The following is a 56,604-nucleotide window of genomic DNA, read 5'->3' as shown; positions in this document are numbered from 1 at the left end:
TGGTTTTTTTTCATTTTTCTACCCTGCTTTTTAGGCTGCAAGCCTGAAAGGCCGAACCGTTCGAATTGAGTGAGCCAAGTAGAAATCGTACCTGGAGAACTCATGTTATGGACAATACTGGTATAACTAATAGACCAGTTATTTTCACGCATGTGTTTTAGGATACGATATTTGTCTTCAAAAGAGTATGGTGTGTTTCGTTTGATAAACGCATTTTGACCATGGAAACGATAGACTTGTGTCCAGTAACGGATATAGCGATCTGGAATACCGAGTCGCTTGGAAATGGACAGACTGGATTCATGAGAAAGGCATTGCTTAGCAATCGCCAGTTTAAATTCTCGATTGTATTTGGACATGAAAAACCCCCAAAGTTGGTGTCCAACATTTGGGGGTCACTTCACGAGTAGGTTTTAAAGAGATTAAACACAGTATTTTAAGGATGATTAGGTTCGTTTATTAAACAAAACTAACCAATATTTTAATACCGATTTACATTGTAGATTCAATTCGTAAATAAGTACGATTTAGGTTTTGTTTGTGCCATGAATCGTAATGTTCTAAGTGCTTAACTTCTGGCCAATCTTTATTATCAGAAACCGCTTGACCAACACCAGACATATTTTCAGCGGCTTCCGTCAAATTAGTCACTAACTTATCTAGATAGTTCCCCGTTTCAATATCCACTTTTGCCCAATCTGACACCTTACCGTGACCAGGCACAATATAGGTTGCTGGCAATTTACGCATCTCTTTATAAGCCTCATTCCAAGTAACGGTATTAGACCAAGGGTGTACCCCTAACATACGATCTACATAAACAACATCACCCGTAAATAGTACTTTTTGAGCTGGTAGATACAGAACGGAATCACCAGGAAAATGAGCATTACCATAGAAATTTAATTGCATTACAACACCACCAATTTTAAGGGTGTTTTGCGTCTCTTCTAATACGATATCAGCCGTTTTCATTTTAGTGTTTTCTGTGCCAGGTACCTTGCTAGACAATCTGCTCACTAAGGTGTCAAACATAGAAGATTGTGTTTTAACCGTGCCTTTGTAGGCATAAATTTTAGCGCCCTGTTTCGCAAAGTAGTCATTACCTAACCATCTATGGTCTTGGCTACCAACGTTAATCACCGCGACAATCGGTTGTTCTTTAATTGATTTAGCCGCTTTTTCTAATTTTTTAGCCGCTGCATCACCCGCTCCAGAATCAACCAAAACCCAACCATCAGCTGTATCAATAAAACCGATATTATTATTTAAACCTAAGTTTTCAGGTGTACGGTCAGTTAGAGGGCCAATATAGGCATAAACACCATCGGTTACTTTTTGCGCTGAAAAGTCCATCGCATAAGTGCTGTTAAAAACAAATAGCAAAGCTACTGCAATCACGTTTTTAAAATTATTCAGCATAATTTTTTCCTTTTTAGAGCCCTTGTATTAAGAACTCATATTTTCAAACAACTTTAATTAAAAGTCTATTTCTAATTAAAAAAGCCAGCAAGCTGGCTAATTGGAGGAGGAGAATGGGATATGATTTTACAATATGTATTATCACACCCTATCCACTACCACCCGTTTACTTTTGGTTCACAGATGATTTTGGATCCATTAAAAAGGCCATAATGTCTGATATCTGTTTATCACTTAACACATTATGTACCCCAAAACGCGGCATACCTGAACAAGCATAGAAAGCATGGGCGTTATAAATTTTTTCGTAGGTGTATTTCATCATCGCATCACTTGTACCACGAGAGCCATAGCCTGTTAATTTAGGCCCTAGATTCCCAGCGGCTGGCTCAGAAGGACTTAACGCATGACATGCGTAGCAGTTACCACCATTTGGCTTTTTCTTTGGATCATCTGGATTAATGGTACCAATTCTCATACCATAACCACTTGATGCCAATTTTTCCCCTGCTTTCCAATCACCCAACTTAATGCCATCTTTGGGGTATTGAATTAACGCACGGTTCATTTCAGTCAATTTTTTAGCTAATTCTGGCGTTGGCTTATCTTTGTATTGAGTACACACTTTCATACTGTAATCTTGCACCAAACGCTTACGCTCTTCTGCGCTTGAGCGAGTCCAGCTCTCTTGTACCGTTTGTTCTACATTAGCCAATACCGTTTTATCAAAACTTGCAGCCTGTTCCGCTGAAAACGCTGTGTTTGGTAATGCGGCAACCGTAATAGCAGCCATGGCAAGTGAGGCTACAAAAGTTGATTTTGAAGTAATATCTTTCATCTTTTAAATCCTTAAATAAGAGGTCACTATCGTTTAATCGATGGAACTTGAATTTCTCCACCATTTGATTCTTTGGTCATAAACGTAATTAAATCAATTGTGGCTTTTGAACCAAAATCCACATCTGGTAAACGCATCTGCCAGTGACAATCCCACATACGGTTTTGCATAGTTCTTACAGTCGCTTTTGAAACACGATAGGTAGGCCATGAAGGAATCGTTGTTTTATCGTTATAGGCGTTATATAAAGTCTGTAAACGGATTCGTTTGCCATCTGCAGCGTGACAAGTTGCGCAAGAAAAATCCATTGTGCCCGCACGACGCCAAAATAGCCCTTCACCCGTTTTATAAGATTCTGCTTCTTTTGGGTGCGATAGAGTAAGATTGAACTTCTGACCATTAGACTGAGCGGCTACATAAGCAACGATCTTTTCCATCTCAGAATCTTTACCCTTTTTAGGGTTAGAGAAAGCATTTTTGATAATATCGTCTTTGTTTTTGCCCTGCTGAGTAATCATACAGTGCATTAAACGTGTCTCTAGATCCATGACCTGATCAACGTCTTTAAAATACCTAGGAAGTTCAGCATAAACGCCGTCAACAACGCCAGGGCCTTTACCTAAATCGCAGTTTTCTAAACTCACATTTTTTGGGCCTGATTTTGCATAAAATAGGTCTTTACCGTCATCTACCCAAAACTCACCAGGGCTGTCCCCTTCAAGCATCGCTCTATAATCCGCAACACTTGCTTCTTCTGCAAAAGCAAGATTAGGCAGTACAGCTCCACTGCTCAATAAAGATGCTAAAAGCCATGTCGTTGTCTTCTTCATAACATATCCTCAATAATGTTTTTAATAAGGCCGAGTTTATCAGCGCTTAACTTTTATATAGGAATTTACATGCCAAACCACACAAACTTTAAGATGTTGTTTTTTATAGATTTATTTTAGAAAGATTTTATAAAAACAGGGTGTTTTGCAAAAAGCATTGCAAAATGCAATACCTGGACGGTATCAAACGATTTGTGAAAGTTGAAGAAAATAAAAAAGGAGTGAAAATCCGTGTTGAAACAAAACAAAACACTTGATTTCGAGCAAACTAACAGGCCTGGTAACTCTAGCAATCAGAACTGAATGAACGGCAGGAATAGTTTAAAACTTTATGAGACCTTTGCACGAGTCAGGGACGTAAGAAAAACGAGATAGAATTCTTTAGATTTAGGCTAAAAAATACGCTTAATAACGAGTTATTGGGCGGACTTTTTAGCCTGAAGATAGAGGGTTATAGCCGTTTTTATACGTTCATCGACTCGTGCAAAAGTCTCTTTATATTCATTTTATTTTTAGAAACCACAGTACCTTAAAACTTAATGGGAAGCGGTTTTAGAAAACAGCTGAATGACAATAACACCAGCCATAATCAAGCCCATACCAATCCAGGCAGCTAAGTCAGGTATTTGTTTAAAAAACATCATGCCGATTAAGGCTAACAAAACAATTCCTAGCCCTGCCCAAATAGCGTATGTAACGCCTATTGGTAACTCTTTTAACGTCAGGCCTAAAAAGTAGAACGCCAAACCATAACCCACTATCACAACAACACTAGGCCATAAATTAGTGAAGCCGTCACTCAGTTTTAAAAAACTGGTAGCAATGACTTCAAAAACAATCGCTAAACCTAAATACAAATAAACCATGTTTATTACCTTTAATTTAATAGAGCCACTTTAACTCGTCCCACCCAGTTTACAACATGAATTTAAACTATCTGCGTGGTAAATCCCATGCATTAATCCTATCCGAGCAAGCACTAAAGAGTAAAAAGACCTGTACCTGTTTGCAATAAATAGCTCTTTTAATTTAACCGATTATCGTTTAAAACACACAAAACGAAACCGCTCAACCCTGTGGTAAAATTTCAAAAAAACTCTTCATAAAAAACATCTAAGCGCATACATTCTCAGGGTGATTGACTATACATTTAGTTTAGTAAAACGGGGTTCTTTAATGTAATATCTTAATAACCTTTGCAAGCAACTGCTCATCCAGTGTAGAAATTACTGACCATAATAATATGGTATGCAAAACATGAGCACCTTGTACTCAATATTGGGTGTTAAATTTGTTTAAACATCTCATAACACGAATGCTGTAAATGGTTAATTCATCAATATGCAAACCTAATAAAATACCAAGTTGGTTGTGCTAACCCGTAGCCAAGTCGTTTATCGTTAACCAATATAAGGACAAATTCAAATGATCGATTACGTTTCAACATTCATCTTTTTCTTTGCCGTAATCGACCCGATTGGCACCGTTCCAGTCTTTATCGCTGTTACGAGCCAGTTTGATGCAAGATCTAAAAGAATCATCGCAATCAAAGCCACACTTGTAGCGGCCGCTATTTTATTGTTCTTTGTTGTCGCTGGTGAATTCATACTTAAAGCAATGGCAATTCCACTATCGGCTTTTCAGATTGCTGGTGGCATTGTGCTTTTTGTATTTGCCTTATCTATGATTTTTGGTGAGAGTAAGCCAGAAAAAGAAGTTAAGTTGGTAAGCAGTAAAAGTGAAACGGCTATTTTTCCTCTTGCTGTTCCTTCGATAGCCAGTCCTGGTGCTATGCTTGCCGCCGTTTTGATGACAGAAAATGCACGTTATAATCTCGTCGAACAAGCGCAAACGACTGGCATGATGCTCGCTGTTTTATTTGTTGTGCTTATACTATTGCTTGGTGCAACCTGGATTCATCGTTTCATTGGTAATGGAGGTGCGAGCATTGTAAGTCGAGTAATGGGTTTAATACTGGCTTCTGTTGCAACAGCAAATGTATTATCTGGAATAAAGGAATATTTTGCTTTGTGAAATAAGAAATTTAATGAATCAGACCCAATTGATTTAAAAATGAAATTTTGCGCTATGCTTACATAATTTATATTGCCACAGTACCTACCAGGCCTGGTAAGTTTCTATTTTCAAATAGGTTTTGGTATAAGTCTCATGCGGATAAAAATTAGGCTGACGCCCCTTAAAACCATAAAATATGGTAACCGTATAGTGCGCTTTTAACCTATTCTATGCCACATAAATTAGCCCACACATTCATACTCTTGTGCAATACTCTATGCCATTTACTTTTTTCTTTTAGGGGGTAAGACCATCCACACGACCCAGCCGACTACTACTAATAAAATGGCTATTTCGAGCAAAGCCCACATTATATTGAATACTGAGTTTGTAAAGCAGAATACAGTTTTTGGTGAATGCCACCAAAACTGCCGTTACTCATTATTACAACGGTATCGCCAGGTTGCAATTCTATCATTAACTGCTCTAATAGCTTTTCATAGCTATTTTGCACATAAATCGGCTGGGTAAATTGCTCTGTAGGCAGTTGCCAATTCCAAGCATCATCAATAAAGGCATAAACCGCATCGGCTTCTATAAACGCATTGGGTAATGTCGCTTTGTGAATCCCCATTCGCATCGTATTGGAACGCGGTTCAAACACGGCGATTAATCGTCCTGATTGCTTCGCAGAATCTAAATCATCATCGGTTTTACCAGGCCTGGTAGATTTTAAAAGTTGGTTTTTGGCACCTTTTAACGTGGTTTCAATGGCGGTTGGATGATGGGCAAAGTCATCGTAAATTTTGATTCCTCCCGCTTCACCAACCAACGTCATTCTGCGGCGAATCCCTTTAAACTCAGATAAACCTTCTACCGCAATACGCGCTGGCACACCACAATGCACCGCCGCCGCAATTGCACTCAACGCATTACGCACATTGTGCAGGCCTCTTAATGGCCAAACCACACGCCCTAAACAACTACCTTGAAACATGACCTCAAATTCAGAACCATCTTGCTCATACAGTTTGTAACTCCACTCGGCACTTGAACCTTGCTTTTCTATCGGTGTCCAACAACCTTGTGTAATGACCTCATCTAAGTTCGGTTCATCATTTGGCATTACAATTAACCCATTGCCAGGCACAGTGCGTACTAAGTGATGAAACTGTTTTTGGATGTCTTTAACCGAATCAAAAATATCGGCATGGTCAAATTCAAGATTATTGAGCACACAAGTTCTTGGATGATAGTGCACAAACTTAGAACGTTTATCAAAAAATGCGGTGTCGTATTCATCGGCCTCAACCACAAAAAACGGTGAATCACCTAATCGAGCCGACACACCAAAGTTTTCGGGCACACCACCAATTAAGAAACCAGGATTTAATTTGGCAAACTCTAAAATCCACGCCACCATAGAGGCGGTTGAGGTTTTGCCGTGTGTGCCTGCCACAGCGACTACCCAGCGATCTTTTAAAATATGTTCAGCCAGCCATTGTGGGCCAGAGGTGTAAACTTGTTGTGCATTTAAAGTGGCTTCTACGGCAACGTGCCCTCGGCTTTTGGCATTACCCACCACCACCGCGTCAGGTTCATGTTTTAAAAATTCAATCGAATCGTCATCCATTACCCCAATGCCCGCTTGTTCTAATTGCGTGCTCATTGGAGGATAAATCGCCTTATCAGAGCCGGTTACCTCATGCCCCATCGCTTTGGCAATTTGGGCGATACCGCCCATAAAGGTTCCGGCAATGCCTAATATGTGTATTTTTTGCGGTTTCACTGATTTATCCTTGCTCTAATAGTAACTAACTTTTAAACTTGACCGACTATGACAAATCAAGCCTATATATCGATTCTGACTGAATCACAACTGAATGACTACTGCCAACAGATTCTAGCAAATTCCGCTATCACATGGATTGCGATTGACACAGAATTTGTGCGTGTTGACACCTATTTTCCAGAATTAAGCTTAGTGCAGATACAAGACTGTTTAGGACAAGCCGCGATTATTGATCCAATCGCCATTCAAAACAGCAGTGAGAGTAGCCAACCGTTGGATGCTCTAGTGAACTTATTAGCAGATAGTTCATTAATTAAAGTCTTTCACTCTGCTCGCCAAGATATTGAGGTGTTATACCAATTACAACACAAAATGCCTGCGTCTATTTTTGATACACAGATTGCTTCTATTTTTAGAAAGCATGGCGATATTGCGGGGTTTGCTCGAGTCATTGAAAATGAACTCAACACCAAATTGGATAAAAGCCAAACTCGTACTAATTGGCATCATAGACCCTTAACCGATAAGCAAATTGAATATGCTTTGGATGACGTGCGTTACTTAGCACCGCTGTATGAAAAATATTTAACCGCGTTAAGCTCTGATGAACTTAAAGCCGCTAGAGAAGACAGTGATGCTCTTTTGAATGAATCTCTTTATAAACCCTGCCCGCAAACAGCAGGGGAAAAAGTAAAAGGAACAAAAGGGCTTAAAGCTAAAGGGTTGGCCATAGTTAATACTCTTGCCCAGTGGCGTGAAGAATATGCCATAGAACATAATCGTCCTAAAAAATGGGTCATGAGTGACGAGGTCATTGTACATATCGCCAAACGACCACCTCAAACCGTTCAAGCTCTTTATAAAGTTCCAAGCATTAAAGCTTCATCCGTAAAAGGTTATGGAGAACAATGGATTGAACTGATTGATGCGGTATTTGCCGCTGGAGCAGAGAGCTTCCCTACTCCTGCCCCTAAAGATGCTAGAGAAAACCAGCAAGAAGAGATTCTTCTGCATTTTTTCAATGCCTATATTCACCAAGTGGCATACGAATATAAAATGGTAGCGAGCCACCTTATAAACAAAACACAGTTGTTAAAAATGATTCGCAACCCTGAACAACCGATGTTTAATGGATGGCGCCAACAACTGATTGGTCATAATTTAAAAGCCCTACTCACAGGCCAGGCAGAATTAATCATTCAAGAGCAACAGGTTGTTTTGATACCAAAGTGATTTAATAAATAATCCATATTAAGCCTATTTTTTATATTTATAATTTCATTTACAACGACTCTCTACAACCGTTTAGACAACAACTTTAATCATTAGGAATCTGACCGTGAATGCAGCTCAACCGCAACAGGCCAAAAACGTACTTTATGCACAAGCAGGCGGCGTAACCGCTGTGATTAACGCCAGTGCCGCAGCCGTTATTGAAACCATCCAAAAGCATCCTGAAACGTTTGGTAAAACCTACGCGGCAATTAACGGTATAAAAGGCGTTTTAGAAGAAGAGTTAGTTGATTTAAGCGATATTTCAGCCGCAACACTTGAGCAGATGAAATACCAACCAGGTGCGGTGTTTAAAGCGTGTCGTTTTGATTTAGACCCTTTAGAACATAACCCAGAGCAGTATCAGCGAGTGCTTGAAGTTTTTAAAACCTATGAGATTGGTTACTTCTTATATAACGGTGGTAATGGTTCTATGGTTACCGCACAAAAAGTGGCCGAATACTGCTGTCACAATGGCCATAAAGTAACCTGTGTTGGTGTGGCAAAAACCATTGATAATGATTTAGATATTTCTTACTGTAGCCCAGGTTATGGCAGTGCGGCTAAATACCTAGCCACCAGTTTTATTGAAGCAAGCTTAGATATTTACTCTATGCATCAAACATCTACCAAGTTCTTTGTTATGGAGGCGATGGGAAGAAACACAGGTTGGTTAACGATTGCAGCAGGCCTGGTAAAAGATGTAATACCAGACGTTCCATTAATTGTTTTACCCGCAGAACGTAAATTTAATCAACAAGCCTTTTTGGCTAAAGTTGATGAACTGATTGCCAGTAAAGGTTATTGTGTTTGTGCGGTTTCTGAAGGCTTAACAAAAGAGAATGGCGACTACATTTCTATTGCTAATATAGAACACACCCATGAAAAAGACTATGTACAACTGGGTGGAGTGGGTTCAACACTGGCGCATATTGTTGGAGAACACCTAAACAGTAAAACGCATTGTGCCATCCCTGATTATTGTCAACGTTCAGCCAGTCACTTAGTTTCTGAAATTGATTGGCAAATGGCCTATCAAGCGGGTGAAGAAGCAGTAAAAGCGGCATTAAGAGGTGAACACGGTGTACTCCCTATTATCAAAATGACCTCGGCCAATCCCTTCCGTTTTGAATTTGAAACCGTATCATTAATAGAAGTGGCTAATTTAGAAAAAACAGTTCCAGATCACTTTCTCACAGAAGATGGAATGGATATCACGCAAGAAGCTTTAAACTATATTAGACCGCTTATACAAGGTGAAAAAACCGCTCCATTTAAAAATGGGCTACCTAATATTGCCCCGCTGAGTTTTGAAGTAGTTAAACCGCAGTTAAGCAAATTTATAGCCTTAAAATAATGTAGCTAGTTTAACTATATTAAACAAACTAACACTGAGTTTAGCTCCGACTGAGTTATCCCTCTTAATATCAAACCCCATTAACGCAAAAAGCCCGATATAAAATCGGGCTTTTTGCGTTAATGAAATAAACTATATTTTAAATCAATTAGTGCATAGATTTAAACTGAGCCATTAGCTCAACAGGCTTTTTCTTTTTATTGTTTTTATTTAAAACAAATACAACTGTTTCACCTTTAGGGCCAGCACCAATCTCTGTATACATATAAGATGGTTCACCGATTTTACGAACAAAATCCATATCTGCTTTTTCGTTAAACACATAGATACGACCGTGCTTATACATTTCGCCATAGAAAGAAGTTACTTCATATTTACCATCCCAAAGCATTGCTGCAGGCGTTTCAGCGCCTTTTTTCTTGTCTGCTTTTGGTAAACCAAATACAACTGTTTCACCGTTTGGACCAGAACCAATACGCGTTAAACGGTAAGCCGTTTCACCTACAGACATATAAGAATCAAACGTTTTTTGATCATAAAACTGGTTAATACGCCCTTCATGGTGTGCTTCAAACAAGGTAATTGAAGAGGCCATAGCGGCCGATTTAACTTCTGCAGGTTTTGTTTCTGCCGTTTTAGTTTCAGTTGAGTTACAACCAGTGAGAGCAATTGAAGCCGTTACTAAAGCTGTTGCAAATAGAGGGATTAAACGCATAGTAATTTCCTAAATATTTTTAAATTTATAGTCACAGTTTCGCTCTACTGAACAAAACAACATGCCTGTATTCTAAAAATCAATTTTAAAAATTAGGTAACAAATAAATGACAGTTTTATGAATTACCAGGCCTGGTCACTTTTATTTGATTGATAAACACAAAGAGCTTTTAAGTGTTCATTGTTCAAATACGTTAAAATGCACAACAAGTAAAAATTGAGCTAAGTTGCTCTAATAGGAACAATATAAAAAGGAAAATTCATGCTGGTAACTCACTCAGGTCGTTTTCATGCAGACGAAGTCTTTGCGATCTCAATGGTATTGATGGTTGAACAACACCAAATCACACGTAGCAGAGATGAAGAAATTATTAAACAAGCCACTATCGTTTTAGATGTAGGTGCTGAATACGACCCTGAAACACTGCGTTTTGACCATCACCAAAATAGCTTTACTGAAGAGCGTGAAAACGGTATTCCATTTGCTACGGCTGGCTTAATTTGGCGCCACTATGCTAAACGCATTTTAGAAAAACGTGGCTTAAAAGGTGATTACGAAATTAATTTTGCCACCCAGTGGGTCGATGACAAACTAATTGCCGACATTGATGCTGTCGATAACGGCATGTATTTAGAAGATCCGCGCCCTTCCGTGTCACAAATCATTGCTATGATGAATGAATCTTCTGATGAACCTGAAAAACAAGAAATCGCCTTTAATAAAGCCATTGAGTTTACGACTGAAATTCTTAATAACTTCATTAAAGCTGCCATAAAAGAAGCTGAAGTCGTGGTTGAACTAGAGAGCTACGCAAAAACGGTAGAGAATGGTATTTTGGTTTTAGATAAAAACTTACCGTTTAAAGACTTTATTACCTCTCATCCAGAAATCAAACGTGTCGTGTATCCAAGAAGTGAAGAACAATTTGGCGTGTACTGTAACGGTCAAGAAAACCATCTTCCACAACGATTCCGTGGCTTACGGGATACCGAGTTGAATGAAGTTACAGGGCTAACAGATACCATCTTCTGCCATAAATCAGGCTTTATGTCAGTAAGTCTTAGTCTAGAAAGCGCTCTTTTCATGGCAAAAAGTCATTAAATTATATTCACTAAAACAACGTAAAAATAAAAAAACACTAACCTAGCAGGCCTGCTAGGTTAGTATCCACTACATCGTAATTAAAGCGATACGATATTGGCTGGAGAACTCTACCGAAGCTAAAGGTGGGTGGTTAGGCGCGCTGAAAGACCCGAAAATTGGTAAAGCCTTGGCTGCAATTCACAACCAGCCTGGAGCTACTTGGAATGTGGATCGCCTTGCCGAACAGGCTGGTATGTCTAGATCAGGATTTTCTGCACGATTTACGCAGATTATGGGGATATCGGTAAAACAATATCTAACTGAGTGGAGAATGCAGCTAGCCAGAATGAAAATCATGCAATCATCCGTTTCTTTACCTGATCTCGCTGAAAATTTAGGTTACCAATCTGAGGCGGCTTTCTCACGTGCCTATAAACGCGTATTTGGATTACCGCCATTCCATCAGAACCAAAAGCATACAGACTGATTAAGGCCTTGCCTTCACACATTACAGATTTCTCACTTGAGACACAAGCTTAACCTTACCCTGTGCTCTCCTAGAAACAAATAGACTTCCACAACGCATTACATTGAAGATAAGTTTCCTTAAATCAGAACAGGCTTTCGTTGTGTCACTACCAGATATCGCTAGGCAATAAAAAAGCCAGGCTTAAAAACACTGCAAGTGAATGAAATACCTTGCTTTTAAATTTGGTAGCGGAGCGGGTGCACAATTCAAGCATTTATTAACTATCAAAAGCTGATTATTCAATTTATCGATTAACCAGCTTATTTTTCAAATTGCGTATTGTCCTTTAGAACTGAATAAACGCCTATTCCATAGTTGCTTAGACTGCACTATCGCTTCATCAAACGTCAAATTGTCTAGTGCCATCAATGCCATGGATACGGTTTGCAACACGGTTTGCACTCCGTATTCATTTTGTTGTTTACCCTGCCAAACATCTAACAATACATCAATATCCAAGCACTTAGCCGTTGGATCGGCGTTTACAAATGTTTTTGGTAAATAAAACGACCAGGCCTGGTGATGAGTTATTTCTTCACCTTGATGACTTTTTTCAGACCAGGTTTCTAGCGCTTTAACTTCGGTTTTTTTATCAGGACGAGCTTCTGCTTCCCCTCCATCACCACAAAAAGCTATGGTCATATTGTCGGACAATAAACTCGCCGTTTTCTGGTGAATATCATCATATCCCTTATGAAAAACCCCATGTACACTTAATCGGGCATTGAACGGGTTTAACATTCTGGATAAGGAGTGGATGGGTGAGCGTAAACCCAGTTCATCCCGTGTATTCATTAGGGTTTTAATTTGTGGGGCAAAACAGTCTAACGGTAAATATGAGGCACCATGTTTTTGAATCTGCTGGCTCGCCGTTTCTAATGAATCCGCAATAGGCCAACCCAACGCTTCCACCACGGGTTGAGTATAAAGCCGAGAGGATTCATTCCCTACCATACCATGCAACAATATTGTGTGGCCTTTGATTTTAAGAAGATTCAAAGCGAGTAAAAACCAAGGCAGTTGACGTCTTTTCCCTGCATAACTTCCCCAATCGATATCTACAGCACACCCCACTTTTGGCAAGGTTTCTCTGATGGCTTGTAAAAAACCAGCCGCTTCTTCTGGCGTTTCTTCACGTACTCGAATCAGCATTAAAAACGCACCGAGTTGCATATCGGTTACCAGGCCTGCAAGAATCATTCTCATGGCATCTCGCGCCTCTTTTTGCGTGAGACTTCTGCGTCTTTTTTGGCCTCGGCCAATCGTTTGAATATAAAACTGAAACGGCTTGTTTTCACTCTCAATGGTATTCATTGGCGTAATCTTTCTCTTACCTTAATCACATCACCTACAATCAATAAGGCTGGGGGTTTAATATCATTTTGTTCAATCGTCATGGCTAGACTATCCAAGCGGGTAAACGTCACTTTTTGCTCTGCAGTCGTGCCTTTTTCTATTATGGCGGCTGGCGTAGCAGGATTCATATTTTGGTTTAGCAGGCCTGCCTGTATTTTTGCGGAGTTTTTGATGCCCATATAGAACACCATTGTATCGCCAGACTGAGCTAAACGGGCATAATCAATCCCTTCTGCACCCGCTTGTTGATGACCTGTAACCAAAGAAACCGACTGCGAAAACTCTCTGTGGGTGAGCGGAAAACCAGCATACGCAGAACAACCAGCCGCCGCGGTAATCCCAGGAACCACCTCAAAAGAGATACCATTTTTAACCAGTACCTCCGCTTCTTCAGCCCCTCGTCCAAAAATATATGGGTCTCCGCCTTTTAAACGCGCCACCCTTTTACCTTCTTTGGCTAAGTCGACCATCATTTGGCTAATGTCTGTTTGTTGCACTTTGTGCCATTTATCTTTTTTACCTACATAAATACGTTCCGCTTCTCGCCTCGCCATCTCCACAATTTCTGGCGCAACCAAACGGTCATATAAAATCACATCGGCTTGTTGTAGCAGTCGTAAGCCCTTAAAGGTCATCAAATCTGGATCACCAGGCCCAGCACCAATCAAATAGACCTCCCCTGGCGGAATTTCTTGCCCTGTTTTTTCGACCTGCTCAATCTCTTTTTGGAGGTATTGTTCAGCTTCCTCAATCCGACCTTGCACGGTTTTATCAATAAAGCTGCTGTCTAACAGTTTTTCCCAAAACACTTTTCGGCCATCTAGCTCTGAAATGGCATCTTTTACTTTTTGACGATAACGTCCAACCAAGTCCGTCAACCGACCAAATCCCGCAGGAACCAAAGCCTCTAATCGCGCTTTCATGACTCTGGCCAACACGGGAGAACGGCCTCCAGTAGAAATCGCAATCGTCATGGGCGCACGGTCAACAATGGCTGGAAGAATAAAATCGCAATATTCCGTTTGGTCTGCGACATTGACAGGAATTTGATTCGCCTGGCAATAGTGGTAAACCGCTTGATTAATGGTTTCATCATCGGTTGCCGAAATCACATATTTTGGTTTGGTTAAGGTACGGATTAGGTCTTCTGAAAAAACGCCCATCTGCCAAACGATTTTTCCATGTGAAAGGTGATATTTCATCTCGGTTTTCAGTTCGGGTGAAATCACCGTAACCACCGCACCAGACTTGATGAAAAGATCCGCTTTTCTTGCCGCAACCGCTCCACCACCGACAATTAGGCAATGCTGATCTTTGATATTAACGAAAATCGGTAAATAATCCACTTGGGCTAGTTCCTCTTTGAATACGTTTTTAATACTAATGAATACATACTATTGTTATGGCTACAGACCCTGTATTAATAACCACCTTTAATCTAATTCTTTTGCCAAAATCTCCGTTAGCTCTGGCAAACATGAACCGCAGTTTGTGCCAGCTTTCAAAGCGACACCAATCTCTTCAACCGTGGTTAACTTACTTTTTTGGATTGTCTCTATGATGGTATTTAACCCAATTCCAAAACAAGAACAAATTGTCTTACCTTCATCCTTTGCTCCTGAAGCTCCCCCTGCCAATAGGTTGAAACGTGTTTTATCATCCAATAATTTTTCGGCGAACAAACTGCCAAGCCATTTTCTTGGCGGAAGCTCCGTACTCGGCGCGATAAACAAAACAGACTGTAATCGGCCATCGGTAATTTTAGCAACACGGTAACGTTGACCTGCGACATCAGAATACTCTACTTTTTCGCCTTCAATGCCCAATAAGGCATCGATGACAGAATTGTCTACTGGAGGATTGTTTTCTCCAGCTATTTCATAGCGATAAAATTGTTTACCTTTAATTTTGACCCAATACTCCAAAGCATCCGTATTAATTGGTTCTCGACTTAGAATGAAACCGTGCCATTGAGCCTTGTAGAAAGATAATTTAACTGGAGTATGTTTCGATTCGGGCTGCCCTGATAATGGGTCGCCAACGGGTTGAACCAACGTATCAACTCGACCATGACTAGCATACTGAGCCGTCCAATGAATCGGCACAAACAAACTGCCTTTACGTTGGCCTTCGTCTATTTTCACTCGGCCGATGAATTTACCTAAATTGTTTTCCACCTTAGATAAATCTCCTTCAGTTAACCCATACTGTTCTGCATCATTAGGATGAATCGAGATATAAGGTTCGTCGATATGGGCCATTAACTTGGACGTCTTAGCCGTTCTGGTCATAGTGTGCCACTGATCACGTATACGGCCAGTATTCAAAATAAAAGGTAACTCAGGAGATGTAGGATAAACAGGCGCTCTTGGGGTAATGGCAATAAACTGCGCTTTACCACTGGCTGTAAAAAAATGATTATCGGTAAACATGCGTTTCGTACCCTGAGGGTGTTTCGCATTTAGCGGCCATTGAAATGGCTGCATCGCTGAATATTCGCCGTGCGTCATATTCTCCAAAAGGGAGATATCAAAATCCCGAGACCCGTTATTTTCAAAACCCGAAAGCTCGGCATGTTCTCTAAAAATATCAGCCGCACTCTGATAATTGAATTGCGCTTTATATCCCAGTTTTTGCGCGACCTGCATCAATATCCACCAATCAGGTTTGGCGTTTTCAGGGCCGTTCATGAACTTACGTTGTCTAGATACCGTTCTATCGGAATTGGTGACTGTGCCATCGGTCTCTCCCCACGTGAGCGCAGGTAATAAAACATTCGCCACTTGAGTGGTATCAGTATCTTGAACACAATCAGAGACAACGACCATCTCACACTTTTTGAGGGCTTTTTTAACGGCATCGGCATTGGGCATAGAAACCACGGGATTGGTATTCATAATCCAAATGGCTTTAATGCGCCCGTCCGCCACCGCATCAAACATCTCGATGGCCTTTAAACCGTTCTCTTGCGCCATGTTTTCGGCTTGCCAAAAGCGTGCAACTTTATCGATATTTTCAGGCTTATTGAAATCCATGTGCGCAGCAAGTTGGTTGGCTAAGCCACCAACCTCTCTCCCCCCCATGGCATTGGGCTGACCAGTAATCGAAAATGGCCCCATCCCTTCTTTACCAATTCGTCCAGTGGCTAAGTGGCAGTTAATAATCGCATTTGATTTATCTACTCCTGACGAGGATTGGTTCACACCTTGAGAGTACAGTGTCACCATTTTGGGAGTCTCGATGACCCAATCGTAAACGGTTTTAAGGTCTTGCATATCCAGCTCGCACTGTTCAGCTACAGTTTGCAGAGAGCCTTGCAATTGTTGTGCTTTAGCAATCGCGTTTTGAAAACCTTCTGTGTACTCATTAATATACTGAGTGTCGAGCGCAGGTGAATCAGAAATATGAGCCAGAAAACCATTAAATAACACTGCATCACTACCCGGTTTAAGCGCTAAATGCATATCGGCGATATCACAGGTTGCTGTTTTACGAGGATCGATTACCACGACTTTCATTTCAGGACGTTGGCGTTTTGCCGCCGCAATGCGTTGGTAAACAATCGGGTGCGCCCAGGCGGTATTAGAGCCGACAATAATCAGTAAATCCGTCTTTTCCAAATCTTCATAGGTGCAAGGCACCGTATCTGAACCAAATGCCCTTTTGTAGCCAACTACAGCCGAAGCCATACACAAACGTGAGTTGGTATCGATATTGGCCGACCCCATAAACCCTTTAATCAATTTATTGGCGATGTAATAGTCTTCTGTTAGAAACTGCCCTGAAACATAAAAAGCCACCGCTTTTGGGCCATGCTCGGCAATGATGCTTTGGAATTTATTAGCCACCATAGTGGTTGCCTCATTCCAACTGACCGCATGACCGTTAATTTGTGGCTGCATCATACGACCTTCAAAACCAACGGTTTCGCCAGCCGAACTCCCTTTTACACATAAACGACCATAGTTGGCTGGGTGCAGCTCCGAACCAATGACTTTAACCTCTAAGGCTTCAAGTCCTCCTGATTTTGATGATAACTTTTGTGATGGTTTTGCAGAAACCTCCATACCACAGCCCACACCGCAATACGGGCAAGTTGTTTGAATTGTCTTGTTATTTGAAATCGGCATAAAAAGGTCTTCTTTAAAAGTTATTCAGTAAAAAAATCACAATAGAGCTCTGTTTATAAAGCTATAACCACTGTATTTATAGCTTTATAAACACTTGATTGTCTTCAACTTTCGTTTCATAAATAGGAATAACCACCCCTTCGACATCCAAACATTGTCCAGTACGCAAGCTATAGTGCTGTTTTTGTAAAGGCGCAGCAACCATCAGTTCACCTCTTAAATCACCGACCATACCCCTAGACATAACATAGGCTTTGCCAATGGGATCATAATTATTCAAGGCAAATACTTCACCGTTTAAATAAAACAACGCCACTTGAACATCATTTACAAGCGCGGCAACACCTGAATTTTTCACCAAATCGTCAGTGATACATACTTTAATAAACTCACTCATTTCTTATTCCTTTTAACCTACCAGGCCTGGTCAATCTTTAAATATCTATTGGATTACAAACTAGGCTATTTGCTTTATTTCAACAGCAATACCTTTCAACTTTTCATCTTCCGTTGCTGGACGAATTTGGCCACGCTCCTGCACAAACATTTGCGGAGCAGGTGTTTCAACATTCACAAATGAACGGAATCGTTTTGTAAATTCAGGATTTTCAATCGCGGTTTTCCAGTCACATTTATATGTATCGTGAAGTGCTTGCATCTGCACTTCTAGCTCTTCACCCAAGCCAAGTGAATCATTAATAACCACATCTTGTAGGTAAGTTAAACCACCTTCTAGGTTATCCATCCACGTGGCAGTTCTTTGTAAACGGTCAGCCGTTTTAATGTAGAACATCAATAAGCGATCCACATACTTGAACACTTCTTCTTTAGTCAACTCTGTGGCAAACAAATCCGCATGACGCGGTTTCATACCACCATTACCGCACACGAATAAGTTCCAGCCATTTTCGGTTGAGATTAAACCAATATCTTTTGCCTGCGCTTCAGCACATTCACGCGTACAACCAGAAACCCCCATTTTAATTTTGTGTGGTGAGCGTAAGCCTTTGTATCGGTTCTCTAACTCTATCGCCATAGTGACGGAATCATCTAAACCAAAGCGACACCAGGTTGATCCCACACAAGATTTAACCGTGCGCAGTGCTTTAGCATAAGCTTGACCCGATTCAAAACCAGCATCAATAAGCTCTTTCCATATGGCAGGTAAATCATTCATTTGTGCGCCAAATAGAACAATTCGCTGACCACCATTTACTTTCGTGTATAGCTTATATTTAGTGGCAACCTCACCAAGTACAATTAACTTTTGTGGCGTAATTTCCCCACCTGGTACGCGAGGAATTACCGAGTAAGTGCCATCTTTTTGCATATTACCGAGATAATTATCATTAGTATCTTGTAAGGAAATTTTGTCCTCTTCTAAGGCGTATGAATTCCATAAAGAGGCAAAGATGCTACCTGCAGCCTGTTTACACACTTCACAGCCACACCCTTTACCGTGAGTTTTTATGAGTGTGTCAAAGTCTTTAATCTCTTCAACCTGACAAATGTGATACAACTCTTGACGAGTATGGGCAAAGTGCTCACAAATATCGGTATTGACTTCAACACCGCGTTTTTCTAATTCACTGTTTAGTACATTAGTTACCAGTTGCACACAACCTCCACAACCAGTTCCTGCTTCAGTCGTGGCTTTAATATCACTCATGGTGCAACAACCACCTTCCACTGCATTAATAATGTCGCCTTTAGATACGTTATAGCACGAACATAGCTGTGCCGTTTCGGGCAAAGCATCTGGCCCAAATAGGCTATCGCTTGAGCCATCTCTATTCGGTAAAATTAATGCATCAGGATGCTCTGGTAAGTCCATATCATTGAGCATAATTTGGAGTAAATTACCAAAGTCTTCCGCATCACCCACCAATACAGCACCCAATAATTTTTTTCCGTCAGGAGTCACTACAATTTTTTTATAAATCTCTTCTGGACCATTTTCATAAACGTAAGAAAGCGCATTTTCATCTGTTCCATGAGGGTCACCAATAGACGCAACATCCACTCCCATCAGTTTTAATTTAGTGCTCATGTCGGCACCAGTAAAACTTGCAGGTTCAGCATTAAGCTGATTTACCACAACTTGCGCCATGCCATAACCTGGCGCCACCAGACCATAAATCATGCCGCCATGTAAGGCACATTCACCAATTGCAAAAACATCGCCATCACTGGTTTTACATTGGTCATCAATTTGAATTCCACCTCTTGGTCCTAGCTCTAATCCTACTTGTTTGGCTAAATCATCACGTGGACGTATACCCGCTGAAAAAAGCACCATATCCGTTTCAAGTTCTTCACCATCAGCAAACACCATCTTATTTATACAGTGTTCACCATCCGTGATTAAGGTGGTAGCCTTCGATGTATGGACAGTCACACCAAGGTTTTCAATTTTACGTTTGAGAAGCGCTGCTCCCCCATCATCTAATTGAACTGGCATTAATCTAGGTGCAAATTCCACTACATGGGTTTCTAAACCTAAATCAACCAAAGCTTTAGCCGCTTCTAAACCGAGTAAACCGCCACCAACAACCACCCCCACTTTTCCCTTGGAGGCTACGGATTTCATAGCATCCAAATCCTCAATGGTTCGGTAAACTAAACAACCTTCACGATCATTGCCGCTAATAGGCGGCACAAATGGATAGGATCCTGTTGCCATAATCAACTTGTCATATTCAATCGATACACCACTTTGCGATGTAATCGTTTTAGCCTTTCTATCAATATCAACAGCCCTATCATTGATATAGACGTTGACGCCATTGCTTTCATAAAACCCTGGTTTAACTAAAGACAAGTCTTCGGCGGTTTTACCTGAAAAATAAGAAGATAAATACACTCGATCATAAGCAACGCGCGGTTCTTCACAAAAGGTGTGTACTTCAAAATTGCTGTAACCTTCGCTAGCAACCAACTTTTCGATAAAGTTGTGACCAACCATACCGTTACCAATTACCACTATTTTTTGCTTGTTCATGCGACTTTTTCCTTTTGCTTATTCTGAATTGTCGAAGGTTCAAAACCTTCGCCAAAAACCAATGTATCTCGGTAGGCTGACATATCGTTCTGTTCTGCTAATTGTTTAAATATCCAGTTAGCACTGGAAATATCACCAAACATAACGGCACCTTTTATACGGTTGTTTTTAAGTACAATTTTGCGATAGATGTTTTGAGTTAAATCTTTATAAACTAGAGACTCTGTATCAGGTGAGTCGTTGAAATCACCCGTTGAAAACAGGTGAATACCCGTTACTTTTAACTTGGTAGAAACAGCACTGCCCTGATATTTAGCCTCTTTTCCAACCAAGTGTTCAGCAAGAACCTGCGCTTGTTCATAAAGAGGTGCAACCAGTCCATATAATTGGCCTTGGTGTTCCACGCACTCACCCAAAGCATAAATATCATTTACGGAAGTTTGTAATTGGTCATTGACCAAAATGCCTCGGTTTATTTCTAAACCAACTCGTCTACCCAAAGAGACATTTGGCTTTATGCCCACAGCCATGACCACAAGATCCGCATCTATTATGGAACCATCTGTAAACTTAACGCCAGAAACCTGCTCACTCCCCAAAATTTCAGCTGTATTCGCTGACATTTTGAATTTCATTCCTTTCGCCTCTAGGCTTTTTTTCAGCAAGCCCCCTGCAACCCGATCGAGTTGCACATTCATCAAGACTTCATTACGGTGCACAACGGTGACATCCATGCCTCGCGAAATTAAACCATTAGCGGCTTCTAGTCCTAATAATCCACCGCCGATTACGACGGCTTTCTGCCTGTCCTTGGCTGAATCAATCATGAAATTCACATCTCGAATATCTCGAAAACTAACCAGGCCTGGTAACTCTGCACCAGGAACAGGAATAATGAAAGGCACGGAACCTGTGGCCACAATCAACGTGTCATAAGCGTAGCTTGCGCCCAAATCCGTTATTACAATTTTATTTCTTGAATCAATCTCTGAAATGGCTGTGCCAGTGTGTAAATGAATAGCGTGCTTTTTAAACCAATCATAATCATGGGTCATGATTTCTGGAACAGAGAGTTCCCCTGAAAGAACAGGAGAGAGCATAATGCGGTTATAAGCCGCGTTAGGTTCTTTATTAAATACTCGGATATCGAATGTATCTGGAGCTTCTTTGAGAAGGCGTTCGAGGAATCTCGCGCCTACCATACCTGACCCAATCAAAATAAGTTTCTGTTTTTCATTTTGTTTCATAGTGAGCCTTTTGGGCCCAAAGCTATAAACGTCGGGCACAGTGTTAGACAGTGCGACCCGACAACAGGTCAAATAATATTGTTTATAATTACCAAGTTTAATGCCAACTTGGGTAATTTAAATTTAAGTCATTAATATCAACAACTTAAAGAACCCATAAAAATAAAAGCGTTAAAAAACTCAATACATTCAAAATAATGATGATTCAAACGCTTTATTTTGGTGCGCCTATAGCTCTAAAACACGCTAATACACCAAAATTAGGTGTATTAGCAATTGTGCAAAAGAGCAATAGACACCTTACTTAAAATTTAATGCTCTACTTTTCTCTGTTTTTCATACAAGAATCGTAAGACTTCTGAGCGATAGTGGTTATAGGTGGGATCATCCGCCAGAGCTAGACGATCTCTAGGATGAGGCAAATCAACCTTGAGAATTTCACCAATTGTGGCTGCTGGACCATTAGTCATCATCACAATCCTATCCGATAACAATACCGCTTCATCCACGTCATGAGTAATCATGATGACCGTATTGTTCAGTTCTTTTTGAATCTCCATCAGTGAATCTTGTAAATGCGCTCGAGTCAAAGCATCTAAAGCGCCAAACGGCTCATCCATCAACATCACTTCAGGTTGCATAGCCAAGGCTCTAGCAATCCCTACACGCTGCTTCATCCCACCAGAAATCTCATCTGGACGTTTATGCATGGCGTGATCCATGTGCACCAGTTTTAAGTTATGTTCAATCCACTCTTTTTTCTCTTGAGCCGATTTGGTTTTTTTAAAGACTTGATCAACCGCCAACTCGACATTTTCATAAGCGGTTAGCCAAGGCAAAAGCGAGTGATTCTGAAAAACAACGGCTCTTTCTGGACCTGGTGCATTCACTTCACGGCCATCCAACAAGACCCCTCCTTCTGTTGCTCCGTACAAGCCTGCAACAATATTTAACACTGTCGATTTACCACAACCCGAGTGGCCAATCAGAGAGATGAACTCGCCTTGTTCAATTTTTAGGTTAACATCCTGAAGTGCTCTAAAAGGCCCTTTGGGTGTTGGAAACTCAATCCCAACATTCGTTAATTCTAAATGGATATCTGACATATTTTTCTCCTAAAACTTTATTAGCGAATATCCGCTGATTTATCCCACGAAACCGCTTTTTGTAGAATCAACATGCCACGATCTAAAAAGAAACCGACTACACCAATTACAATAACAGCAACCATAATACGGCCTAAAGAGTCCGAACTTCCGTTTTGAAATTCATCCCATACAAATTTACCCAGGCCTGGGTTCTGCGCCAACATTTCAGCTGCTATCAATACCATCCAAGCAATACCCAATGAGATACGTAAACCTGTAAACATCATTGGAATTGAACACGGAAGTACAATTTTACGAATATGTGTCCACCAACTTAAACTTAATACCTGGCTAACATTCTTTAAATCTTGCGTTACCGTCGCAACACCTGCCGCCGTGTTAATGATGGTAGGCCATAAACAACATAGCAATACCGTAAACATAGAGTTTAAGAATGCTTTATCAAATGCAGGGTCATCTGTTACATAAACCGCTGAAACCACCATCGTCACCAAAGGTAACCACGCAAGAGGGGAAACAGGCTTAAAGATTTGAATTAAAGGGTTTACCGCCGAATAAGCATTCGTACTCAAACCAATGATAATTCCAATTGGAATCGCAATAATCGATGCCAAAATAAAACCACTCATTACCGTAATTAAGCTTCGTACTATTTGATCAAAAAACGTAGGATGACCAGTATATTCACGAATTTTAACTTCAGCTTCTGGGTTCTTTTCTAATTTACGCGCATTGCGCTCTTCTTGTCTTTGGTAAAAACCTGCTTCTTTAATCGCCTCTTGCTCAGCCTCTTCACCTAAAGAAACAAATTGCTCATAGGTTTGAACAGGACCAGGAAACTGACCTAAAGATGTATGGATATTGGATGCAGCCCCTTGCCACACAACAAGAAAGATAAGCAAGCCAGTTAAAGGCAAACCAATCATCTTAACGATTGTATTAATTTGCCCTTTACGATCCTCACCTATCACTAATTTGTAGAAGGGTTCAATTAACCCCCATTTTAAAGGATTCATATAATTACCTTTGTCATTCCATTTTATTTTCATTAGGACTCTAATACCTTATTAGAGTCCTAATAGAGTTTATAGCGTTTTAGCGCCTTTTAGACCAATTTTCATACTATCGATGTACTCATTAGGTTTTGAACCATCGTATGGAACTCCATCCATGAAATCATCTTGTACTCCACGGAAACCATCCGTCTCAAAGACACCTGAAAAGTCAGCTTTATTGAAAGTACCATCAGCGACTAATTCTTCAACCGCTTTTTTATAAATATCTGGACGATAGACTTTTTTAGCCATATCTTTGTACCAAGAATCTGATTTTTGTTCAGAAATCTGCCCCCAACGACGCATTTGAGTCATGTACCAAATAGCATCTGAATAGTATGGATAAGTGGCGTTATAACGGAAGAAGACATTAAAATCTGGTTCAGAACGCTTATCACCTTTTTCGTATTCAAAAGTACCCGTCATAGAGTTGGCAATAACTTTGTAGTCAGCTCCTACATAGTTAGGTTTAGATAAGATTTTTACCGCCGCAGGACGGTTTTTATTATTCTCAGCATCTAACCAATGCGCCGCACGAATCATCGCTTTGACTACACGAATAGTGGTGTTTGGATACTTTTCATAGAAGTCCTCACGTAATCCAAAGACTTTTTCTGGGTTGTTTTTTTGAATGGAATTATCAGAGATAACTGGTACACCAATACCTTTGAAAACAGCCTGCTGGTTCCATGGTTCACCCACACAATAGCCTTCAATGGTTCCAGCTTCCATCGTAGCAGGCATTTGTGGAGGAGGGGTAACAGACAACAATACATCAGCGTTTAAAGTACCAGAACTATCCCCTTTATGCGGTGCGTAATAACCTGGATTCAATCCTCCGGCCGCTAACCAATAGCGTAGTTCATAGTTATGCGTTGAAACAGGAAATACCATACCCATCTTAAATGGCTTACCTGCATCTTTATAAGATTCAACCACAGGCTTTAAAGCTGCTGCACTAATTGGATGCTTAGGCTTACCACCTTCCATCTCAACATGTGTCTTCATGGACTCCCAAGTTTTATTTGAAACGGTAATGGCATTACCGTTTAAATCCATTGAAATTGGCGTAATAACAGGTGCTTTAGTTCCATAACCAATTGTTGCAGCAATTGGCTGACCCGCCAACATATGCGCGCCATCTAATTGCCCATCAATGACTCTATCCAATAAAACTTTCCAGTTAGCTTGCGCTTCTAATTGAACATATAAACCTTCATCTTCAAAATACCCATTCTCGTATGCAATTGCCAAAGGCGCCATATCGGTTAACTTAATAAAACCAAATTTTAAATCTTCTTTTTCTGGATCACCTAACGCGTGTGCGCACGCTGCAAAGGCTGTTGAACTAATAGCAATAGACACTGCTAAAGCGGTTTTCTTAATAAAAGTTCTTCTGCTATTTTTGCTATTCATCATTACTCTACCCTCAAATACAAAACTCTAAAAACAAAAAAGCCCACAACCCCCATAACAGGAATTGTGAGCTTCAACACTCGTTTAACTAATTTTAAACATATCAAGCTTTATAAGTGCCAATAATATTAATATCCTATAAAATCAATAGGTTAAATAAACTACCTTTTAATCAGTCTGTCTTAAAATAAAATATTGCACCACTTAGGACAAAATAAGAACTATATAAGGGCATCAGATCCTAATTCAACATCATCTAAATACCAAATTTCACTGTGCACACCTTCTTCTTTCACATTAACCGAAGGCAATGAAACACCCAACGATGAGATGACATCACGATATAAATCTGTCCAATACACCGACTTTGCAATCTCTTTGGCATTCAGTTCTGTAGGTAACTGTCCTAAGGACTGCATCTGACACACAATCCATTCAGCATGAGATTGCCAAGGGAAATTGGCTTGGTAGCGAAAAGGCAGGCTAAAATTAGGGACACTTCGACAAGTCGAATTTATTGGGTTGCACACTTCTCCTTTATAGGTATTTTGAATAGACTCTTCAGGAGCCCCAACATATTGCTCTAAAGACAGATACTTAACAAGTTTCTGATAATTAGAGGCATCATCGATCCATTGACTTGCTAGATAAAGTGCTTTAATAAGTCTTTTATGAATACTTACATTCTCTTCAGCCCATGCAGCACGTACTCCTAGCACTTTTTCTGGGGCATTATTCCAAATCTCATACCCCGTTATAACAGTAACGCCAACCTGTTTCTTAACGGCATGAGTATTCCAAGGTTCTCCAACGCAGTAGCCATCAATCAGCCCCTCATCGAGAGCTTGAACCACGCTAGAAGGAGGCACAACCACAATTTCAACATCCTCTCCAACTAGAATATTGGCTGTTGAGAACCAATGCCTTAATAAATAGTTGTGCATCGAATATGGAAAAACAACCGCAAACCTCAATAGTCCTTTACCCTGTTTTTTTCTTGATAATGCAACTTGTTTAAGTGCCGAAGCACTCTTTTCAGGTTTTAAAACCAAATCGGGTTCAATGGCGATTAATTCAGCAAATACCTCATTCGACACACTAACCGCATTACCGTTCAACCCAAAGGAATAAGCGGTTACTAAAGGTTTTTTTACGCTTCCTAAACCGAAAGAAGACGCTATCAATAGTGGGGCTAACATATGCGCGGCATCTAACTCACTAAAAACCAATTTATCTCTAATATTTGACCAAGAAACTTCTCTAATCAATGAAACATCAAGATCAAACTGTTCAAAAAACCCCTCTTCTTTAGCTACAACCAAAGGAGCACTATCAGTTAAGGGAATAAAGCCAATTTTTACTTTATCTTTCATAAAACACCTTACAACTCATAAACATTGACAATATTCTGTGCCACTTCAGACATCTTTTGATTCGAATCCATAGAAAGCTTGCGCATTGCCTCGTAAGCTTCATCTTCAGATACATTTTTATTCTGCATTAAAAGCCTTTTTGCTTTATCAATAAGCTTAGTATCAATCAGTTCAGACTTTGTTTCTCGCAACTCATTCTTAATGGCTTGGTACTCTCTAAAACGCGCAATTGAAACATTCATAATAGAGTTAACGCGCTCCATATCGACACCCTTTACAACATAACTACTTACGCCTGAACGAATCGCCTCTTGGATAATCACTTCATTCTCTTCATCAGCAAACATCACAACAGGTAGTGGATTATGCTCACTCAATAAGTGCATGCTTTCAAGAATATCACGATCTGGAGACTCAGTATCGACAACAACCATATCAGGCAAATGAATCGCCACTTGAGCCAGTAACCCTGGACCAGGCTTCACCCTAGCAATGACAGAATAACCGCTATCCGAAAGTGCTTTCGCTAACATGGCTGAACGAACGGATTCATTATCAACCAACATAACTTTTAGACTCATCTACAACCCCACTTAAAAGACCAAAATAAATCTACCAGGCCTGGTAACTTTGAGAAAGTTGATTTTTTATTCAAACAAAACAGAAACAAGTTAAACGCCTTATAAACAAGGAACATAGTTCATATAAATTAATGAAATAAAAGCAATCATTCAATAAAACAACTTACTTAAAACTCATGAATATTAACAAACACTAATAACACTATTTATGCCAGAACAAAATCATATATAAAACATAGTGTTATCTAATCGAGATATTCTATGAAAACAAATTTGAACCAAAATAGAACAAAAACTTGCTATAAATAGGCAATCAATATGTAGAGGGACACATGAATGACTAATATCTAAATAATACTGGGATATTTTGGTATTAATTGGGATATTTTGGAATGAAGTCCGATAAATAAAGGGGTTCGAGAAAATTCTGCGTCGATTAAAGCTGGTTTAAATTAAATTTAAAGCTACATTTAAACGACACATGAAATTTTAAAATATATAAAATCAGCGACACATGGTTTACAAAAAAATAAAGGAAAGGATTTCCCTAAAAATCAAAGCTAGCAGTCAGGTTATTATCATTACCTTTATATGTCTCTTTCAACTCAGCTTGTAATCGTTCAAGCTCTACCATATTTGCTTTTCTACCTTTTGTAAATGCGTCTCTAGTCTCAGGGTTATCCGAGTACTTTTCAATCATTCGCTCACAATTTGCTATTGAAGATTTAACCTGACTTATCAGCCTGAGCAGTACCTGCCTGTGATAAGCAGCTGGATAAGGACGGTCAATCGAGTGGTTATATATGCCTACAAAATCTTTAATAAAGTTGGCACAAGCATCATCTATATATCCATATCCAATCATTACATCAATAATATCATTTGATATTCTCTCGTTAATATCAGGGTTACATATACCTTGCTCCCCTCGCTTTTTGGAGCCAACCCCCGTTTTTATCCACTCTAACGAATAATCGGCTTCCAATGCTAACTTTGATATCGATTCAAAGCTTGGAGCGGCCTCTTCTTTAAACCACCGTTGAAGAGTATCTGGTGCTACCCCAGCGACCATAGCTGCATATTTTCGTGTACCCAACGATGTTGCCACCTCTTTTATTCTAGTTCCCATTGTACTTTCTTGAATAGGAAGCGATTTCCCATTTAAAATTTCATGTTCCTTTTCCATAAAAACCACCTATAAAACAATATGTTATGCAATTAAAGATTATATTCGTGCGTAAATAACCTTAAAAAAGACAATATTCTATTTACATGTAAGAATATATTCGTTAGTATATGTATTAACCAAAGATAATAATCTACTATTAAGAAAATATTCGGTAAATACGAGGATTGTATCATGAATCATGACGAAATTAAGTCGGCTTTAGCAGAGCGTGGATATACGCTTGCTGCCGCATGTGAAGTAATGGGTAGAAGCTATATACAGTTCTACAACGTAACGAATAGAGCCGCGAAAAGCTTTTACATAGCCAATTCAATTGCTGTCCTAATTGATAAGCCTGTCGAAAAAGTTTTCCCTGACATACCTCAGTATTCAGATGAAAACCGCCCAAATAAGAGTCAAAAGTTAATAGATGACGGTAAAGCAAAACTGAAAGAAGCGGGATTGATGTCTGCATGATGATTGCCTTATGTGTTCGATTTATTAACAGATTATCGAAACAGCAACTCATGCGAAAGCAATTTGTTTAGAACTGAAATTTTTTAGGAATTCCAATGGCATACATTAATTGGAAAAAGGCACGACCAACCAGCTTACAAGAAGCGTTTTGGTTAGTAAAAAAACATGGAATGGAAAAGAAAAACCTCTCTGTACCTCGTATTGCAGAACTAATGGGGTTAGACGATGAATCTATTTTATACAAATGGATGAAACAGGCCACTATGCCCATCAATAAGATTGCCAGCTTTGAGCATGTTTGCGGTGCTAACTATGTATCAATTTATTTAGCATCAAGCGATAACAAATTGCTGATTGATATCCCAACAGGAAAGAGCTTAGAGCCTGTTAGCGTTTTGGAGATGCAAACCACTTTTAATCATGCCATCACATTATTAATGAAGTGTGCCGCGGGTAATGCCACAGCTGACGAAACTGTTGCCGCTTTGACTAGTTCAATGTCAGACCTTGCCTACCACAGAGAGAATGTGCAAAAACAAGAAACCCCAGAGCTGGACTTTGGTTTGGATTCGGAACATGAATAGACATTACTTTAATGCACAAGAGTTAGCAGGCCTACCTGGTATGCCATCAACGGTAAGAGGTGTTCGGTTAAAAGCTGACAAAGAAAGCTGGATTAAACAAAAGAAAGCTAAAGGTAAAGGGTTTGAATACCTTATTGACTGTTTGCCAGATAAAACCAAAGCATACTTTTCCCAACAAGCTGCTGAAGAAATGGCACAGACTTCCAAAGAGGCCAGCAAAAAAGCCAGCACGGAACTTGCACGTACCCTTGCTGTTAAAGACAGTTTAACCGCGGGTATCTCGGCACAAAACCGCCAAAAGACACTTGCCAAAGTTGCCCACCTAAAAGGTGACGAACAAAAACGTGCTCAAAGCAAGCTGCTGGTTTTAGCGATGTGGCAAGCCTACGTTAAAAAATCCAATCAAGGCAAAACCAAAGCCACGAGCCAATTCCTACTTTTATGGTCAGAAGACATGCTAAACATTCCAGCAGAAGAGCGCTGGATACGTAACTACATAAATACAGATTTAAGCCTAACGACCCTTTATGCCTGGGAAAAAGCACTAGAAAGCAATTCCAGCCGCATATGGGGAAATTACGGCAATCGTAAAGGTACCAGCAAGATTGATCGTCAGCCTAAGTTGCGTGAATTTGTGATTGCCACCATATACGAATACCCGCACATCTACGCAACACAACTGTTCGAAGCTGTCCAAGTCCGCTTTGAAAACACCGATATCGAGCTACCATCAAAACGATCGCTTGAACGATGGGTTAAAACCTACAAAGAAGCAAACGCTCAAGTCTTTACCGCTGTCACCAATCCTGACAAATGGAAAAACAAATACATGCCTGCGTTTGGAACCGTTGGTGTAGCCGCATTAAATGAAAAATGGGAACTCGATTCAACCCCAGCCGACATCATGTTATCCGATGGCCGTTACAACCTAATTGGTGCAATTGATGTTTATAGTCGACGCGTTAAATTACTTGTTTCAAAAAGTTCAACCGCTGCATCTGTCTCTAAATTGATGCGTGACTGCCTACTTGAATGGGGTGTACCAGACAAAGTCAAAACCGATAACGGTGCCGATTACGTTTCACTGCAAATCAAAACCGCATTTCAATCACTCGGCATTGAACAAGACATTTCAGCCCCATTCTCACCTTGGGAAAAGCCACACATTGAGCGTTTTTTCAGAACCTTCTCACACGGCCTGTTAGAAATCATGCCTGGTTTCATCGGGCACAACGTAGCCGAGAGATCCGTTATTGAAGACCGCAAACAATTCAGTGAACGCCTATTCAAAAAAGGCAGCGTGATTGATATCGACATGTCATCAAAAGACCTACAAAACTTTGTAGATCAATGGATAGATAACGTCTATATGCACAACGCCCATACAGGTGACGGCATCAACGGCAAAACCCCATTCCAAATGGTGGCTGAATGGAACGCCCCAATCAACATCATTGAAAACGAACGTGCTCTCGACATTCTATTAGCCGAAGTCGGCGAACGTGTTGTTGGTAAAGACGGTATTCGTTTAGATGGCTTTACCTACATTGCCCCTGAACTTGGTCACATGGCCACAGAAAGAGTCAGCATCCGCAAAGACCCAATTGATGTTGGAACCATACACGTCTTTCAAAATGGTGAATTCATTTGTGTGGCTGAAGATGCTCGCTTTGTTGGTATTAGTCGCCAAGAAATCGCCCACCAAGGCAAACAAAACGCACTTAAAAATATCGCTCAAGCTAAAAAAGAAATCCGCAGCATGAAGTCACGCCAAAAAGTAAAAGGCCTAGCCGAAGAGATATTACAAGCAAAACGTCAAGCCAATAACGTCTCCATGATGCCAAAGAAAACAGAAACCTATACCAACGACCACCTTCAATCGGCATCCGAAGCGGCACAAATGACCACGGCAATACAGCCACAATCAGCCGCATCTAAAAAGGCTGAAATTGTCGCTGTAGCAAGTAGCCCAGAAGAGATTTACCGCAGATTTCTACGTTTAGAACAAAAGATAAATGCGGGAGAAACCCTAGATCAAAAAGACCTTAAATGGTTTAAGAGCTATCAGCAAATGCCTGAATACACCGATATGAAAGAGTTTTTTGAAGAATTTGGAATGGGCTTGGAAACAGGTTCTAACTAAAGAAAAAGCCGATTTAAACCGCCATTTAAATCAGCCTTAAATGCCATAAAGGCAAAGGAAGTAAAGTAAATGTTAACACAAACTATAGGAAACACAATCGCCCCATTGCAAAACGTATCGCTCTGTTCTCAAGCGATTACCAATGCAATGAACCGTGCAGAACACCTGCCAGGCATTATTGCCCTATATGGCCCAAGTGGCTGGGGTAAAACCTTTGCCGCCACCTACAGTGCCAATAAACACAGAGCCTACTATGTACAGTGCAAATCCGCCTGGACACGTAAAGCCTTTTTAAAAGCCGTATTAGAAGAAATGGGCATTGCACCTGCCAGCACAATCTATGAAATGGTAGACCAAATATCGCAAGAACTCGCCCTATCAGGTCGCCCTCTTATCATTGATGAAACCGACTTTCTCGTAGAAAGAAAATACATCGAGATTGTACGCGATATCTACGAAAGCTCATTTGCCACCATCTTGCTCATCGGCGAAGAACACCTCCCAGCCAAACTTAAAAAGTGGGAGCGTTTTCACAACCGAGTACTCAACTGGATACCTGCCCAACCCGCCACCTTGAGCGATAGCAAAATCCTAGCAAACATCTACGCACCAGACGTTGCCATACATGACGACTTACTTATAAAAGTGGTTGAAGCAAGTCGCAACGTTACTCGTCGAATCTGCGTCAACCTCAACAAAATTAATGAGATATCAAAGCTAGAAGGCTGGGATGAAGTAGACAACAGCCTATGGGGAAAACGAGACCTATTTACAGGCCACGGCTCAATTCGTAACGGAGTATCAGGATGAAAAAAACGCCTATTAAAAAACCTGGTCAACTCACTGTACGTGAATACCTATGGGCAAAAATCAGAGAACAACACACCTTTAGTGCACAGCAGCTTATTACGGGTGCACCAAAGAAATACAACCTAGAGCTTGATAAAGCCCGCTACTACCTTAACGGCTGGGAAAAAGCAGGCTATTTAAGCAGCGTAATCACAAAAACAGACAGTGCACTCATTCGCTACAAAACCTACACGCTTGAAAAAGATACAGGCGTTAACCCGCCTATTGTTGACCCAAAAGGCAACAAAGTCACCACAGGTGCAGGCAGAGAACAAATGTGGCGAACCATGCGTATAACAGGCCAATTCAACTACAAACAGCTTGCCGCCATCGCCAGTACCGATGAAGTGACCATTGCCGAAGGCGAAGCCAAAAGCTACGTCTCATTGCTCTACAAAGCGGGCTATTTAAAGTGCGTAAAAGCCGCAAACAATGCAGGCGGCCTAGCCGTTTACATACTAAAACCCGCTGCTTGGACAGGGGCTAAACCCCCAATGGTCAAACGCATGCACGTTGTATTTGACCAAAACAACCACCAAATCATGTACCCAAAACCCGAGGAGATTGAAGGTGACTACTAACTACCAAAACCAGGCCTGGTTCATAGCCCTTCAAACAGAGCTACAAACCAGCTCACAAGCCAAAGCCGCCGCAAAGTGTGGCATTAGCGGCACAGCCGTAAACCAAATCATAAAAGGTACCTACAAAGGCAATATTGAAAACGTAGCCGAAAAAGTATCAGGGGCTTTACTTGAACAAAGCGTTGTTTGCCCTGTACTGGATGTCATCACCACAGACATCTGTGCAAACCACAGAAACAAAGGATTCAAACCCAACAACCCAATGCGAGTACAGCTCTATAGAGCCTGCCAGAGCTGTACAAACAACCCAAAAAGTAAAAGTAAAGGAGAGTAAACATGCAACTACTCAACATCCAAGACAACAAAGCCAATCTACACATTATGCGTAATTTAGTGATGGCACAAGTCGCTATGCGTCAACTGCAACGTGATGGGCATACCGTTATAACCGTTGATCCAAACGGTAAACGCCCAGCCATCATTATTGAACCACCGCTTAATGACAATATCCCGCTGTGCTCCTACGTCACCATTCGCCGTGGGCAAAGCCTAACCACAGGCCATATTTACCACCTTAAAGAACACATTGCCGACGTTATGTGGGCGCAATACTCAAACGCAATAAAAGGAACACACTAATGACAACTATCCCACAAGGCTTTATGCAAAACAGCCAAGGCCACCTGATCCCTGAAAGCCTCGTCTCAGATATCGACAAACAACGTGACGAACTCGTGATTGAAATTGTTAAAAAGGCCAAAGACCTAAACAGCTTAATTGCCCAGTTTAAAGACGCCACCATGGGCGATATTGCCGCGTTTATTGAACTCTCTGCCGAACGTTATGACGTTTACGTGGGCGGCAACAAAGGCAACGTCACCCTAATGAGTTTTAACGGCCAATACAAAGTGCAACGAAATATCAGCGAAATCATCCGTTTTGACGAAGCCCTAAAAGCTGCCAAAGCCCTGATTGACGAATGCGTAGACGAATGGATTAAAGACACTCGCAGTGAAGTCAAAGTGATTGTTGACCAGGCATTCTCAACCAACAAACAAGGCGAACTGAGTACATCCAAAGTACTAGGCCTACTGCGTTTAGAGATTAAAGAAGAAAAATGGAAGCGTGCCATGCAAGCCATTAAAGACAGTATTCGAGTCGATGGTACCAAAAGCTATATCCGTATTTATGAGCGAGAAGAAGGCAAACAAAACTACCATCAAATCCCACTCGATTTGGCGTCGATTTAGAAGGAGGTAAACATGGAACGTCCTAGCTTAAGCGAATGGCAAAAACGAACCTACAAACCGCCAACCAATATAGAAGCTACCAATAAAAAGCTTGACCCTGATAAGGTCGAAAAAGCCAAACGAATCAACAACCACAAAGAACGCATTCAAGCTAAACAAGATAGCTGGGATGCACTGGAGGAATTATGAGTATGCAAGTAGGAGAAGTGATAGGAAAAAATGGACTTGTGATTCGAGAGTATGTAGGTGAAGCAGACTACAAAGGCCAGAAGTTCATGCTTTCAAAGTCTATCTCTAACTCACCAATGATTGAGCACCCAGACGGCCGCATCTATTCACTTGGCTGGCAGGACGTATTTAGTCTTGCTATTGATGCTTTTAACGATGATGACGATGAACAAGGGAAAAATCATGAGTAAACAAGAAAATCACAAGATTCAAATAGCCTACGAGGTTGTTGAAAAGTACAACGAACATGAAGACCAAGAAGATTTTGAAGAGTCAGTGCTTGAGATTGTTGAGCTGGATGAGGAAGGATTTGCCAGAGGCATATTTGTCTCTTTACAAGTCATTAGAGGTTACGCCTCAAACAGTTCTGCAGAAACGCATGAAGTTGCCAAAGAGCTAGTTGAATCTGTAGGAGGTATAGAGTTCCTTGAGCAATACCTTGAAACCGATAGCGAAGTCGATGTCGAAACAATCGATTGGTACAAAACCACATTTAATTAACCACCAGGCCTGGTAACAGGCCATTTAATAAAACGTTCTGAATACTTAACTTTGTTATCCACCACCTATGGACTTCAGAGCGTTTTCTTAAGTGACATTTAAACGGAATTTAAACAGTGAAAAACCTGCATTTAAACCTATGGGAGCTTATTCAATGACCAAACAAGAAGCTATTAAAAAAATACTAAAGTGCATTGAGCTATCTAAATCAAGCAATGCTAATGAAGCGGCGTCGGCCATGCGTCAAGCACAAAAATTAATGCAGAAATATAGCGTCTCTAATGCCGAGGTTGAGTTATCTGAGTTTGGCAGTGTAGAAACAGAAACTCATACGTCATTAAAAAAACCAGCCTACCAACATGCCTTAGTCAGAATTGTGTGCAAAGCCTTTGGAGTGGATGCCATGTTTAGTTATAGAACAGTTCACTTTATAGGACTAAGTATGCAAGTTGAAGTGGCAAGTTATGCATATCAAGTGCTATTTAGACAACTTAAAAAAGATAGATTAGCCTACTTGAGCAGCTTAAGTAACCGCTACAAAAAACAGAATAAAACTCGAAAGGCAGATTTGTTTGCAGAAGGATGGGTCTACGAAGTGCATCAAAAGTTGACTGAATTTGCTAACCATCCAAAGCATGATCAACTATTAAAACAGTACAAAGAAGCCAATTTTAAAACATCTGATTCTCAACCAAATATCAAGCGACATAAGTCCACGAACAAAGACAATGATGCCATTTTAAAAGGCATGGAAGCTGGTAAAAACGCTGAGTTGAACCGTGGAATGAATGGACAACAACAAATGAGACTAGATCAATGAGCCGCCAAAGCAACTTAGCCAAAATACACATCGCCAAAAAAGACCTCGGTATGGCCGACGATGCCTACCGTGCCATGTTGTTAGACGTGGCCAAGGTTGATTCCGCCTCAAAGCTCGACTTCCACGGACAGTACGCGGTGCTTCAACGTCTAAAAGAACTGGGGTGGAAACCAACACGCGGTCTAAAAGTCGGCGTAACAGGTCGTAAAAGCGGCAAAACCTACGCTCAAAAGAAAAGCCAAGGCGACAAAATACGTGCCTTGTGGATTGAGCTGCATAACCTTGGCATAGTTAAAGACAAATCAGAAGCGGCTTTGATGGCATACATCAAACGCATGACCCAAGGCAAATTTGAAGCCCCACAATTTTGTGACCAAGACACCGCATCCCGCATTATCGAATCACTCAAACAATGGAAGAGACGCGCCCAATGAAACTCCGTTGCCCTAACTGTGGCCATGCCGCCAGCATTTTAGATTTTGCCAATGAACAAGCGGCACGCCAAGTTGTCTATTTAGCGGCTGATTTACCTAAGCCACTAGGCCAATTAGTCATGCGTTACATCGGCCTATTTAGACCAGCCCAACGCTCATTAAGCTGGGAACGCACCCTAAAACTCATGCAGCAGCTTAAAGCGGACATTGACGCAGGTCGTATTGACTACAAAGGTCGTATTTGGGCAGCACCCGACGGCCTATGGCATAAAGCCCTAAGCACCATGATTGAAAAATCCGAACAGCAAGACGGCCTTATGCTGCCGCTTAAAAATCACAACTATTTATACACCATCATCAGCTCAGAACAAAACTCAATAGAAGCCCGTGAAGAGCAAAAGATAGAAGAAAAACGCCAACAGGCACAGCACCGAAAAACGGCCACAACCGCACAACAACCAACCGAACAAGCCGAACAAACCAAAGAAATTGGTGGGGCTGTATTGGCCGCACTGCGTAGCAACCCAAAGTTTCGTAAACGTGGAGAAAAGTCATGAGTGACCCAATGGATACCAGTGATCAGCAAAACGATCTGTTTGGTGGTCAAGTAGACGCATCTAGTGAACAGGTATTTGAAGAGTATCAAAAACTCGACAACCTGACGGATTGCCCAAATCAGAAGTGGCCAGAGCGTTTAGCTGAATTTCATGATGTTATTGAACACTACTTTAAAGAAACTCTTAAGGTCGAAAATGCCGCGGCACACAAACATGCCGATGGCGTCACGACAATGATTGCCAAACACTTTGGCGGCAGACCTTTTTATATGCCAAAAGGTAAATCGCTCACCCGTTCGCTGCGTAATCTAGAGATTTTCAAAAAGTTTAATGGCCGCAATCAAGACGAGTTGGCTGAAGAGTATGACTTAAGCGTAGCGGCCATTTATGACATCGTAGCCAAACAATACAAACTCAGACAAAGAAAATTACCACTTTAGGATATAACATGTTTCATTTTTTAAACCCGCTAACCCCATCAGACTTTAATCAAAAAACTGAGTTTTTAATTGAAGGCTTTATCCCCAAGCATTTAATTACCATGATCTATGCCGACGGCGGCATGGGTAAAAGTTGGTTAGCGATGGCATTAGCTAAATACGCCGCACAACAAGGCATGACAGTCGCCTACCTAGACTACGACAACCCAATGAATGTACTTAAAGAACGCGGCATAGAACAAAAGCTTATCCAGGCCTGCTCAAACCTGCACTACTCACACCGCTCAAAAACCGAATTGCAACCCCCTTGCTATGCTAGAAGAACTTGAAAATATGGCGGTAGCAGACCGCTATAAAAACACCCTGTTTGTGCTAGATAGCTTGCGAGACTTTGGGGATGTCAATAATGACAATGCCGCTATGCGTATTGGAGACAAGTTAAAAAACATCCGTGAAGCGGGAGCCACCATCATCGTATTGCACCACTCAAACAAAGACGGCCGCAACTACCAAGGCTCAAACAATATTCGTAACTCTATCGACAACATGTATCAGTTAACAAAAATCGATTCACCAGAGGGAGAAATCCGCTGGGTACTAACCGTAAAGAAAGAGCGTGCCTCCATTGTCGACACCGCCATTTCTGTTAAAGTAAACGACTTAAGCCTTCTGCCAATCGATATAACCACGGCAAGAATTAGCTCTGAAGAACAGTCTTTTATTAACGAGGTTAAAAACGCTTTAAACAAACAACCAGGCCTCAATAAAACTGAACTACTTGAGAGTTGTGGTTACAAAAAAGACGACAAAACCGCCCGTGACAGACTAGATCAGTATGAAACCATTTACTGGGTAAGCAAAAAAGAGAAAGGCGTAATTAGCTACCAATTGATTAATTAATACAACTCCTACAACTCTTACAACTCCCTTAAATTATAAGGGTTGTAGCAGTTGTAAGAGTTGTAACCTCTATCTTCCATCCTCAAAAACTTATCAACCGCTTGATATCCAGCCAATTCTGACAAACCTCTATCCTAGAGGCATGAAAGCGAATCAATTAAAAACACTCCAGCTCTACCGTGCAGGCTCATCTGACCAAGGCACGCCAGGCGTACTTGTCTACCAGAACAAGAAAGTCTGCTTTATGTTGGAGTTGCCCGAACGCAACAATCAAACCAATATTAGCCGCATCCTGCCAGGTCTCTATCTAGTCAAGTACATGGCTCGTTCTGCTAGCGGTAAATACAAAGACGTGTACCACGTTACCCGTGTTCCAGGGCGAGGAGGCATTTTGCAACACCCTGGTAACTTTGCTGGCGACAAACTCAAAGGCTTTAAATCCGATAGCTGGGGTTGTCAGCTGCCTGCTTTACGCATGGGCATTTTAAACGGTCAAATGGCAGGCCTGGCAAGTCGTGCTGCTGTTCGCAAAATTCATCAAATCACACAACGACAAGACTTTTATTTGGAGGTTATCTAATGGACATCACCACAATTTTAGGTGCGGTAGGTTCAGCCGCATCAGGCGGATTATTAGGCCTATTTGGCACAGGCATAAAAATGTGGGCAGACCACAAAGCTGAAGAGGCCAAACGTACTTTTGAACTCGCCATGCGACAAGCAGATCGTGAAGAGATGCAGCTTGAACATGACCTGCACATGAAACAAGTTGAAGCCCAGGCTAATCGTGATATTGCTATTGCTAATCAAAACCGCCTCACCACAGAAAGCCAAATAGCGGGCGATGTAGAGCTTGCAGAACTGAACCTACGTCAAACCAGTTACAGCAATGACAAAGCCACTTATGGCGGTGGGTTTGTAGATGCCATTCGCGGACTCATGCGTCCCACACTCACGCTTTATTTTGCGGTATTAATGGCCTTGATTGCCTACCAGCTTATGCAAATCACAGGGCAAATGATAGGTACAGCCAACGCCCAATACCTGCTTAAAGAAGTGATTAACGCCATTATTTTTCTCGCTACCACTTCCGTTACCTGGTGGTTTGGCTCACGCCCTGTTAAGCGAGGTTAGTGATGTCACCTATCGATTACGAGTTTTGGAAGTTCTGGATTGCCGTTGCTAACTTTGTTGGCACCGTTGTATTAGCCGCTTATATCTTTTTAACCAGTCGCAGCCGAGTCAATACCACGCGTATTGACAAACTTGAAAAGCATACCGACAACCGTATCGATAAGCTTGAACAACACGTACAACAGCATATATCCGACCATGATAAACGCCTAGAACGGGTTGAAGAGCGTAATAAACACATGCCTACTCATGAAGACTTTAAACAAGTGCATGAAAAGATTAACCGCGTATCCGATGGGTTTAGTGAAGTCAACGGCCGTTTAAGCGGTATGGATAAAAACCTAACCATAATCCAAGAGTATTTGATGAAAGAGGGAAAGCAACGATGAGCTTTAAAGACCATGTAATAGAACACGTCCGCCGCCTAATCTTAGAGCAATTAGAACAAGAAAATGATTATGCTCAAAACAATGTGTTGATTAAGCAAAACCTGTTTATGGCGGGTCAAGCTCTATCAACCGACAAACTATTAGCCGAACTAGCCTGGCTAGAAGAACAAGGCCTAGTCACGCTTGATAGTTTTGGCGGCTTTACCGTAGCCAAATTAACCCATCGTGGGCTGGATATAGCTACGGGTGCATCAAGCATGCCTGGCATTGCACGCAAAGGGCTTTAATGATGAGTAAAGCCGCACAACGCCGCCTTGCTCGTCAGCGTCTAAATAAACAATGCTATGAGAGGCGCAAACAAGCCCGTGAATGCGACAGCTTAATGACCAACATCGAGCATTACTTTATCGCAGGCGGCGTGATCTTTTCACTGGGTGTCATTATTGCCGTAGCCATAACCGTTTTATAAGAAGGAATAAGTCATGAATAGATTAAAAAGAGAAGCCAAGCTTGTTGGAGAAGTCATTCTCAGCATTGCCTACATAATTTCTCTGGGCTTATTGTTTGGTTTTGGATTTGGTTACGGTCTATTGCTTGGCATCGACTTTTATACGTTTCTAGGAGCCTGATATGGGACGTACCTCAACCATTGAGCAAATGCCACAAGAGATTCTTGATAAGTTGCAAACCCTGCTTCGTGATCCACGTATCTCTCAGTTAGAAGCCACCGCCAAGATTAATACCGTACTGGAGTCGCTTGGTCATGAGGTTGTCTCCAAAAGTGCCGTCAATCGCTATGCTCAAAAAATGGAGCGTGTCGGGCAAAAATTACGTGAATCACGCGAAGTCGCCAAAATGTACATTGACCGTTTTGGTGAAGATCAGTCAGGTGAAGTTGGCAAGCTGGTAAACGAGATGATACGCACGATGGTGTTTGACATTACGCTCAAAATGCAAGGCGAAACCATTGACCCAGACATGGCACCCGAACTCGCCAAAATGATTAAAAACCTATCGCTTTCTATGCAGCAGCTTGAAAACGCCGCCGCTATCAACTCTAAGCGTGAACAAGAAATTAAGCGTATTGCAGCTAAAGAAGCCGCAGAAGCTGCTGTACAGTCTATGACTAGGCAAGGTATGAGCAAAGCGACTGTTGACACGATTAAGCGAGATATTTTAGGGATAGCAAACTAATGCCACTTATGTCTAAACAAGATGCGTTTTATGCGAAACACGGTAAAGAATATGATGCCGATTCCGTTCTCTTGTCCTATCAAAAGGCTTGGATAGCTGATGATTCTCCACTCAAAATAGCAGAAAAATCACGTCGTACAGGGTTAACTTGGGCAGAAGCGGCTGATGCTGTTCTCTCTGCCAGTGCCGAAAAAACAGCAGGCGGTACCGACCACTTCTACGTTGGGTCAGGTAAAGACATGGCAATAGAGTTTATTCAAGCTTGTGCTATGTGGGCCAAACATTTCAATAAAGCCGCTGGTGAAATTGAAGAGGAGATTCTTGAGGATGAAGATAAAGACATTCTGACTTTTAATATTCGCTTTGCATCGGGTTACAAAATCCAGGCTCTGTCTTCCAATCCATCCAATATGCGTGGTCGCCAAGGTAATGTGACCATTGATGAATCAGCCTTTCATGACCGACTTGCCGAAGTGCTTAAAGCCGCTTTAGCTTTAACAATGTGGGGTGCAAAGGTACGCTTAATCTCCACACACAATGGTGTAGACAATCTATTTAACGAAATCATTCAAGACTCTCGTGCAGGCAAAAAACGTTACTCCGTGCACCGCTTGACCATTGACGATGCCTGTGAGCAAGGCCTTTATAAACGCATCTGTCAGATTCGTGGTTTGGAATGGAGTCAGACTGCTGAAGACGAATGGAAAGCGAACCTGATTAAAGATACCGCAACTCAAGAAGATGCCATGGAAGAGTACTACTGCGTGCCTAAACAAGGTGGCGGTGTTTATCTAAATAGAGCCTTGCTTGAAGCCCGAATGGTGGATGCCCCTATTTTTCGGTTTGAAGGAACTGCCGAGTTTAATAGTTGGCCAGAACATTTGCGAGAGGCGGAAATTACCGACTGGTGTGAAAAACACCTAAGACCCGAGCTGGCGAAGTTGGATGCCAAAACATTACACGCTTTTGGGGAGGATTTTGCACGCTCAGGAGATATGACGGTAATCGCACCCATGCTGATTAATCAGCAGTTAAAGCGCAGCATCCCATTTTTAGTGGAGTTAAAAAACGTACCGTTCCGAAATCAGGAACAAATTTTATTCTACATTGGTGACCGTTTACCGCGTATGACAGGCGGAGCCTTAGATGCTAGAGGTAATGGGCAATATTTAGCCGAACAGGCTAAATACAAATACGGCAGTGGTCGCATACAAGAAGTCATGTTATCCGAGAAGTGGTACCTAGAAAACATGCCAAAAATGAAAGCCGCACTTGAGGACGATACGCTAAACATTCCTCGTGATGCCGATGTGCTCAATGACTTTCGTGCTATACAAATGGTACGAGGCATTCCTCGTATCCCTGAAGGACAAACCTCTGCTGGCCGACATGGCGATTCAGCTATTGCTATTTGTTTGGCCTACTTTGCCAGTCAAATGGAAGTTCAGGTCTACGGTTACCATTCAGTACCTAAAGGAAATATTGGACAAGATCATGACCGTATTAACCGATCAATTCGCACTACCGCTGGCTTTAGCCGTGGCATGATGTAAGGACATAAAACAATGGAAAGAGTCTCCAATATCGTCGATTATCGCGGCGAACCCATTAAAGTAAAATCCTTAACGGATGAAGTAGCCAGACCGTCTATGACAGGGGTTCGTCAAGTTTGGAATACCGATACCATTGCAGGTGGATTAACACCAGAGCGTTTAGCTCAAGTATTGGAGTCGGCCAACCAGGGTGATAACTACGACTACTTAACATTAGCAGAAGAGATGGAAGAGCGTGAGCCACATTACGGCTCTGTACTGGGTACCCGTAAGCGAGCCATTGAAGGGGTTAAACCAGCAGTAGAGTCTGCCGCTGATGATGCCCAATCTATCAAGATAGCTGATGCCGTTCGCCGCTTAGTTAAACATGAAAGCTTTGCACGACTGGTACAGGATTGTGTAGATGCTTTGGGAAAAGGCTATGCCGTATCGGAAATTCTTTGGAACCGCGGTTCAGTATGGACACCACGAGAATACAAGTGGCGTGACCCTCGCCACTTTCAGTTTTCTAGAGATGATGCTCATACCTTAAGGCTACGTGATGAGCAAGACTTATTAAATGGCATATCGCTTCCAGCCTATAAGTTTGTGGTACATATTCCACGCTTAAAATCAGGGATTCCAGCTCGTGGAGGTTTAGCACGTTTAGCTGCGGCTACCTATATGTGTAAGCAATACACTCTTACGGACTGGATGGCGTTTGCTGAAGTTTATGGTATGCCAATCCGCATTGGTAAGCATGGCAACAATGCGACTGAAAATGACATAAGAACCCTAATTAATGCCGTGGCCAATATTGGAACCGATGCCGCTGCAGTCATTCCTGAAAGCATGAATATCGATTTTGTTGACGGCAGAAAGTCTGGCTCTAACGATACCTTTGAACGCTTAGCAAAATATCTGGATAAACAAATCTCCAAAGCGGTGCTTGGGCAAACCATGACAACCGATGATGGCAGTTCTCAAGCACAAGCCAATGTACATAATGATGTCCGCATCGATATCCTTGAGTCAGATTTAAATCAGCTTGAAAGCACCATTAATCGCGATTTAATCAAACCGTTTATTGACCTTAACTTTGGTGTACAAGGCGACTACCCTAAAGTCGTTTGGAGTCTTCCAGAAGCTGAAAATATCGAAGCGATGGTCAACGCCTTAAAAGAGCTGGTACCTTTAGGACTTAAAGTATCTGCGTCAGTCGTGCGTGACAAGATTGGCCTGCCAGACCCAGCAGAAGATGATGAGATTTTAGGTAAAGCGGATGCCTTACCGCAGCAAAGTGCATTAAACCACCAGGCCTGCCAATGTCCATCTTGCCACACACAGGATAAGGCGATTAATGCTCAGCAAACAGCTGAAGTCGATGACTTAGATGATCTAGATGATTTAGAAAAAGAAGCCATGCAAGATTGGCAACCGCAAATTCAAGCGGTGATCAATCCCATTGAGCAAGCATTGACAGCCTCTGTTAGCTTGGAAGACTTTTTACAAAAGTTACCAGGCCTGGTTGAAAGTATCGAAAGCAGTGAATTGATTATAAAACTGGCAGAGCAAACCTTTAAAGCACGTGGTTTAGGTGACAGTAATGCCCGTTAAATACAATCAGCCTCCTCTGCCAAAAGAAACGCTTAAGTGGTTTAAATCAAAAGGCATTCAACCCTCTTTTAACTGGAAGGACGTTTGGCAAGAAGAGCATGCAATTGCCTTTACCGTTGCCAAGGCGACTGAGTTTGATGTGTTGGAAGCCATCAAGCTCGCTACCCAACAGGCTATTTCTCAAGGGCAAACCTTAGCACAGTTTCAAAAAGAACTTAAACCACAGCTCATCAAATTGGGTTGGTGGGGTCGTCAAGACAAAACAGATCCATTAACAAGTGAAACTTATGAAGTGCAACTGGGGTCTCCACGACGTCTTAAGGTTATCTATCGAACCAATCTACGTACCGCTCGTGCCGCTGGGCAATATGAGCGTGCTCAAAAAACCAAAGCGGCTATGCCGTATTTGATGTATGAACTAGGGCCATCAAGAAACCACCGAGACGAGCACGTTAGTTGGAGTCGAATCATTCTGCCCATCGACCACCCTTTTTGGCAAACACATTATCCGCCAAACGGCTGGGGATGTAAGTGCCGAGTGAGACAGATCAGTGCCGCTGAAGCGGAACGCTTAGGCGGAGTGAGTAAAGACCCACATATACAATATCGTGATTGGCTTAATGAACGTACTGGTGAATTGTTGCAAGTCCCCCAAGGTATTGATCCAGGCTGGGACTACAACCCTGGCATAGCTCGACTTAAATCGCTAGACGAACACCTTTACCGAAAATCACCAGGCCTGGTAAAACATACTTTACAATCAGATATCCGTCAGCAGCACTATCAAAGTTGGCTTAAAAAAGTCTATGACGATAATCTCAGAAAAGGCCGTTCAATCAGTGTGGCAGTCATGCAGTCGACTGTTTTAGGTTTTATGGCAAAACACCTTAAAACCCCTCAAGGCTTAGTGACACTGGATGACCGTTTATTGGTAGGTAAAAAATCACAACGTCACGATGCCCAAGGAAACTCTCCAACTTATCAGCAATGGAGTGATTTACCACAATTAATACAGCAGCCACATCAAGTACTGTGGGATAGAAAAAACAAAACCGTATTGTACTTAGTCAAAACAGAACAAGGCATGCTCAAAATCGCAGTGAATGGTCAAGGCAAGATTGCCACCGTCTATCAGGTGCAAACTAAGGATCTAGAAGATTTGATTCAGTCTGGAGACTACGAAGTCATTGAATAAACAAGTGGCGCCAGAATCGAACTGGATAAGACCTGTAGACAGGCCACGCTTATTGCGAACCACTCCACCACTTGTCGTAAGTTCTATTGTCCACTCATTCGCAATAAAATCAAGTCAGAGTTTTATCAAATAGCTAAAGCCAAAATAAAGCGATTTGAGCGACTTTAATACAAAACCTAAGCATTGGGTTAGGTTAAAAAGACTTAAACGTTTGCTGAAAAATTTAAACGGGTTTTAAGTAATATTTACTTAGTTTTGTTTGATTATTTAATTATTATTAACTTATACTCTTTAATGCTAATTGTTAAGGAGAAATACTAATGCCAGGATCAGGTATTAAAAATATTGAATACTTTGCTGAAAAAAGAACTCTGAGAATACATCAAGAGTTTCATTACACAACTCTTGAACCCGTACCTATAGATGATGTAATTTCATCATTGCAAGGTTTAAAGGTATTGTTGAAAGCATCTCCAAGAATTATTCAAGGTTTCATTCCTGATATAGATATTCAAGGTGTTGATATCTATGTTGAAGAAATTAAAGATGGCTCTTTACTAGACTTACTTAAAATAGATATCGTTTTTGGTGGTGAAGACCATTATCAGAAATTTAGAGAAATGGTCCAAAAATGGTCTGCAAAGAAATATAATGCCGATCCAAATGATCCTGATCAGGTTGAACAATATGAGAAAGAAATTATGAAAAGGTTCTTATACTTTGTGGGTGCGGTTACGATTTCATCTGGTATTACCTATGCAATTGCGACATCAGGTTCTGATCAAGCTAGCCAAACTACAGTAAATGTTCATGACAACACTATTATTAACTTTGGTGCAGGTGAGTTTGATATGACTGGAGATCAAATTAAAGCCATTGTTAAGTCTGCCACTCAAGATAAACAAAAGGAAATCGCAAAGGCGGCAATCAAAGCGATTAAGCCTGCAAAACAAGATGATCAAGCAACTCTTGATATTGGTGGCATAACAGAGGTCTCATTCTCTCAAGAAGTCGTAAAAGCTGTTCCAGCTAAATATACTCCGCCAATGCCAACAGAACAGACGGCTGATTACCAGAATGCTGATGTTGTTATTTATGCTAGTGATATCGGTCAACGTCGTAAAGTCTGGGCTGGCATTGTTCCTGGCATTATCGATGACAGAGTCAAATTTTTATTATCAGACGATTTAGATCCATCAAAAATTCATGGAAACCTGCGTTTTAAGGCTGATATATCAGTAATTAAAAAATTTAGTAAAGCGGAAAATAAATACATTATCGATTCTGTTCTTATTAAATCTACCAATCTATAAAAACTTATCAAGCCCTTGATATCCACCACTTTTTCCATGCTTCTAAACTGGAGGCATGGAAAAGCACACTACCCTTACAACTCTTAAAGCACTTTGCTCACATCAGTCTTCTGACCTGAGAGCGGCGCTTAACTTTGAAATAGCCCAAGAGGCTCAATCCGTTGTACCTGAATGGATTGAGTTAATCCCTGCTGGTAACGTGATTACTGGCCGTGATGGCCGTTCTTGGAAAAATCCCAACCCTCAACAAATCGTTCAGGCATTTCATGCCAACCAAGCCGATATTCCTATCGATATCGAACACGCGACAGAACTCAAAGCACCTAATGGTGAACCTGCTCCCGCTATTGGCTGGATTAAAGAGTTAGTTATTCGTGATGGTGCCGTATTTGGGCGGGTTGAATGGACTGAAAATGGGCACTCAATTGTGTCCTCTAAACAGTACCGCTACCTATCACCTGTCTTTTTGTATACCAAGGACGATTTTGAGATTGTCCGCATTACCAGTATTGGTCTGACCAATAACCACAACCTATTTTTAAAAGCTCTAAACCAATCCCAAAACCAAAACCTACTGGAGGATACCATGGACTTAAAAGCCCTGGCAAAAGCTCTTGGTTTGCCTGAAAACGCGTCTTTTGAAGATGTGCTTAGTGCAGCCAATCAATTAAAGTCTGATCATCAGACTGCTCTTAACCATGCTCAAAACCCATCGCTGGATAAGTTTGTGCCACGTGCTGACTATTCCCAAATGGAACAGCGTGCCATCAATGCCGAGAAGACTTTGGCAGCCAATCAAGCACAAGCCATCAATGCTCAAATCGACCAAGCGGTTGATCAAGCGCTACAAGATGGAAAAATTGCCCCTGCAACCGTCGATTATCACAAAGCAGCCTGCCAGCAAGAAGGTGGACTAGAACGCTTTAAGGCCTTTGTTGAAAAATCCCCTGTTATTGCTGCAGACACCTCAATGAATGATGGCAGAGATGCTAGTCAGGACAAAGCACTCAATGCCGAACAACAAGCTGTAGCCACGGCTTTTGGTAATAGTGCTGAAGATCTTAATAAGTACGCTAAACAAGGAGTTTAATCATGCCTTTATCTCAAGATCGAAACACGCATCAGCAAGCCGCTGAACTCTTGGCCATTCCTGTAGCATCAGCTTCCGTGATTCATGGCGGTGCCTTAGTGGTACTAAATGCTACGGGATTTGCGGCAGCAGGTTCTGCCGCGACTGGATTGATCTATGTTGGTCGTGCTGAACAATCGGCTGATAACTCAGCAGGTGCTGATGGCGATATCACAGTAACGGTGCGTCGCAAGACTGCCTTTAAATGGAAAAACCAAGCGGGTGACCTGGTCACACAAGCCCAGCTTTTAAAACCCTGCTATATCGTCGATGACGAAACCGTAGCGGCTACCGATGCAACTGGTACGCGTTCTGTTGCTGGTGTTGTAGTAGGTATTGATTCAGACGGCGTCTGGGTTGAGTAACGATTAAATAAGGAGACAACACATGTTAGTCAATAAAAGTACTCTGAGCGCCATCTTTCAAAACCTGAAAGCTACGTTCAATAAAGCATTTGAAACCGCACCCGTCGTTTGGCCAAAAGTGGCAATGAGAGTGCCTTCTACAACATCCGAGAACAGCTACGCTTGGTTAAGCCGTTTTCCACGTATGCGTAAATGGGTTGGCGAAAAGCACATCAAACAACTTGAAGCCCACAAATACACCATCGTCAACGATGACTTTGAAGCAACGGTTGAAGTTGATCGTAACGATATCGAAGACGATCAATTAGGTATCTATGGTCCGCAAGCACAAATGGCAGGCGAATCGGCTAAAAACCTACCTGATGAGCTGATTTCAGAGCTGGTGGATAAAGCCTTTGAAACGTTATGTTATGACGGCCAATACTTCTTTGATACCGATCATGAAGTTAAGGGGCAAAGTGTTAGCAACAAAGGGGTAGCGGCTTTATCTATTACCACTTTAGCAGCGGCACAAGCCTCTTATGGTGCTGCACGCACAGCACTAAAAAACATGAAAGACGAAGAAGGTCGTTCATTGAATGTAACGCCAAATGTTCTAGCGGTACCACCTGCATTGGAAGATATTGCTAAGACATTAATGACAGCTGATCGTTTAGAAGATGGCAAGGTCAATATCTATAAAGGGACGGCTGAGGTTGTTGTTATGCCTGGTCTTACATCAAGTACTGCTTGGTTCTTGTTAGATACAACCAAAGCGATTAAGCCTTTCATTCTTCAAGTGCGTAAAGAACCCGTACCTGTCGCTATGACAGATATCAATAGCGATATTGTCTTTACTAAGAAGAAATTCCTATTCGGTGCTGAAGCCCGCATGGCGGTAGGTTATGGTTTCTGGCAAATGGCTTATGGCTCTACTGGTCAAGGCTAATTAACCATTCCCCATCAGCTCTAACAGGGCTGGTGGTATTTGAAAGAAAAGGAATAACTTCATGAAAAAAACAATAATTGTAACCTCTGTTGCACTTAGCTTTCGTCGAGCTGGAATGACCTTTACTCGTCAGGAAACACGCCTACCAGTAGAAACATTAACGGAAGACGTTGTTAAAGCTTTGAAAGCGGAAAAAAACCTAGTGGTGCGTGAGTCTGAACAAGTTGAAGACACGAATGCATCATCACAATCAGAGCAGGCATCGGATCAGCAGCACGCTGAAACAAAACAGAAGGCACTGGCTGATTTGATTGCCGATTTAGATAAAGCTGATAGCGATTTGTGGACAGGCGATGGCAAACCTCAAATCAAAACGCTAGAGGCCATGTTGGGCGATAAAGTTTCTGCCGCTGAACGTGATGCTGCACTAGATTTACTTGCTTCAACGGCAAACGAATAAGGCATAAGTAATGAACTACGCAACTCAGATAGATATTGAAAACCGTTATGGAACAGATTCACTCCTAGTAGTGGCTGATCGTAATGATGATCAAGTGGTCGATGCCGAAGTCGTTACGGCGGCTTTGGAAGATGCCAGTGCGGAAATTGACTCCTATGTAGGGGTTAAGTATGCACTGCCATTAGCCACCGTACCACGAGTACTCTCTCAGTTATGCGTAGACATCGCCTTTTATAAACTCAGTGCTGATGCCGATATGGCTACCGAAGAACGCCGCCAGCGTTACGACGATGCCATTGGTCTGCTAAAGCGCTTTAGCCGAGGTGAGGTCACTTTAGGGTTACCTCAGCCTCCCCAAACAAATAACGGCGTGGCTTACATTCAATCTAAGCCACGACGTTTTAAACGATAGATACTGAATATGGCTGGTGTTGGACTCCACTTTGATAATACCGATTTGCAACAAGCGCAGATCAAGCTAAACGGTTTATTGGATCGTAATGCACAAAGCGAGTTACTCGATACGATTGGATCCATAACAGAGAGCCAAACCCGTCGCCGCATCAGTGAAGAAAAACAGAGCCCAGACGGAGCACCTTGGGCGGAATGGACAGATGACTATGCACAAACTCGTCACTCTGGCCATAGCCTACTGGAAAACGAAGGTGAGCTACTTGATAGCATTCAGCACCAATCGTCTGGCAGTGAAGTCATCACTGGCTCTAACTTAATCTATGCCGCCATACAGCATTACGGCGGTGCAGAAGTTGGGCGTCCTGGACTAGTAGCACGTCCTTATTTAGGACTTAGCCAAAACAACCGAGATGAGCTCGAAAGCGTATTGGAAAACTGGATGCAAGGATTGATGCAATGAGCACAACGAATGAACTGTTAACAGCGATTAAAACGGAATTTAAGAACCGTTTAAACGCCCTTAAAACCTGTGAAATTCATCCTGGTCGATTCAATCTACAGGAGCTAAAGCGTTTAAGTGCTAAAACGCCAGCACTGTTAGTGAGCTCATTAGGTACTGTCAAGGTGAATAACCCTGGCACAGGAGAGGCAAAGCCCGTTAAACAGCTAGTTGTTTATATCGTCACCAAAACAACTGCACAGCTCAGTGCTGAAGAGGCATGTCGTAATTTGGTGGATGCGATTGAGCATTATCTCGAGTCAGAGTCACCGCGCTGGGGTGTGAACGGAACAGGCCAGCCACAAGCAATCCGTTCAGACAACCTCTACTCAAGCGAGGTAGATAAAAACGGTGTCATGCTTTGGGCGATTACCTGGCAGCAGCATTTAACGCTAGGCGAAAGCCTGTTTATTGAAGATGGCACACTCCCTTCTCAGCTTTATGTTGGTGATAACACAGGGAGTTATGAACCACTATGAAGTCTGTTCCTGGAAGCTTTGACAGTTTTGAAGGTTTAGAAGACTTAGCCAGACGCTTAAGCAATTTAGTGCGAATGGGCACGATTGAATCAGCTGATTACAATGCCGCTAAAGTGAAAGTGAAGTACGGCAAAGATAGTCAAGGCGGTGATTTAGTAACTGGCTGGCTTCGCTGGATAGCAGATCGTGCAGGCGATGACAGAGACTGGGATGCCCCTGAGGTTGGTGAGCAAGTGATGGTGATATCACCTAATGGCGATATGCGGCTTGGTGTCGTTTTTCCAGCGATCTATCAAGATGCACACGCTGCACCGGCTAACTCAAAAGATGTACATAGACGCGTTTATAAGGACGGTGCGGTAATTGAATATAACCGTGCCACACACTGTCTATCAGCCACCTTGCCAAGTGGCGGTACCACCGAGTTAACGAGTCCAGGTGGTGTACAGATCAATGGCCCAACCACAATTAATGGTGAAGTAACGATTAACGGAAACACACAGGTAAATGGCGGCGATGTTAAAGCCGACGATATCAGTCTTAAATATCACAATACGGATGATTCTTTGGGAGGTGCTTGTTCTAAGCCAAAACCATAATGGTGGCCAGACTATAGGCACTAAAAAACAATCACAGTAACGTAAAGGAGTCAGCGATGACGCAAACAAAACAATCATACAAGGTTTTAAAGCCACTGAACCTGGAGCATAAGCCATATCAAAAAGATGAAACCGTGTCCCTCTATCCCAAGCAGGCCACTTACTTAGTTTTGGGTGGGTTTTTAGAACCCATTAAAACGACTCAGTCAACCAAAACCAAAACACCAACAGCTAGCAAGGCAAAGGAGTAACCCATGCCAGAACAATTTTTACACGGGGTCGAGGTCGTTGAAATTGACAACGGTGCACGCCCGATTAGAACCGTTAAATCATCCGTTGTGGGTGTGGTTGGCACGGCTCCCGATGCTGATGCCACTGCCTTCCCATTAAATACTCCTGTATTAATTGCAGGCTCTCGTATTGAAGCGGCCAAGCTTGATATGGTTGGTAGCGGTAATGGCACTTTGCCAGCCGCTATGGATGATATCTTTGACCAGGTCGGCGCTATGATTGTGGTTATTCGTGTCGATGAGGGGTTGGATGCAGCTGCTACCAAAAGCAATGTGATTGGTGGAGTCGATGTAAGCACAGGTAGCTATACAGGTATTCAAGCTTTATTGGCTGCAGAGAGTATTGCCAAAGTGACACCACGCATTTTAATTACGCCTGGCTTCTCTCATGATCAAGCGGTATTGGCGGATTTAGTGCCTATTGCAGAACGTTTACGAGCGGTGATTATTGCTGATGGCCCTAACACTAATGATGCCGATGCAATCACTTACCGTGAGCTGCAAGGTTCCAAGCGTGCATTTATTGTTGATCCTTGGGTTAAGACTTGGGACACCGTGACTAGCTCAGAGATTATTCGCCCTGCTTCGGCTCGGGTGGCTGGCATGATTGCCAAGTCAGACAATGAGCGTGGCTTCTGGTGGTCGCCATCTAACCGCGAAATGCTAGGTATTATCGGTACCGCCCGTGCAGTGGACTTTACCCTTGGCGATGTCAATGCTCGAGCTAACTATCTAAACGAAAACGAAGTAGCCACCATTATTCAAAAAGATGGCTATCGTTTATGGGGTAACCGCACTTGTTCATCTGATCCTAAATGGGCGTTTTTGTCTGTGGTGCGTACCGCAGATATGATTAATGACAGTCTGTTGCGTGCACATATGTGGGCGGTCGATCGCAATATCACTAAAACCTATGTTGAAGATGTGACCGAAGGTGTGAATAACTATCTGCGTCATCTAACCAATATTGGAGCCATTTTGGGTGGTCAGGCCTGGGCAGATCCTGAACTGAACAGTATTGATCAAATTCAGCAAGGCAAGGTCTATTTTGATTTTGACTTTACACCGCCTTATCCAGCAGAACACATTACCTTCCGTTCACACATGGTGGGCGACTATATTGAGGAGATTTTTAAATGAGTGAGAATATACTGAAAGATTTTAACGTCGCAGTTGATGGTAAAGGCTATGCGGGCATGGCCACAGAGTTGGTATTGCCCAAACTTGACATTGTTACCGAGGATATTCGTGCTGCAGGAATGGATACTTCAGAAGCGGTGGATATGGGCATGGAACCCATGGAGGCGGAAATCACGTTAAGCGGTTACGATGTTGCCCTGCTTAAACTTTGGGGGGTTAATGGTGGTAGCGTGCCATTAACTGCACGAGGTGGCTTGCAATCTGAAGATGGTACTGTTAAGGCTGTTGCCGTAAATTTGCAAGGCAAGATGGTTGGTTTGGATATGGCCACTTGGAAACCAGGTGAACTCAATCCTAAAAAGATGAAGATGAAGGTCAAATACTACAAGTTGACCATAGATGGCGATGAGATTATCGAGATTGATGTGCCGAACATGGTACGTAAGATTGGTGGTGTTGATCAGCTTGCTGAAATTCGTGCCGCCCTTGGCCTATAACCCAAAGATATAAAGGAAATTAGAATGTCTAAAACCATTACAGTCAAACTACCGATTGCCCAAAAAATTGGCGGCAATAAAGTGGAAAAAATCACCTTACGCAAGCCAATGGCAGGCGAACTACGTGGGTTAAACATGTTGGATTTAGTGCGTATGGACGTGACCGCAATTGGTACCGTTTTACCACGAATCAGTGACCCACTTATTACCGCTGATGACTTTGCCACCTTAGAAAGCGAAAACCTCATGGAATTGTCAGGGGAGATTGCGGGTTTTTTTACGGGCAGTCCATCCCAGACCAAGTAGATAACGTCATGGCGGCCATTGCCGCTGTATTTCATTGGCCGCCACGTGAGATGGCGGCCATGTCAATTGAAGAGCTAATGGGATGGTTTGCTAAAGCAAAAGCGGTTCTAGAAGCTCAACACTCATCACTCACCTAATCCATTTTTGGAGGCCTTATGAACGACATGAAACTGGCGATGATTATTAGCCTGGTGGATAAGGTTTCAAAGCCACTAAAAAAAGTGGCTGCCTCTACAGGCAAGCTCAACAAGATTACCGATTACGCCAACAAGCTGGCTTCTAAAACCAAACAAAGCGGACTAGTCACCTACTACCGTAAACTCTCTAATGTGACCGATAATGCCGCCCGTATTCAACAAAAGTTGGGTCGTGCCCTGGACAGTATTCGCAATAAGGCATCTCAAGTAAGTGGTCATTTTAAAAGGCTCACTCAGGCAGGTGGCGATTTTGCCAGTCGATTCAGTAAGGCTTTTGCCATTGGTGGTGCCACAATTGGGGCAGGTATATTCGGTTTTAAACGCACCTTTATTGATACCGCGGCCACCTTTGAGCAATACGAAGCCACATTAAAAATTGTAGAAGGCTCAAGCACTAAGGCCAAAGCCTCGATGGATTGGATTTCAAACTTTGCGGTTAAAACCCCTTACGAGCTTAATGATGTAACAGAGGCATTTGTGCGTTTACGCTCTTATGGGCTGGATCCAACCAACGGTTTGCTTATGACGCTGGGCGATACATCCAGTGCGATGGGCAAGCCGCTCATGCAGTCTGTCGAAGCCATTGCCGATGCTGTAACTGGTCAGAATGAGAGACTAAGAGAGTTCGGTGTTACAGCCTCAACCGCGGGTAATGTAATCTCATATGAATACACGGCCAAAGATGGTACCACCAAAGTATTACAAGCTTTAAAAGGCGATCGAGAACAGATTCAAAAGGTACTGTCGGGTATTTGGAATGAGAAATACGCAGGTGCTCAGAATGCCCAATCAAAAACTTTTATTGGAATTATGTCAAACCTATCTGATCAGTGGGTTCGCTTTCAGCAGATGGTGATGAGCTCTGGTGTATTTGAACACATCAAATCCAAGCTGCAAGGCGTCTTAACCAAGATAGATCAAATGGCAAAGAACGGTCAGTTGCAAGTCATTGCTGAGCGGTTTGGTAAAGGCTTAATTAAGACTTTTGATTCGTTATGGAATTGGGCAGGAAAACTCTACAACGGCTTTGATGGTTTTGTAGACAAAGCCAATGACGTAGCAGAGATGATGGGCGGTTGGGAAAATACCATTATGGCCATAATCGCCTTACCGTTACTGCCTGCCATTGCGACGTTTATACAGGCCTTTACGATGTTATCGGTCGCCATTTTAGCGAACCCTGTTGGTTTGGTTATTGCCGCGATTGTAGCCGCTGCCGCTCTCATCATACTCAACTGGGATAAGGTCAAAGCCTTTTTTGAAACCATATGGGATAGCGTTAAAAGTAAATGGCTGGCGTTTTCAAACTGGGTGAGAAGTATTTGGGAGAACCCTAAGCAAGCCTGGAGTGATTTTTTAGGCTGGATTAATGGCTTTTTAAATAAGCTTTCAAGCCCATTTAAAACCTTGATGGAATACGGTTCCAAACTAAAAAGTATTTTTGGTTTTGATGAAGAACAAAAACTAACACAGAGAGTGCAGCAGGTTGTTGAGCCTGCTAAAAAAGCGGCACAAGCCGTAGCACTGACGTCGGTGGTAGCAACCTCCCCTGCGATGGCTTCTGCTCCAATGCCAAGCTCTCAAGCCGCACCGATTAGAGTAGAGGTGAATGCTCCGATTACGATCAGTGGTGACGCTGCTCGCATGGGGGATATTGGACCGCAAATTGAACAACATATTCAAGCGGCGGTAGAAAAAGCAATTCAAGAGGCTTTAAGAGGTAGAAATGGCTGATTTTCAATACGATGATGTAGTAAGCAGCTTGCGTGATTTATCACGTATTAGAGAAGGTTTTGAGGCCGTTGCTGGGCAACTCAGTCACTCGGGTGCGGTCATGATGATGCTGGGGCCATTTATGTTTGCTATGGATACAGCAGCTTATCAGTCACTTAACCGTAATACTGAATATAAATGGGCGGATCAAGAGCGTATAGGCAACCGCCCAATGAGTCAGTTTACAGGGATTGGTAAAGACAGCTTAGAACTGGAGGGCGTTATTTACCCGCACTATAAAGGTGGCTTACATCAGATTCAAGGTATGCGTGAGTTAGCAGGCCTGGGTAAACCTCTGCCAATGGTGGATGGTACAGGTAAGATTTGGGGTGAATGGGCGATTGAGCAAGTGCAAGAAACCATGCGTGTACTCATTAAGAATGGTGCACCTATGAAAATAGAGTTTAGATTAACCCTAAAATATTACAGCCGTGAAACCAGTTCAAGTGTGGCTAAGTCAGTGAATGAACAGCTTGGAGCCTTACTATGAAATACCGTAGCCAAGACGGCGATACGTTGGATTTGATTTGCCACCATTACTATGGGGCAACCAGTGGTTATGTGGAACAGGTCTTGGAAGCGAACCCCAAGCTGGCAAACCATGTAGTGCTACCAGCAGGTGTATTGGTTGAACTACCAGAATTGACCAGGCTGGAGTCGCCAGAAGAACAGTCAGGAATTTGGAGTTAAGACACCCCTTTTTCAATCTTGAAAGGTTTGATTTTATCGTTAGGAATGGGGTCGCCAAATTGTTTTGGAATGACTTCTTGGCAGCGGAAGTAATAGGCATCGCCAGTTTTTAGGTTCGTAACTCTATGTGCATATTCATAAACTCCATAAAGCCAACCTGTTCTTAGATAGTACTGGCACTGTATGCCTAGTTCTTCATATGGGAAGTCGCTTGAAGAGACAATTGTTTTATCCCCATTTAAGTCGTCAGAAGTTCTCATCTGGAGAAGCTCCCACTTGGTTTCAGGCTTTGTTTTATTACAACCCTGCAAAGCAAACAAAGTAGTTAAAGCAATTAACAATACAAATACGTTTTTCATCTAATCAACCTCATTTTTTCGCACCTTAACATTATTCAGGAGAATAAACA

The 56,604-nt window shown here is 42.0% G+C and carries 69 protein-coding genes (1 of these 69 only partly in view); 49 read left to right on the top strand and 20 right to left on the bottom strand.

Features of this window, described 5'->3' with window-relative positions:
- From A379_RS11800 to A379_RS11780, 5 genes are all read right to left on the bottom strand, one after another.
- On the bottom strand, positions 1-359 hold the 5' portion of the coding sequence (locus A379_RS11800) for a helix-turn-helix domain-containing protein (protein ID WP_040725716.1). Its footprint begins 154 nt before the window's first position; 359 of the gene's 513 nt are visible here — the first part of the coding sequence; its start codon is at positions 357-359; the stop codon falls past the left edge of the window.
- Positions 360-492: 133 nt separating this feature from the next.
- Entirely contained in the window at positions 493-1,422 is a 930-nt protein-coding gene (locus tag A379_RS11795) for an MBL fold metallo-hydrolase (protein WP_051145199.1), read from the bottom strand.
- A 166-nt stretch (positions 1,423-1,588) separates the two neighbouring features.
- On the bottom strand, positions 1,589-2,260 hold the full coding sequence (gene soxX / locus A379_RS11790) for a sulfur oxidation c-type cytochrome SoxX (protein WP_040728285.1): 672 nt from the start codon (positions 2,258-2,260) through the stop codon (positions 1,589-1,591).
- 26 nt (positions 2,261-2,286) lie between these two features.
- Positions 2,287-3,090: a sulfur oxidation c-type cytochrome SoxA gene (gene soxA, locus A379_RS11785; protein WP_040728283.1), complete on the bottom strand. Its 804-nt coding sequence runs from the start codon at positions 3,088-3,090 to the stop codon at positions 2,287-2,289.
- Positions 3,091-3,626: 536 nt separating this feature from the next.
- The gene (locus A379_RS11780; protein ID WP_040728281.1) at positions 3,627-3,956 is read right to left on the bottom strand and encodes a multidrug efflux SMR transporter; all 330 of its coding nucleotides are present in this window, start codon (positions 3,954-3,956) and stop codon (positions 3,627-3,629) included.
- A gap of 559 nt (positions 3,957-4,515) precedes the next feature.
- Here A379_RS11780 and A379_RS11775 point away from each other — a divergent pair.
- Complete coding sequence (locus A379_RS11775; RefSeq protein WP_040728280.1) at positions 4,516-5,124, top strand: MarC family protein; 609 nt, start codon at positions 4,516-4,518, stop codon at positions 5,122-5,124.
- Positions 5,125-5,476: 352 nt separating this feature from the next.
- Here A379_RS11775 and mpl read toward each other — a convergent pair whose 3' ends face one another.
- On the bottom strand, positions 5,477-6,895 hold the full coding sequence (gene mpl, locus A379_RS11770; protein WP_081696420.1) for a UDP-N-acetylmuramate:L-alanyl-gamma-D-glutamyl-meso-diaminopimelate ligase: 1,419 nt from the start codon (positions 6,893-6,895) through the stop codon (positions 5,477-5,479).
- Between the two features lie 48 nt (positions 6,896-6,943).
- On the opposite strand from mpl, the gene A379_RS11765 reads away from it, so the two are divergent.
- Both A379_RS11765 and A379_RS11760 read left to right on the top strand, forming a co-directional pair.
- The gene (locus A379_RS11765; protein ID WP_040728274.1) at positions 6,944-8,131 is read left to right on the top strand and encodes an HRDC domain-containing protein; all 1,188 of its coding nucleotides are present in this window, start codon (positions 6,944-6,946) and stop codon (positions 8,129-8,131) included.
- A gap of 106 nt (positions 8,132-8,237) precedes the next feature.
- Complete coding sequence (locus A379_RS11760) at positions 8,238-9,527, top strand: 6-phosphofructokinase (RefSeq protein WP_040728273.1); 1,290 nt, start codon at positions 8,238-8,240, stop codon at positions 9,525-9,527.
- Positions 9,528-9,675: 148 nt separating this feature from the next.
- Here A379_RS11760 and A379_RS11755 read toward each other — a convergent pair whose 3' ends face one another.
- The gene (locus A379_RS11755) at positions 9,676-10,242 is read right to left on the bottom strand and encodes a hypothetical protein (RefSeq protein ID WP_040728272.1); all 567 of its coding nucleotides are present in this window, start codon (positions 10,240-10,242) and stop codon (positions 9,676-9,678) included.
- Between the two features lie 262 nt (positions 10,243-10,504).
- Between A379_RS11755 and A379_RS11750 the strand changes: the two genes are divergently transcribed.
- Positions 10,505-11,344 (top strand): MYG1 family protein, encoded by an 840-nt coding sequence (locus A379_RS11750; protein ID WP_040728271.1) that lies wholly within the window; start codon positions 10,505-10,507, stop codon positions 11,342-11,344.
- 169 nt (positions 11,345-11,513) lie between these two features.
- A complete protein-coding gene (locus tag A379_RS11745) occupies positions 11,514-11,813 on the top strand; it encodes a helix-turn-helix transcriptional regulator (protein WP_198525682.1) in 300 nt (99 codons plus the stop codon).
- A gap of 309 nt (positions 11,814-12,122) precedes the next feature.
- Here the strand turns inward: A379_RS11745 and A379_RS11740 are convergent, their stop codons facing one another.
- The 12 genes from A379_RS11740 to A379_RS11685 all read right to left on the bottom strand — a co-directional run bounded on the left by A379_RS11740 (position 12,123) and on the right by A379_RS11685 (position 28,309).
- Positions 12,123-13,169 (bottom strand): glycosyl transferase family protein, encoded by a 1,047-nt coding sequence (locus A379_RS11740; protein ID WP_040728269.1) that lies wholly within the window; start codon positions 13,167-13,169, stop codon positions 12,123-12,125.
- Positions 13,166-14,557, bottom strand: a complete 1,392-nt coding sequence (gene cysG, locus A379_RS11735) for a siroheme synthase CysG (protein WP_051145198.1) — start codon at positions 14,555-14,557, stop codon at positions 13,166-13,168. The genes A379_RS11740 and cysG overlap by 4 nt, the downstream gene beginning before the upstream one ends.
- 87 nt (positions 14,558-14,644) lie before the next feature.
- The gene (locus tag A379_RS11730) at positions 14,645-17,341 is read right to left on the bottom strand and encodes a nitrate reductase (RefSeq protein WP_040728268.1); all 2,697 of its coding nucleotides are present in this window, start codon (positions 17,339-17,341) and stop codon (positions 14,645-14,647) included.
- Between the two features lie 76 nt (positions 17,342-17,417).
- Positions 17,418-17,738, bottom strand: a complete 321-nt coding sequence (gene nirD / locus A379_RS11725) for a nitrite reductase small subunit NirD (RefSeq protein WP_040728267.1) — start codon at positions 17,736-17,738, stop codon at positions 17,418-17,420.
- A gap of 60 nt (positions 17,739-17,798) precedes the next feature.
- Positions 17,799-20,342 (bottom strand): nitrite reductase large subunit NirB, encoded by a 2,544-nt coding sequence (nirB, locus tag A379_RS11720; protein ID WP_040728266.1) that lies wholly within the window; start codon positions 20,340-20,342, stop codon positions 17,799-17,801.
- Positions 20,339-21,589, bottom strand: a complete 1,251-nt coding sequence (locus A379_RS11715) for an NAD(P)/FAD-dependent oxidoreductase (RefSeq protein ID WP_051145197.1) — start codon at positions 21,587-21,589, stop codon at positions 20,339-20,341. The genes nirB and A379_RS11715 overlap by 4 nt, the downstream gene beginning before the upstream one ends.
- Positions 21,590-21,900: 311 nt before the next feature.
- Positions 21,901-22,695, bottom strand: coding sequence for an ABC transporter ATP-binding protein (locus A379_RS11710; protein WP_040728265.1), 795 nt, complete (start codon positions 22,693-22,695; stop codon positions 21,901-21,903).
- A gap of 20 nt (positions 22,696-22,715) precedes the next feature.
- Complete coding sequence (locus A379_RS11705) at positions 22,716-23,714, bottom strand: ABC transporter permease (RefSeq protein WP_040729129.1); 999 nt, start codon at positions 23,712-23,714, stop codon at positions 22,716-22,718.
- Between the two features lie 69 nt (positions 23,715-23,783).
- The gene (locus A379_RS11700) at positions 23,784-25,172 is read right to left on the bottom strand and encodes a CmpA/NrtA family ABC transporter substrate-binding protein (RefSeq protein WP_040728264.1); all 1,389 of its coding nucleotides are present in this window, start codon (positions 25,170-25,172) and stop codon (positions 23,784-23,786) included.
- 218 nt (positions 25,173-25,390) lie between these two features.
- Positions 25,391-26,542: a CmpA/NrtA family ABC transporter substrate-binding protein gene (locus A379_RS11695; protein WP_040728263.1), complete on the bottom strand. Its 1,152-nt coding sequence runs from the start codon at positions 26,540-26,542 to the stop codon at positions 25,391-25,393.
- Between the two features lie 8 nt (positions 26,543-26,550).
- The gene (locus A379_RS11690) at positions 26,551-27,123 is read right to left on the bottom strand and encodes an ANTAR domain-containing response regulator (protein WP_040728261.1); all 573 of its coding nucleotides are present in this window, start codon (positions 27,121-27,123) and stop codon (positions 26,551-26,553) included.
- Between the two features lie 547 nt (positions 27,124-27,670).
- Positions 27,671-28,309, bottom strand: a complete 639-nt coding sequence (locus A379_RS11685) for a helix-turn-helix transcriptional regulator (RefSeq protein ID WP_040728260.1) — start codon at positions 28,307-28,309, stop codon at positions 27,671-27,673.
- 174 nt (positions 28,310-28,483) lie between these two features.
- Here A379_RS11685 and A379_RS11680 point away from each other — a divergent pair, with 174 nt between their 5' ends.
- The 44 genes from A379_RS11680 to A379_RS11485 all read left to right on the top strand — a co-directional run bounded on the left by A379_RS11680 (position 28,484) and on the right by A379_RS11485 (position 56,195).
- The gene (locus A379_RS11680; protein ID WP_040728259.1) at positions 28,484-28,768 is read left to right on the top strand and encodes a helix-turn-helix domain-containing protein; all 285 of its coding nucleotides are present in this window, start codon (positions 28,484-28,486) and stop codon (positions 28,766-28,768) included.
- 95 nt (positions 28,769-28,863) lie between these two features.
- A complete protein-coding gene (locus A379_RS11675) occupies positions 28,864-29,352 on the top strand; it encodes a hypothetical protein (protein ID WP_040728257.1) in 489 nt (162 codons plus the stop codon).
- A complete protein-coding gene (locus tag A379_RS11670; protein WP_040728254.1) occupies positions 29,345-31,495 on the top strand; it encodes a Mu transposase C-terminal domain-containing protein in 2,151 nt (716 codons plus the stop codon). Before A379_RS11675 ends, A379_RS11670 begins: the two co-directional genes overlap by 8 nt.
- A gap of 69 nt (positions 31,496-31,564) precedes the next feature.
- Complete coding sequence (locus tag A379_RS11665) at positions 31,565-32,305, top strand: AAA family ATPase (RefSeq protein ID WP_040728253.1); 741 nt, start codon at positions 31,565-31,567, stop codon at positions 32,303-32,305.
- Entirely contained in the window at positions 32,302-32,925 is a 624-nt protein-coding gene (locus A379_RS12880; protein WP_051145196.1) for a hypothetical protein, read from the top strand. Before A379_RS11665 ends, A379_RS12880 begins: the two co-directional genes overlap by 4 nt.
- Positions 32,915-33,259, top strand: a complete 345-nt coding sequence (locus A379_RS11655; RefSeq protein ID WP_040728251.1) for a helix-turn-helix transcriptional regulator — start codon at positions 32,915-32,917, stop codon at positions 33,257-33,259. Before A379_RS12880 ends, A379_RS11655 begins: the two co-directional genes overlap by 11 nt.
- A gap of 2 nt (positions 33,260-33,261) precedes the next feature.
- Positions 33,262-33,564, top strand: a complete 303-nt coding sequence (locus A379_RS11650; protein WP_040728250.1) for a hypothetical protein — start codon at positions 33,262-33,264, stop codon at positions 33,562-33,564.
- Positions 33,564-34,175 (top strand): DUF3164 family protein, encoded by a 612-nt coding sequence (locus A379_RS11645; RefSeq protein ID WP_040728248.1) that lies wholly within the window; start codon positions 33,564-33,566, stop codon positions 34,173-34,175. The genes A379_RS11650 and A379_RS11645 overlap by 1 nt, the downstream gene beginning before the upstream one ends.
- Positions 34,176-34,187: 12 nt before the next feature.
- A complete protein-coding gene (locus A379_RS13090; protein ID WP_157832375.1) occupies positions 34,188-34,364 on the top strand; it encodes a hypothetical protein in 177 nt (58 codons plus the stop codon).
- Positions 34,361-34,594 (top strand): hypothetical protein, encoded by a 234-nt coding sequence (locus A379_RS11640; protein WP_040728247.1) that lies wholly within the window; start codon positions 34,361-34,363, stop codon positions 34,592-34,594. The genes A379_RS13090 and A379_RS11640 overlap by 4 nt, the downstream gene beginning before the upstream one ends.
- Positions 34,587-34,904 carry a hypothetical protein gene (locus tag A379_RS11635; RefSeq protein WP_040728246.1) on the top strand — a complete coding sequence of 106 codons (318 nt, stop codon included), beginning with the start codon at positions 34,587-34,589 and terminating at the stop codon, positions 34,902-34,904. Before A379_RS11640 ends, A379_RS11635 begins: the two co-directional genes overlap by 8 nt.
- 154 nt (positions 34,905-35,058) lie before the next feature.
- Positions 35,059-35,724: a DUF2786 domain-containing protein gene (locus A379_RS11630; RefSeq protein ID WP_040728244.1), complete on the top strand. Its 666-nt coding sequence runs from the start codon at positions 35,059-35,061 to the stop codon at positions 35,722-35,724.
- Positions 35,721-36,158 carry a gp16 family protein gene (locus A379_RS11625; RefSeq protein WP_040728243.1) on the top strand — a complete coding sequence of 146 codons (438 nt, stop codon included), beginning with the start codon at positions 35,721-35,723 and terminating at the stop codon, positions 36,156-36,158. Before A379_RS11630 ends, A379_RS11625 begins: the two co-directional genes overlap by 4 nt.
- Positions 36,155-36,715 carry a hypothetical protein gene (locus A379_RS11620; RefSeq protein WP_051145195.1) on the top strand — a complete coding sequence of 187 codons (561 nt, stop codon included), beginning with the start codon at positions 36,155-36,157 and terminating at the stop codon, positions 36,713-36,715. The genes A379_RS11625 and A379_RS11620 overlap by 4 nt, the downstream gene beginning before the upstream one ends.
- Positions 36,712-37,155: a Mor transcription activator family protein gene (locus A379_RS11615; RefSeq protein WP_051145194.1), complete on the top strand. Its 444-nt coding sequence runs from the start codon at positions 36,712-36,714 to the stop codon at positions 37,153-37,155. The genes A379_RS11620 and A379_RS11615 overlap by 4 nt, the downstream gene beginning before the upstream one ends.
- A gap of 8 nt (positions 37,156-37,163) precedes the next feature.
- On the top strand, positions 37,164-37,484 hold the full coding sequence (locus A379_RS12875) for an AAA family ATPase (RefSeq protein WP_051145193.1): 321 nt from the start codon (positions 37,164-37,166) through the stop codon (positions 37,482-37,484).
- Entirely contained in the window at positions 37,468-38,055 is a 588-nt protein-coding gene (locus A379_RS12870; protein WP_051145192.1) for a hypothetical protein, read from the top strand. The genes A379_RS12875 and A379_RS12870 overlap by 17 nt, the downstream gene beginning before the upstream one ends.
- A 142-nt stretch (positions 38,056-38,197) precedes the next feature.
- Positions 38,198-38,635, top strand: coding sequence for a DUF5675 family protein (locus A379_RS11605; protein ID WP_051145191.1), 438 nt, complete (start codon positions 38,198-38,200; stop codon positions 38,633-38,635).
- Positions 38,635-39,189 carry a hypothetical protein gene (locus A379_RS11600; protein WP_040728242.1) on the top strand — a complete coding sequence of 185 codons (555 nt, stop codon included), beginning with the start codon at positions 38,635-38,637 and terminating at the stop codon, positions 39,187-39,189. The genes A379_RS11605 and A379_RS11600 overlap by 1 nt, the downstream gene beginning before the upstream one ends.
- On the top strand, positions 39,189-39,578 hold the full coding sequence (locus tag A379_RS11595; RefSeq protein WP_157832374.1) for a DUF2730 family protein: 390 nt from the start codon (positions 39,189-39,191) through the stop codon (positions 39,576-39,578). The genes A379_RS11600 and A379_RS11595 overlap by 1 nt, the downstream gene beginning before the upstream one ends.
- Complete coding sequence (locus A379_RS11590) at positions 39,575-39,865, top strand: hypothetical protein (protein WP_040728239.1); 291 nt, start codon at positions 39,575-39,577, stop codon at positions 39,863-39,865. Before A379_RS11595 ends, A379_RS11590 begins: the two co-directional genes overlap by 4 nt.
- Positions 39,865-40,047, top strand: coding sequence for a hypothetical protein (locus tag A379_RS11585; protein WP_040728237.1), 183 nt, complete (start codon positions 39,865-39,867; stop codon positions 40,045-40,047). Before A379_RS11590 ends, A379_RS11585 begins: the two co-directional genes overlap by 1 nt.
- Positions 40,048-40,060: 13 nt before the next feature.
- Positions 40,061-40,207, top strand: a complete 147-nt coding sequence (locus A379_RS13085; protein ID WP_157832373.1) for a hypothetical protein — start codon at positions 40,061-40,063, stop codon at positions 40,205-40,207.
- 1 nt (position 40,208) lies between these two features.
- Positions 40,209-40,772, top strand: a complete 564-nt coding sequence (locus A379_RS11580; protein WP_040728235.1) for a DUF3486 family protein — start codon at positions 40,209-40,211, stop codon at positions 40,770-40,772.
- Complete coding sequence (locus A379_RS11575) at positions 40,772-42,325, top strand: hypothetical protein (protein WP_198525681.1); 1,554 nt, start codon at positions 40,772-40,774, stop codon at positions 42,323-42,325. The genes A379_RS11580 and A379_RS11575 overlap by 1 nt, the downstream gene beginning before the upstream one ends.
- A gap of 12 nt (positions 42,326-42,337) precedes the next feature.
- A complete protein-coding gene (locus A379_RS11570; protein ID WP_040728234.1) occupies positions 42,338-43,921 on the top strand; it encodes a DUF935 domain-containing protein in 1,584 nt (527 codons plus the stop codon).
- Complete coding sequence (locus A379_RS12975) at positions 43,911-45,116, top strand: phage minor head protein (protein ID WP_081696415.1); 1,206 nt, start codon at positions 43,911-43,913, stop codon at positions 45,114-45,116. Before A379_RS11570 ends, A379_RS12975 begins: the two co-directional genes overlap by 11 nt.
- A 320-nt stretch (positions 45,117-45,436) precedes the next feature.
- Positions 45,437-46,429: a hypothetical protein gene (locus tag A379_RS11560; RefSeq protein ID WP_040728233.1), complete on the top strand. Its 993-nt coding sequence runs from the start codon at positions 45,437-45,439 to the stop codon at positions 46,427-46,429.
- A gap of 55 nt (positions 46,430-46,484) precedes the next feature.
- On the top strand, positions 46,485-47,519 hold the full coding sequence (locus A379_RS11555) for a phage protease (protein ID WP_081696414.1): 1,035 nt from the start codon (positions 46,485-46,487) through the stop codon (positions 47,517-47,519).
- A 2-nt stretch (positions 47,520-47,521) separates the two neighbouring features.
- Positions 47,522-47,923 carry a hypothetical protein gene (locus tag A379_RS11550; protein WP_040728231.1) on the top strand — a complete coding sequence of 134 codons (402 nt, stop codon included), beginning with the start codon at positions 47,522-47,524 and terminating at the stop codon, positions 47,921-47,923.
- Between the two features lie 22 nt (positions 47,924-47,945).
- Positions 47,946-48,851: a Mu-like prophage major head subunit gpT family protein gene (locus A379_RS11545; protein WP_040728230.1), complete on the top strand. Its 906-nt coding sequence runs from the start codon at positions 47,946-47,948 to the stop codon at positions 48,849-48,851.
- Positions 48,852-48,912: 61 nt separating this feature from the next.
- Complete coding sequence (locus A379_RS11540) at positions 48,913-49,311, top strand: HI1506-related protein (RefSeq protein WP_040728228.1); 399 nt, start codon at positions 48,913-48,915, stop codon at positions 49,309-49,311.
- Positions 49,312-49,321: 10 nt separating this feature from the next.
- Positions 49,322-49,723, top strand: coding sequence for a gp436 family protein (locus A379_RS11535; RefSeq protein WP_040728227.1), 402 nt, complete (start codon positions 49,322-49,324; stop codon positions 49,721-49,723).
- Between the two features lie 9 nt (positions 49,724-49,732).
- Positions 49,733-50,185, top strand: a complete 453-nt coding sequence (locus A379_RS12865; RefSeq protein ID WP_051145190.1) for a phage virion morphogenesis protein — start codon at positions 49,733-49,735, stop codon at positions 50,183-50,185.
- Entirely contained in the window at positions 50,182-50,703 is a 522-nt protein-coding gene (locus A379_RS11525; protein ID WP_040728225.1) for a hypothetical protein, read from the top strand. The genes A379_RS12865 and A379_RS11525 overlap by 4 nt, the downstream gene beginning before the upstream one ends.
- Positions 50,700-51,302 carry a phage baseplate assembly protein V gene (locus tag A379_RS11520; RefSeq protein ID WP_051145189.1) on the top strand — a complete coding sequence of 201 codons (603 nt, stop codon included), beginning with the start codon at positions 50,700-50,702 and terminating at the stop codon, positions 51,300-51,302. Before A379_RS11525 ends, A379_RS11520 begins: the two co-directional genes overlap by 4 nt.
- 56 nt (positions 51,303-51,358) lie before the next feature.
- A complete protein-coding gene (locus tag A379_RS11515) occupies positions 51,359-51,553 on the top strand; it encodes a hypothetical protein (protein ID WP_040728224.1) in 195 nt (64 codons plus the stop codon).
- A 3-nt stretch (positions 51,554-51,556) separates the two neighbouring features.
- A complete protein-coding gene (locus A379_RS11510; protein WP_040728223.1) occupies positions 51,557-52,732 on the top strand; it encodes a phage tail sheath subtilisin-like domain-containing protein in 1,176 nt (391 codons plus the stop codon).
- Positions 52,729-53,229 carry a phage major tail tube protein gene (locus A379_RS11505; RefSeq protein WP_040728222.1) on the top strand — a complete coding sequence of 167 codons (501 nt, stop codon included), beginning with the start codon at positions 52,729-52,731 and terminating at the stop codon, positions 53,227-53,229. The genes A379_RS11510 and A379_RS11505 overlap by 4 nt, the downstream gene beginning before the upstream one ends.
- A gap of 24 nt (positions 53,230-53,253) precedes the next feature.
- Complete coding sequence (locus A379_RS11500; protein WP_051145188.1) at positions 53,254-53,535, top strand: phage tail assembly protein; 282 nt, start codon at positions 53,254-53,256, stop codon at positions 53,533-53,535.
- 8 nt (positions 53,536-53,543) lie between these two features.
- Positions 53,544-53,672, top strand: coding sequence for a GpE family phage tail protein (locus A379_RS12970; RefSeq protein WP_081696413.1), 129 nt, complete (start codon positions 53,544-53,546; stop codon positions 53,670-53,672).
- A gap of 18 nt (positions 53,673-53,690) precedes the next feature.
- Positions 53,691-55,466 carry a tape measure protein gene (locus tag A379_RS12860; protein WP_051145187.1) on the top strand — a complete coding sequence of 592 codons (1,776 nt, stop codon included), beginning with the start codon at positions 53,691-53,693 and terminating at the stop codon, positions 55,464-55,466.
- Positions 55,459-55,995: a phage tail protein gene (locus A379_RS11490; protein ID WP_198525680.1), complete on the top strand. Its 537-nt coding sequence runs from the start codon at positions 55,459-55,461 to the stop codon at positions 55,993-55,995. Before A379_RS12860 ends, A379_RS11490 begins: the two co-directional genes overlap by 8 nt.
- The gene (locus A379_RS11485; RefSeq protein ID WP_040728219.1) at positions 55,992-56,195 is read left to right on the top strand and encodes a tail protein X; all 204 of its coding nucleotides are present in this window, start codon (positions 55,992-55,994) and stop codon (positions 56,193-56,195) included. Before A379_RS11490 ends, A379_RS11485 begins: the two co-directional genes overlap by 4 nt.
- On the opposite strand, the gene A379_RS11480 is transcribed toward A379_RS11485, so the two are convergent.
- On the bottom strand, positions 56,192-56,554 hold the full coding sequence (locus A379_RS11480) for a hypothetical protein (protein ID WP_040728217.1): 363 nt from the start codon (positions 56,552-56,554) through the stop codon (positions 56,192-56,194). The genes A379_RS11485 and A379_RS11480 overlap by 4 nt on opposite strands.
- Positions 56,555-56,604: the final 50 nt, after the last annotated feature.

Origin of the sequence: Thiomicrorhabdus sp. Kp2 (genome assembly GCF_000478585.1) — a bacterium.
In the GTDB taxonomy this organism is placed as follows: domain Bacteria; phylum Pseudomonadota; class Gammaproteobacteria; order Thiomicrospirales; family Thiomicrospiraceae; genus Thiomicrorhabdus.
The sequence above is the reverse complement of the archived record's forward strand: the minus strand, read 5'-3'. Positions and strand labels throughout refer to the sequence as shown.

Excerpts from the sequence above, each read along its gene's own strand:
- A379_RS11585 (WP_040728237.1), top strand. The coding sequence starts at position 39,865 with ATGATGAGTAAAGCCGCACAACGCCGCCTTGCTCGTCAGCGTCTAAAT.
- A379_RS11510 (WP_040728223.1), top strand. The coding sequence starts at position 51,557 with ATGCCAGAACAATTTTTACACGGGGTCGAGGTCGTTGAAATTGACAAC.
- A379_RS12865 (WP_051145190.1), top strand. The coding sequence starts at position 49,733 with ATGGCTGGTGTTGGACTCCACTTTGATAATACCGATTTGCAACAAGCG.
- nirB (WP_040728266.1), bottom strand. The coding sequence starts at position 20,342 with ATGAACAAGCAAAAAATAGTGGTAATTGGTAACGGTATGGTTGGTCAC.
- A379_RS12880 (WP_051145196.1), top strand. The coding sequence starts at position 32,302 with ATGAAAAAAACGCCTATTAAAAAACCTGGTCAACTCACTGTACGTGAA.
- A379_RS11615 (WP_051145194.1), top strand. The coding sequence starts at position 36,712 with ATGAGTGACCCAATGGATACCAGTGATCAGCAAAACGATCTGTTTGGT.
- A379_RS11555 (WP_081696414.1), top strand. The coding sequence starts at position 46,485 with ATGGAAAAGCACACTACCCTTACAACTCTTAAAGCACTTTGCTCACAT.
- A379_RS11580 (WP_040728235.1), top strand. The coding sequence starts at position 40,209 with ATGGGACGTACCTCAACCATTGAGCAAATGCCACAAGAGATTCTTGAT.
- A379_RS11675 (WP_040728257.1), top strand. The coding sequence starts at position 28,864 with ATGGCATACATTAATTGGAAAAAGGCACGACCAACCAGCTTACAAGAA.
- A379_RS11650 (WP_040728250.1), top strand. The coding sequence starts at position 33,262 with ATGCAACTACTCAACATCCAAGACAACAAAGCCAATCTACACATTATG.
- A379_RS11600 (WP_040728242.1), top strand. The coding sequence starts at position 38,635 with ATGGACATCACCACAATTTTAGGTGCGGTAGGTTCAGCCGCATCAGGC.
- soxX (WP_040728285.1), bottom strand. The coding sequence starts at position 2,260 with ATGAAAGATATTACTTCAAAATCAACTTTTGTAGCCTCACTTGCCATG.
- A379_RS11700 (WP_040728264.1), bottom strand. The coding sequence starts at position 25,172 with ATGATGAATAGCAAAAATAGCAGAAGAACTTTTATTAAGAAAACCGCT.
- A379_RS11665 (WP_040728253.1), top strand. The coding sequence starts at position 31,565 with ATGTTAACACAAACTATAGGAAACACAATCGCCCCATTGCAAAACGTA.
- A379_RS11480 (WP_040728217.1), bottom strand. The coding sequence starts at position 56,554 with ATGAAAAACGTATTTGTATTGTTAATTGCTTTAACTACTTTGTTTGCT.
- A379_RS11645 (WP_040728248.1), top strand. The coding sequence starts at position 33,564 with ATGACAACTATCCCACAAGGCTTTATGCAAAACAGCCAAGGCCACCTG.
- A379_RS11535 (WP_040728227.1), top strand. The coding sequence starts at position 49,322 with ATGAACTACGCAACTCAGATAGATATTGAAAACCGTTATGGAACAGAT.
- A379_RS11485 (WP_040728219.1), top strand. The coding sequence starts at position 55,992 with ATGAAATACCGTAGCCAAGACGGCGATACGTTGGATTTGATTTGCCAC.
- A379_RS12875 (WP_051145193.1), top strand. The coding sequence starts at position 37,164 with ATGTTTCATTTTTTAAACCCGCTAACCCCATCAGACTTTAATCAAAAA.
- A379_RS12870 (WP_051145192.1), top strand. The coding sequence starts at position 37,468 with ATGCTAGAAGAACTTGAAAATATGGCGGTAGCAGACCGCTATAAAAAC.
- A379_RS11625 (WP_040728243.1), top strand. The coding sequence starts at position 35,721 with ATGAGCCGCCAAAGCAACTTAGCCAAAATACACATCGCCAAAAAAGAC.
- A379_RS13085 (WP_157832373.1), top strand. The coding sequence starts at position 40,061 with ATGAATAGATTAAAAAGAGAAGCCAAGCTTGTTGGAGAAGTCATTCTC.
- A379_RS11630 (WP_040728244.1), top strand. The coding sequence starts at position 35,059 with ATGACCAAACAAGAAGCTATTAAAAAAATACTAAAGTGCATTGAGCTA.
- A379_RS11690 (WP_040728261.1), bottom strand. The coding sequence starts at position 27,123 with ATGAGTCTAAAAGTTATGTTGGTTGATAATGAATCCGTTCGTTCAGCC.
- A379_RS11570 (WP_040728234.1), top strand. The coding sequence starts at position 42,338 with ATGGAAAGAGTCTCCAATATCGTCGATTATCGCGGCGAACCCATTAAA.
- A379_RS12860 (WP_051145187.1), top strand. The coding sequence starts at position 53,691 with ATGAACGACATGAAACTGGCGATGATTATTAGCCTGGTGGATAAGGTT.
- A379_RS11520 (WP_051145189.1), top strand. The coding sequence starts at position 50,700 with ATGAAGTCTGTTCCTGGAAGCTTTGACAGTTTTGAAGGTTTAGAAGAC.
- A379_RS11575 (WP_198525681.1), top strand. The coding sequence starts at position 40,772 with ATGCCACTTATGTCTAAACAAGATGCGTTTTATGCGAAACACGGTAAA.
- A379_RS11695 (WP_040728263.1), bottom strand. The coding sequence starts at position 26,542 with ATGAAAGATAAAGTAAAAATTGGCTTTATTCCCTTAACTGATAGTGCT.
- A379_RS11545 (WP_040728230.1), top strand. The coding sequence starts at position 47,946 with ATGTTAGTCAATAAAAGTACTCTGAGCGCCATCTTTCAAAACCTGAAA.
- A379_RS11635 (WP_040728246.1), top strand. The coding sequence starts at position 34,587 with ATGAGTAAACAAGAAAATCACAAGATTCAAATAGCCTACGAGGTTGTT.
- A379_RS11490 (WP_198525680.1), top strand. The coding sequence starts at position 55,459 with ATGGCTGATTTTCAATACGATGATGTAGTAAGCAGCTTGCGTGATTTA.
- A379_RS11500 (WP_051145188.1), top strand. The coding sequence starts at position 53,254 with ATGTCTAAAACCATTACAGTCAAACTACCGATTGCCCAAAAAATTGGC.
- A379_RS11540 (WP_040728228.1), top strand. The coding sequence starts at position 48,913 with ATGAAAAAAACAATAATTGTAACCTCTGTTGCACTTAGCTTTCGTCGA.
- soxA (WP_040728283.1), bottom strand. The coding sequence starts at position 3,090 with ATGAAGAAGACAACGACATGGCTTTTAGCATCTTTATTGAGCAGTGGA.
- A379_RS11525 (WP_040728225.1), top strand. The coding sequence starts at position 50,182 with ATGAGCACAACGAATGAACTGTTAACAGCGATTAAAACGGAATTTAAG.
- A379_RS13090 (WP_157832375.1), top strand. The coding sequence starts at position 34,188 with ATGGAACGTCCTAGCTTAAGCGAATGGCAAAAACGAACCTACAAACCG.
- A379_RS11715 (WP_051145197.1), bottom strand. The coding sequence starts at position 21,589 with ATGAAACAAAATGAAAAACAGAAACTTATTTTGATTGGGTCAGGTATG.
- A379_RS11780 (WP_040728281.1), bottom strand. The coding sequence starts at position 3,956 with ATGGTTTATTTGTATTTAGGTTTAGCGATTGTTTTTGAAGTCATTGCT.
- A379_RS11730 (WP_040728268.1), bottom strand. The coding sequence starts at position 17,341 with ATGCCGATTTCAAATAACAAGACAATTCAAACAACTTGCCCGTATTGC.
- A379_RS11515 (WP_040728224.1), top strand. The coding sequence starts at position 51,359 with ATGACGCAAACAAAACAATCATACAAGGTTTTAAAGCCACTGAACCTG.
- A379_RS11640 (WP_040728247.1), top strand. The coding sequence starts at position 34,361 with ATGAGTATGCAAGTAGGAGAAGTGATAGGAAAAAATGGACTTGTGATT.
- A379_RS11740 (WP_040728269.1), bottom strand. The coding sequence starts at position 13,169 with ATGAATACCATTGAGAGTGAAAACAAGCCGTTTCAGTTTTATATTCAA.
- A379_RS11560 (WP_040728233.1), top strand. The coding sequence starts at position 45,437 with ATGCCAGGATCAGGTATTAAAAATATTGAATACTTTGCTGAAAAAAGA.
- A379_RS11680 (WP_040728259.1), top strand. The coding sequence starts at position 28,484 with ATGAATCATGACGAAATTAAGTCGGCTTTAGCAGAGCGTGGATATACG.
- A379_RS11705 (WP_040729129.1), bottom strand. The coding sequence starts at position 23,714 with ATGAATCCTTTAAAATGGGGGTTAATTGAACCCTTCTACAAATTAGTG.
- A379_RS11750 (WP_040728271.1), top strand. The coding sequence starts at position 10,505 with ATGCTGGTAACTCACTCAGGTCGTTTTCATGCAGACGAAGTCTTTGCG.
- A379_RS12975 (WP_081696415.1), top strand. The coding sequence starts at position 43,911 with ATGCCCGTTAAATACAATCAGCCTCCTCTGCCAAAAGAAACGCTTAAG.
- A379_RS11620 (WP_051145195.1), top strand. The coding sequence starts at position 36,155 with ATGAAACTCCGTTGCCCTAACTGTGGCCATGCCGCCAGCATTTTAGAT.
- A379_RS12970 (WP_081696413.1), top strand. The coding sequence starts at position 53,544 with ATGGCGGCCATTGCCGCTGTATTTCATTGGCCGCCACGTGAGATGGCG.
- A379_RS11755 (WP_040728272.1), bottom strand. The coding sequence starts at position 10,242 with ATGCGTTTAATCCCTCTATTTGCAACAGCTTTAGTAACGGCTTCAATT.
- A379_RS11590 (WP_040728239.1), top strand. The coding sequence starts at position 39,575 with ATGAGCTTTAAAGACCATGTAATAGAACACGTCCGCCGCCTAATCTTA.
- A379_RS11795 (WP_051145199.1), bottom strand. The coding sequence starts at position 1,422 with ATGCTGAATAATTTTAAAAACGTGATTGCAGTAGCTTTGCTATTTGTT.
- A379_RS11710 (WP_040728265.1), bottom strand. The coding sequence starts at position 22,695 with ATGTCAGATATCCATTTAGAATTAACGAATGTTGGGATTGAGTTTCCA.
- A379_RS11765 (WP_040728274.1), top strand. The coding sequence starts at position 6,944 with ATGACAAATCAAGCCTATATATCGATTCTGACTGAATCACAACTGAAT.
- nirD (WP_040728267.1), bottom strand. The coding sequence starts at position 17,738 with ATGAGTGAGTTTATTAAAGTATGTATCACTGACGATTTGGTGAAAAAT.
- A379_RS11505 (WP_040728222.1), top strand. The coding sequence starts at position 52,729 with ATGAGTGAGAATATACTGAAAGATTTTAACGTCGCAGTTGATGGTAAA.
- A379_RS11550 (WP_040728231.1), top strand. The coding sequence starts at position 47,522 with ATGCCTTTATCTCAAGATCGAAACACGCATCAGCAAGCCGCTGAACTC.
- A379_RS11670 (WP_040728254.1), top strand. The coding sequence starts at position 29,345 with ATGAATAGACATTACTTTAATGCACAAGAGTTAGCAGGCCTACCTGGT.
- A379_RS11605 (WP_051145191.1), top strand. The coding sequence starts at position 38,198 with ATGAAAGCGAATCAATTAAAAACACTCCAGCTCTACCGTGCAGGCTCA.
- A379_RS11775 (WP_040728280.1), top strand. The coding sequence starts at position 4,516 with ATGATCGATTACGTTTCAACATTCATCTTTTTCTTTGCCGTAATCGAC.
- A379_RS11685 (WP_040728260.1), bottom strand. The coding sequence starts at position 28,309 with ATGGAAAAGGAACATGAAATTTTAAATGGGAAATCGCTTCCTATTCAA.